Genomic DNA, 55486 nt, shown 5'->3' with positions numbered 1-55486 from the left:
TCCGCTGCAGCATAACGAAGTGGTTCATCAGAACAGGAATCACCACGATCGGGTACTCCGAGCCCTGGGATTTATGGATCGTTGTGGCATAAGCCAGCATCAGCTCATCCAGTTCCGTCACATCATAGCTGACAGGCCTGTCGTCAAATATAACAGTAAGTTCCCGTTCCTCAAGATCTACCGACTGAATGACGCCGATGTCCCCGTTAAAGACCTCCTTGTCATAATTGTTTCGGATCTGCATGACCTTATCGCGGGCTTTAAAGAGATAGCCGCCGCGCTTCAGGCCCTGCTCCCCGGGATTTAAGACCTGCTGCAGCGCCTGATTTAAACTCGCCGCGCCGACTACGCCGCGCTGCATGGGTGTCAGTACCTGGATCTCCGCCGGCGGCGTATGATAATAGCGGGAGAGTCTGCTTGTGACGAGAGCGGTAATAATCTTGGCCGCTTCCTCCGCCAGGACTGCACTGTCCTCCGGATCGCGCCCCTTCTTCCGGGCCTCCTTCATCATATCCATGAAAAAGAAATCGCTCTCTCTTCCGTTACTGATATCCGGCGTCTTCCCGCTGTTAATCTGGTGGGCGTTCATGATGATCCGGCTCGTCTGCGCCTGCCTAAAGATCCGGCTGAGGCGCACAACGGGAAAGCTCCCGGAATCAATGATATCCCGAAGGACATTGCCGGCTCCGACGCTCGGGAGCTGGTCGATGTCTCCGACCAGGATCAGTGTCATAGTGTCCGGGATCGCCTTCAGAAGATTATACATGAGCATGACATCGATCATCGAGCACTCATCTACGATCAGGACATCGCCCTCCAGCGGGTTTTCCTCATTCTTCTGATACCCCTCCGGCGGTTTTACTTCCAAGAGCCTGTGAATGGTTTTTGCTTCCATCCGAGTGGCCTCCGAAAGGCGTTTCGCCGCGCGTCCGGTCGGCGCTGCCAGCAGGATCTTCGCGCCTGCCATGCGAAAGGCTGTGATAATGCCGAGTGTGGTCGTTGTCTTTCCCGTGCCCGGCCCTCCGGTCAATACCAGGATCTTGCTTTGCACCGCGTTCAGAATCGCCTGCATCTGGATCTCGTCATACTGCATGCCTGTTCTTCTGCTGATACGCTCTGTAAGAGCGGAAGGATCCGCATGGATGCCTTCCGCATTGGCATAAATGGCACAAAGCCGCTTCGCCGTGCCGACCTCGGAAAAATAAAAGGGCGGGAGATAGATCGCTTTCTCCGGGATACTTCCGGGCTCTGCCTCATCCGGAACCGGAATCGGCTCCGTGATCACATCCTCCGCATGAATCATCTCATCCAGCGTCATAGAGAGGACATTCTCCTCCACCAAGAGGAGCTCCGCACCGGTTTTCAGAAGCATCTCCCGGGTGGCATAGCAGTGTCCCTCCTCAGAGAGCTTGTTCAGAGTATAGAGGATGCCGCTCCTAAGACGAACATATTTCTCATGGTCAAAGCCCATCCTCTCGGCAATGGTATCCGCCGTCCTGAAGCCGATGCCCCAGATATCATCCGCCAGACGATAGGGATTTTCCTGTACGACCTTGATGCTGTCGTTACCGTAAGTCTTATAGATCTTCGTGGCATGGGAGGTGGAGACATCGTGGCTTTGCAGGAAGAGCATGATGTTCTTGATCTCTTTTTGCTCCTGCCAGCTCCTTTTGATCCGTTCCACGCGGATCCTTCCGATGCCGCTCACCTCCAGCAGCCGATCGGGGGCCTCTTCGATGATGTTCAGAGTATCGGCGCCGAACTGCTTCACGATCCGTCCGGCAAACTTCGGTCCGACTCCCTTCACCAGCCCGCTGCCCAGATACTTTTCCATGCCACAGACCGTCGCCGGAAGCTTCTCCTCGAAGCTCTCCATGGAAAACTGCCTGCCGTACTTCGCGTCGATCCGCCAGCTGCCGCCGAGATAGAGGACGCTTCCCACATGGACATCCGGCATGGACCCGACCACGGTCACCAGATCCTGATACGCCTTGGCCCGGCATTTGATGACAGAGTAACCGTTTTCCGCATTCTGATACGTAATGCGTTCCACAACGCAGCGCAGATGCTCCATGACTCTGTCCCCCCCTTCCGTATGGTCTTATTTTATTATTGTATCATAAAAGCTGACACATCTCTTATAGGAAAACAAGTGGAGAGGGAAGTTAAAATGGCGCAGTCCATGAGATAATGCTCTTTACTTTATTCGTCTAAATGAATATAACAAGAACAAGTGTTAAAGTGGGAACGGAACGGGAACGGAAATAGAATCGATATCATGCCCGGAAGCGTCTGAAAATGGAAAATATCAAAACGACGAGTACAGCTGCTTTGCAGATAGAATCGCATAAAAGGCGCTTTCAAAATCGGCCGGATGCGGCTGATCCCGAAAGATGCGGAAAAGCCTATTGATGGCAGAACAAAGCAAGGACAGAGGAGAGAGAATGAATCGGATTTTAGTGATTGACGATGATCGGGAGCTTTGCACGCTGATCCGCCGCACCGTTTCACAGGAGGATATCGCGGCCGACTGCTGCTATTCCGGGCGGGCCGGTCTTGAAAAGCTGAAAGAAAATGAGTATCAGCTTGTCATACTGGACGTGATGATGCCCGGTTTTGACGGATTTGAAACGCTGGCTCAGATCCGAAAAGAGAGCGGCGTCCCCGTTTTGATGTTCACGGCGAAAAATGACAGCAGCTCGAAGGTGCGCGGTCTTCGAAATGGAGCGGACGATTACCTGACAAAGCCCTTCGTCATGGAAGAATTGCTGGCACGTATTGTTTCTCTGATCCGGCGCTACACAAGATTTAATCCCAACGGGAGCGACGCAAAAACGCTTTCCTATGACGGCCTTATGATCGATCTCGATGCCCGATCCGTCACGACAGAAAATGGGACCTTTGAGCTCCTCCCCAAGGAATTTGATGTGCTGCTGCATTGTGCGAAAAATCAGGGACGGATTTTGACAAAGCGACAAATCTATGAGGAAGTATGGGGCGAAGCGTATGTTTATGGAGACAGCAATATCATGGCCGTTATCAGCCGCCTTCGGAAAAAGCTGGAGGCCGATCCCAAAAATCCGAAGTACATACAAACGGTAAAGGGTGTCGGCTACCGCTTCAACAAGGAGGTGTGATCTTTGCATGGAAGTTTTAATCATCCTTCTCCTGGGCGTCAGCACGATTGTCACGGTATCCGCCGCTCTCATTCTGCACAGGGAACGGAGGCAGATCAAAGAGCTTTCCGAAGCTCTGTCGGACGTGAGAAGCGGGAACGGAAACCGCCGTGTCCTTGCCGATCCCAGTCAGCTCCTCGCCCCGCTTTTCTATGAGATCAATGATATTATCCGCTCCTATGAGGATCGGATTTCGGCCTTTCAGCAGGCAGAGGAAGCGAATAAACAGCTTATGACGAGCCTTTCCCATGATCTGCGGACACCCCTTACGACGCTGATCGGGTATCTGGACGCAGTGCATAAGGGCATTGTTTCCGGGGCGGAGCGGGAGGAGTACATTGAGACGTCCCGGCGGAAAGCCTATGAGCTGAAAGACTATATTGATGTCCTGTTCGACTGGTTTAAGCTCAATTCCGATGAATTTGCCATGGCAATACAACGAACTGAGGCGGCAGAGCTGACCCGGAATATTATGATTGATTGGATCCCTCTCCTGGAGGATCGGGGGATGAAATACTCCATAGAGATACCGGAACAGGAGCTTATCGTCGATCTTGACCCTGAAAGCTATATGCGGATCATCAACAATCTGCTGCAAAATGTCATCACACACAGTCAGGCAGATACCGTGACGGTCCTTCTGGAAAAGCAGGAGGGCAGCATGCGGCTTTCCGTAGCGGACAACGGTGTCGGAATCGGGAAGGAAGATCTGAAGCAGGTTTTTTCCCGCCTCTATAAGTGCGACAAGAGCCGGAGTGAAAAAGGCAGCGGGCTCGGCCTGTCGATTGCGTATCAATTAGCGGAAAAGATGGGCGGAAAGCTCGCCGCCAAAAGCAGCCTCGGGAAAGGCGCGGCATTCCTCTTGACCCTGCCTCTTGCAGAATAAGAAAGACGTCATGCTCAGCCGGTCATGTGGCCGGCTGATTTTAAAATTGCAAGCTTAATGCAAGCTTGGCGCAAGTTTAATGCAAGCTTGGCCTGCTACAATGAGAAAAACACGAAAACGGAGAGCTTCTTTATGAATGAATTTATTATCGAAACCAGGCATCTGACGAAACAGTACGGCACGCAAAAAAGCGTAGCCGATTTGAATATTCACGTGCGTAAAGGCCGGATTTACGGCCTTTTGGGAAGAAACGGTGCGGGAAAGACGACGACGATGAAGATGCTCCTCAGCCTGGCCGATCCCACGGAGGGGGAGGTTTTTCTGTGGGGAAGGCCGCTGCATGGGAACGAAAAAAAGCTGCTGCCCCGTATTGGCAGTATGATCGAGTCCCCCGGCTTTTATCCTAATCTGACCGGAACGGAGAATCTCCGCATCTTTGCAGCGCTTCGGGGTGTCCCCAATACCCATGCTGTTCAGGACGCACTTGAGCTGGTCGGCCTGCCGTATAAGGACAAAAAGCTCTTTTCTCAGTATTCCCTCGGCATGAAACAGCGCCTTGCGATTGCGCTGGTCGTCATGCACGATCCGGAGCTTTTAATACTGGATGAACCGATCAACGGACTTGACCCCATCGGGATCGCGGAAGTGCGGGCATTTCTCCGGGAGCTCTGTGACAGAAAAGGAAAAACGATTCTCCTGTCCAGCCATATCCTTTCGGAGATCGCCCTGCTTTCGGATGATATAGGGATCATCGACCAGGGCGTACTGCTGGAGGAAGAGAGCTTTTCGGAATTGGAGAAAAAAAGTAAGCGCCATATTCATTTCATTGTATCGAACACGGCGCAGGCGGCAAGGATCCTGGAAAGTAGATTCCATGAGACACACTTTACCGTACAGGACGATCACAGCATCCTACTCTACAATCTTGATCTATCCGTGGGGAAGATCGTTGCCGCTTACGTCGCTGATGGACTGGAGGTATCGGAAGCTCATACCTGCGAAGAAACGCTGGAGGATTACTTCAAGCGGGTGACGGGAGGTGAAGGAATTGCTTAAACTGATATATTGTGAATTTCAAAAACTAAAAAGAAGGAGATTTATTGCCATGAGCATGGGCGCGGCATTTCTTTTTCCAATCCCTATTTTATTTCTTGCCATTAGACAAGCACAGCCATTTTACATGCTTTTTAGAATGGTATTTATATTTGGAGAGATCTTGTTTTTACCCTGCGTGCTTGGCATCCTCTCATCGATGATTTTTTTGCCGGAGACGGAAAATAATGTTTTAAAAAATTTACTCACGATTCCGGTGAGCAAAGCGAAGATATTTCTCTCAAAGTGTATTACCCTTATGATCTTATCCATCATTTATTGCTTGCTGGAGCTCAGCATAAGCATTGCCGCTTCGTGTTTTGTCGGAGGAGGGATGCCGCTCACGTCGTTTCTATGCTTCAGTATATTGAGCGGTATTTTCATGTTTGCCGCTTCTTTACCGATTATAATATTTGTTGCGGCATTTGGCGAAAATTTTACGATATCGAATATTGTGTCTTTTATCTATAGTGTCGCCTGCTTTTCTTTGGTCTATCTTTGCCTGGGACAGGGGGGAGAAGCTCTCCTCAAAAGCAGGGCAGCGGTACTTCCGGTAGTCACTGTGTTTAAATGGTATTTGGGATATTTCCCATTGGAATCGCGATTGGAAAAGTATCTGCCGTATCTAATCTCAAACGCCGGCATCATGACCTACATGCTTTCTTTTTCACTGATTCTGCTTTCACTGGGGGCGGTTATTTATCAAAAGAAGGAGGTATAGGAAGCTATGTTAAGGCTTACAGTATGTGAATTAAGGAAGCTTAAGAAGAGCAATATTTTATGGATTATAATTGCAGGAGCCTTCTTTTCTGCGTTTGTGACCTTTGTGCAGTTCGTAATGGCACAAAATATTGATCCTCAGGCCAGTACCTTTGAAGACTTTTATTTGGCCGCTATATGGAATAACTTCTGTGTGGCCTTTCCCTTTGTAATCACCATTATGGGAGGAATGATTTTTAATCAGGAATACAGCAGTGGGACATTGAAATCGATTCTCACGATTCCGATTTCAATCCAAAGACTGTATTTTGCCAAAATATTTGTCATAGGCATTTTAGTTCTCGCTTTATCGGCAATAAACCATGTGTTTTTAATTATAGGATCCATTCTACTGCAGCTTCAGGGAATCCGTGGCTTTCACCTTTTAAAATCCTTTTTGCAGATTTTTGGTATCGCTGTATTTATTTTTATAGCCGTTCTGCCGCTTATTATCTGGGGATTCAGAAAAGTCAACGGATACTATCCTATGCTCGTTGTCGCTTTTATGTACGGATTTTTTGGAAGCCTTCTTATCCCAAAGGGATTCGGAGATTTCTATCCCATCACTGCCGGTTTGAGAATTGTGAAATATGCTGTTCTTCCGAAAGGGAGCAGCTCCGCGGCATTTATAACTGTGGCAATTATGATATTTATTTCCATATCTATCATATGCTTCGTGCCTTATTCTTATGAGAAAGCATCGCAAAGCAGTAAGAAAGTCAATGTCAAAAAACGGCATAGCTGATCTTGACATCGGCAGAGCAGAGCCTGGATCCTGCATAACCCGAGTCTTACAGGCCCTGATACTAAGCAGCCCGGGCAAGCTGTATCTTTTTTCATGGACGGCCGCTCTTGTCCTTCTCGCCGCGGCGGCGCAGGGCGTATTTCGGCGCACAAGCGCCAGAAAGCTCAAAGCCAAAAGCCCTGCGGATCGCTGCCTTCCACTGACAAAAATGTCGAACTGCTGCGTATCAGAGCAGTTTCTCTGCCCACTCCTTCTCCTTAAAACCGGTCAGGACAAAGTCATCGCCGACCACAAGCGGTCTTTTCACCAGCATTCCATTAGTCGCAAGCAGTGCCAGCTGCTCATCCTCGCTCATGTCCGGGAGCTTTTGGGACAGCTCCATCCCCCGGTAAGGGATCCCGCTGGTATTGAAGAAGCGCTTTAATGGAAGGCCGCTCATGGAATAATACTTCCGAAGCGTCTCCTCATCCGGATGGTCCGTCTTGATATCCATCGCTTCGTATGCGATCCCCTTATCATCCAACCACTTCAGAGCTTTTTTGCAGGTGCTGCATCTATTGTAACAGTAAAGCTTCAGCATGTTGAATTCCTTTCTATTTCCCTCTCACCATTCCTGTGGAATGGTCCAGTGTCCGTCCGCTCCGACTTCCGCCGTGTATACCGCGCAGTTTCCGATATACTTGGACCAATAGCTTCCGCCCGATGTCGGCGTCAGATATTCCAAAGCGCCCTTCATGGCGATAGCATGCGTGGAAAGCAGGATATTCTGCGAAACTGCTTCCTCCCGGATCTCTTCCAGGAAGGTGCCCAGGCGAGCGACAACGGCAGAGAGAGCTTCCATCCCCTCCGGTGTCGAAATATGGACAAAGTCCTGGAAGAATGCCATGACCTCCGGTGCCGGCTGTGCCAGATCCATTCCTTCATACGGTCCATAGTCCATCTCGATCAGCCGCCCTTCGATCATCGAGGAAGCGCCTTCTGCGATGATTTCTGCCGTCTGCACTGCCCGGATCAGCGGACTGGTATAGACCTTATCAAACTGTATCCCCAAGGAACGGAAACGGTCCCGGACATCTTCTGCCTGCCGGATGCCGACTTCATTTAACGGCACATCGCTGCGGCCCTGCAGGACATTGGCCTTATTCTTTTCCGTCTGTCCGTGGCGGACGATATAGATCATAAGCTCTTCCCCGGTTCGCAGGCATCCTTCTCATATTGTGCCGCATTGCACCGATGAGTAAATTGCTGCGAAAAATATAGATGCCGTAAGTATACTCCCCTGCATTGGGAAGATCCTAATTCAATATTTTTTCCATATTAGAGTAAAACAGAGGCAAATCCAGATTTTTTTGTTTTCCAGCTTCATAGACACTCTTACATCCATACATAATGTCATTTACATCATTATGCAGCGTCATTATCCTACTTGTAAGTTCGTTCCTTGTGAACATTCGTTTCATTATCATGCCTGCAATAGCAGCGGGTATCCTGTAAGGAAGAAGTTCATTTTTATATAATCTCAAATTTACTCCTCTGGCCTTTACCACTGTAACGGTCTCTCTGATCGTTTTCACTGCTATAGACAAAGCATGAGAATCGCTCATAAGATCAATCGCAAGCTGTTTCGGATTATCAATTTTTCCTGCTCTCGCGGCAGAGGAAGTGACAGCTGCATTTATTGCCATGTGAATCCATATCCACTCTAACATATCATGGGGAACTTCTGTTTTCAGGTCTGCGGACTCAATCAGTTCTATCAAAGAGCCGTAATTTGGAATAATTGATTTTTTCTCGCTTTCAAGCATAATATGATCAAACAGGACAGAATTCAATCCTTGCTGTGTCATACATCCGCCAGCCGTGGGAAATCCTATAATGTATTTAAAATTTCCGACCATTTCTTCGATTTCTTCGCGATCATTCCAAAGGTTGCAGAATAATATCAAGCTCCCTGTAATATTATTCTGTGAAAGTGCGGCTATCGCATCTTTTATCTTCCCACTTGCAACACTTAAAAGAATAAAGTCATAACATGTACCCGGCTTTGCAAGATTTACTGTGTATCTATCTGCTTTTTCTTTTCCCTTTTTATCATAGCGCCCATCTAATATCGTTATGTTCAGCCTTGATGGAAGATTTTGTCTTTTATTTTCTCTAACTAAATGTTCCGTCTGATGTCCTGCTTTTTGGAATGCATATCCATAAGTTGTCCCTATGACACCTAAGCCTAAAATACATATTTTCATTTATATCCCGGGGGTGCGGACATTTTTAAGCGCCCCACAACTCCTTTCTCTACTGTAGAAGGATGATCCCTCCAGGTAATGACTTGATCCGATCGAAACGACTGCCTGTTCAGGGTCGATACCTTCTTCCATACGCTCTCGTCCGTCTTGGGAAAGCCAGAGTTTGAACGCTTCCGTTTCCACCGGTACTTTACGCTTTTTGCCTGCTGCGCCCGTCATTTCTTCAAAAAGCCGGATGTCGTCCATGCGCTTTACCCTCCATAGGGTATACATTTTAAATGATATTGTCAATCTCACTTGACTCATCTTCTGCACGGAACTTTTATGCAGCCTATCATACAGCAGGATGCCACCTTTCAACGTAAACTACTCTTGATATTTCTGTCCGGCTGCTGTACATATCTTTTCAGCACTTCCATTGCAAGCTCAAATCTTATTTTGTTACGATGATAGATAACATCACAAACCGTTTTCTCTTTATCATAAATGCGAAAGGAATTACTGCCTTCTTTTAAGTCCACAATACTTATGCTATACCGCGGCTCCATCATTCGGTAGAATTTCATTGCCGGCCAAACCTGCGATTCCGGGATCCTGACATTTCTTGGTATCGCCACCTCAATCTGATTCGGGCGCTCGCTTATCGGCGACAAAAACAATCCAAACACTGGGATATCCCAGCAGAAAAATACTTGATCAATGGGAGAAAATCGGTGATGGGAAGGAGCGAAGAGGCCATCCGGACGCATGTGCCAGCAATCTATTGAAGAGAAGAAAAATGCAGTAAAACATTGCTTTGAAAGGGGAGAATCGGTAAAATCAGTATCAAAAGAACTGGGATGCAGCACCACGAGCCTTTATCCGTGGAGGGACAAATATCTCAGAAGAGGTACAGTTTCACTGATGAAAAAAAAGAAGCAGGATACCAGGCATCACTCGGGATTGTCGCTTAGACGGTCCAAGAAAACACCCGCCCCCCATATTATTAACAGAGAGGACTTAGAATGGTTACGCCAGAAAGCTTAGCAGACCTTTTGAAGTATGGAGAACACCTGACACTCGAATGCAAAAAAGCCGAGAGCACACTTCCCAATGCTGTTTGGGAAACGTATTCTGCATTTGCGAATACAGTTGGTGGAACGATACTTTTTGGCATTGAGGAACATCGAAAAGAAAGGGATCCAGCTAAAAGATTCTCAGTTGTAAATATTGAGAATCTACAAGCAAGATTGAAAGAGTTTTGGGATACAGTCAATAACAGTACGAAAGTAAATATCAATATTTTGCGCGATGCAGATGTGGGCACTTGCGTGATCGATGGAAAGACCATTATCTGGATAGAGGTTCCGCAGGCAGATTATACACAAAAGCCTGTCTACATAAACGGAAATCCTATAAGCGGAACCTATAAGCGGAACCATGAGGGGGATTATCACTGTAAAGAAGCGGAAATTAGGGCTATGTTTCGTGATTCCAGTGATGATGGAATTGATGGTGGCCTACTGGATGGCTATACCATGGATGATATTGACCCGGAAACATTACGCGCATATCGTATCAGATTTACCACGTGGAACCCGGATCATATCTGGAATAAAGATGATGATAAAACCTTCTTAAAGAATTTAGGAGGATATGTCGTTGACAGGCGAACGGGAGCCGAAGGTCTTACTCCTGCTGGGCTTTTGATGTTTGGTAAAGGTCTCCCTATACGGGAGCGCTTCGACAATATCCGCATGGATTATTTTGATAGAACCGAAATCATGGGAGGCTCCCGATGGAGTGATCGCCTTACATATGATGGGACCTGGGAAAATAATTTGTGTAATTTTTTATGGATGGTTGCTCCGAAACTCACACGGGATATTAAGAAACCGTTTAGACTGGAAGGAATGACTCGCATTGATGATACGCCAGTGCACAAAGCGATTCGCGAAGGAATGATCAATATGCTGATCCACTCCGACTATATGATAACCGGTGTCCTAAAAGTAGAAAAAGAAGCACGTGGATTCTCATTCTCCAACCCAGGAAGTCTGAAACTGCCGATTCGCAGGATCTATGAAGGCGGTAACTCTAAGGCGCGCAACCCAAGAATACAAACCATGCTTCGTATGATTGGGTACGGTGATAATGCAGGTTCCGGATTCCCAACGATATTGGATGCCTGGCGCGGTGAAAAGTGGAGAGAGCCGGATTTATATGATGACCCAGAGTTGCAGCAGGTCGAGCTGAAACTATATACGATTGCGTTGATGCCTGAAGAATGTACAGAGTATCTTGTTAATTTGTTAGGAGAGCATACATATAAGCGCTTATCCTCGGAAGAACAGATTATCCTGGGAACTGCATACCTGGAGGGCTCCGTTTCAAATATGCGTCTACAGCAGATGTTTGATCTTCATCCCACAGATATTGGCAGGATCTTAGGTGGACTGGTCGATAAAGAAATGCTCGTTTCTGACTGGAAAGGGCGATGGACTACCTATACGATTAACAAAGAGTACAAACACAAATGTGATCAACTTGATATGGCAGACGTTGATGTCGTAGAGATCCCTTTTAAAAATGAGGCAGATAGACTTATATACAATTATATTCGTGAAAATGGGCTGATAACGACAGCGCAGGTTTTAACTATCACTAAAATAGGAACTCAACAAGGCGCCTCGGTTGCACTTAACCGTCTCATAAAAAGAGGACTTGTTAAAAAGACCGGTGTTAGTCATAGAACACACTATGTCCTTGCTGAAAAATAGTGAGGATTTGCCGCTTATACAACTGTTCCCTCAACTGGATTTGATCTTTAGTTGAGGGAATAGTTGAGGGAGTCGTTGATCGACAATAAATAGTTGAGGGAAAACAGCTATGGATAAAAAGTTTATGGTACCGTCAAGATTCAAGATTTATGCGCAAATTAGTTTGCATCCTCTGATTAAATGAAGTCAGCCTGCAACGGAGGCGTTTTCTTCATTCCCCTCCAGGTGCATCATATTCATATATTTCTTAATTCCCCCACTGGGTTCCCGCAACATAACGAAGCCAGGCACAAACCAGCATTAACGCTGAGCTTCCATCCGGAAATGTGCCTACGACACGGGTTCTTCGCCAAATCTCACGATTCAGACGCTCAATCGTATTATTGGTACAAATCTTCATCCAATGCTCGCTGGGAAAATCGTAGTAGGTCAGAGTCTCGTCGATGCTCTCCGAAACCTTCCTGGCGGTTTCTTTCAGCTTCATCCCCTGAAGCTCGGCTACTATGGCTGCGGCCTTTTCTCGCGCAGCCTTTTTACTCTCTTGTGCATGAATTGCTTTCAGCATCTTTGCCACAAGTTTTCCCTTGGATCTCGGGACGACTGAGAAAACGTTACGATAAAAATAGACCGTACAGCGCTGATACCTGGCCTCAGAAAACACTTCTCCTACGGCTTCCAGCATTCCAAGACATTTGTCTCCTACAATGAATTTTACGCCACTGAAACCTCTTTCGCAAAGCCACCGAAAGAAGTTGACCCAACTGGATTTATCTTCCTTCATTCCCTCAGCAGCACCAATGACTTCACGAAAACCATCTTGATTGACTGCAAGCGCAACCAGGATTGTCACATTTTCGTATTCATCTCCCCAGTTGCGACGAAGATAGATCCCATCTACGTAGACGTAAGAGTATTCTTTCCCTGTCAAAGGGCGGCTTCTCCATACTTCAATGCGGGCATAGGCCTTCTGATTCCGTCCGCTGATAGTTCCCGGAGAGACCTTAGTTCCCCAGAGTGCCTCTGTGATATTCTCAACCCGACGGACAGACACACCTGCTATGCCTTATTATGTCGGAGACTCAGCGCTGCTGGGCTCAGCCAAGGACAGGTGCATTGACGAATTCCTGAGATATAACATTTATGAGGGGGATCTGTACGATGCCGTCTAAAAAAAAGATAACAAGAGCAAACGCCATGGGCTTGAGATCCGGACTGTCTCCGGGATCTACCTGATCGCCATGAAAATGATTGCGCACCGCGACTACCGAAATGACATTTCAGATGCAATCGGCATTATGATTGAAGAGGCAGAAAACGGGCATAGCATTACGTATGAGGAAATGGAAGGTGCATATCATAAGCTTTATCATAAGCTGCCAGAATCCCTGGTTCAGGTTCAGTTTCGTGAGCTGTGTTCAAAAAGTACCGATGAACTGAAAGCACTTTTCAATCATCAAAGAGCGTCTGAATCCACCGTAGGAGACCAATTGATTACCCACATCGAAGACGGTGTCCCTGTCAATACAAAAAACGTTACAGATGTTGCGGCCCGAATACGGGAGAAAATGAACCGAAAATAACCCACTCGTTGTTTCGGCCCAGCTGCATGCCGCGGGAAAGGATAGCGAAAATCGTTCGCTTAGAAAAAAGGCCCCCTTGATTAGAAAAGCTGCAAAGCAGAAGACTCAGGCTTAGATGAAAGCTCTCGTTTTCAGAGCCCTTCAGATCTCTTGGAATAAAAAAGCGGAGGCCGTTTTTCTAACTGCCAACGGCTTCCGCGGTACATTCTGGCGTCCACGAGAGGATTTGAACCTCCGACCTACCGCTTAGGAGGCGGTCGCTCTATCCAGCTGAGCTACGCGGACAAATCTGAAATCAGCTTGTATAGCTTAACATATCGGCGCTGGGAAATCAATATATGATTCCGATGCCAAAAAATCCCCATAAATCCCAGTTAATTGCTATTCGAAGTTCCACCTGGAAATCTGAAGGGTGGAAGTTTAATTCTTATTCAGCAGCCAGTCTGCCAGGTTGTATATCTTAATACCCTCATAATCGCAGGTCTCATGACGGGTATTCGCCAGGATCAGCTTCGGGTAAGCATCCTTAATTTTCAAAAGCGGATCGTACTCGCGCTCAAAAATCTCCGGTCTGGAGATATCATCACTGACTTGAATATATATTTTCTCGTCACCACGCACAGCTACAAAGTCGACTTCCTTCTGGTAAAGTTTCCCGATATAGACCTCATATCCGCGCCTCATCAGCTCGATGCAGACGTTATTCTCATACATCCGTCCGTAATCCAGATTCCTTCTGCTCAGCCTCGCAAAGCGGACCCCCGTATCGCTGAGATAATACTTTACGGAAGTCTTCAGATATTTCTTTCCCCGGATATCATATCGACGGACACCATAAAACACATAGGCATCGCAGAGATATTTGATGTAGTTGCCGACGGTCTTATGATTTGTGGTGACCACATTGGCAGACAGCGTATCGCTGATGTTATTGGGAGAGGTCAGGTTGGAGACATTATCCATCATGAACTCCGCCAGATGCTCCAGTGTCGTAGTATCCGGTAAATGATATTTTGTTACCAGATCACGATTTATGATCGTATCGTAGACATCCCGGATATAGTTTGTCCGGTCCCGGTCAGTACGGTATTCATAAGAGCCCGCCAGGCCGCCCTTAATCACATACTCATCAAAAAGCTTTGCGGTATTTTTCTCATCTGCATAGTATCGGCAGAACTCGGAAAAGCTGAACGGGAAGACATGAATCTCGATATATCTTCCCGTAAATAGCGTGGTCAGATCGGAACTGAGCAGAAAAGCATTTGATCCTGTGATATAGAGATCATATTTACGTGAGGTATGCAGGCTGTTGACAGCCAACTCAAACCCCTCACAAAGCTGCACCTCGTCCACGAAAACATAATTCTTTTTGTCGGAAACATAATGGCTTTCGAGCTTCCTTTTTTGTGCCTACCGTTACGAGTTCTATAGCTATGAGCAGCCAGACATACTTTTCGAGGCGTTTTCCGCGTATCGACCAGTCGGTCTCTTCAAAGGTGAAGTCAAAGGTGAAGTGCTCATAAAAGCGCTTAAAACCAAGGATTTCTACGAGTTCTGTTTTTGCAGCGACACTATCGTCTCTATGCATAGAGGAAGGCAGAATACGTCATCCTGCCTTCCTAGAAGCTGGCATGTCCGCCGATCAGCTTATAGGCATTTTTGATCTGATCTTTTCCGGTCATAATAATCTCACAGCGTCAGATCAATCAGTCGATTTCCGAGATGAGCTGAAGCACGTTTTCGCGGTCCAGCTCGGCATCGCCTAGATCAATGGCATAGCTGTAGCCGCCCTTTGTCCAGCTCGCGGCAAAAATCCTCTGCCCATCTCCCCGGAGACGGATCTTTACTCCTCCCTGCTCGACTTCCTCATCCAGCGTATAGGTATTATAGTCGCCGCTGAGGTCTCCTTCTCCCGGGCCCTTCCGGACGCGAAGTCCCTCCTCTCCCGCATCATTTTGATAGAGGACCTGGATCATCTCCCCTTCCATGACGGAAATGCTCTGTCTCCCATAATCTCCAACCTTTTCCGCCGTCTTTAGAGAAAAGCCGGCCAGCTCCTCCGCCTCTTCGAGACTTCCCACCTCGATAAACGGGTTCGGAAGCCGCGTACTTTCATCACCCGCGGCCTCCTTTTTCTCCCCGGCCATATTTCCCTCCGTCGCTTCCTTCCTCTCTCCGGATACTGCTCCTCCGCTCTTTCTCGCATCCAAAGCTCCCGGCTTCACTCTCTGAAAGCTTCGGATTCCAAAAAAGGCGAGAAGACAGGCCGCAGCGACAGCGACTCCTCCGTAAACTCTCCGGCTCCTATGGATCCGGCTCCTGTCTTCTTCCGGCAGCTTCTCCCCGGATATTCCGTCTTTTCTTTCCTCTTCTCCTTTTTCCTCTTCTCCCTTTTCCTGCTTTCCTTTCCCATCGCCCTCCCGCAGGAGGCTTTCTGGCAGGGCCTCCTCGATATAGCGATCCTCGACTTCGCCGATCTCCTTCAGAAATTTCTCTGCCTTCATAGGAAAAAGCCCTCCTCCATCAAATGCTTCTTCAGTCTTCCGCGGGCCCGCAAAAGACTCATCTTTACCCCGCTCTCTGTCAGAGCATACTCTCCGGCGAGCTCCTTTATGGATCTGAGATACCAGTATCTCCCGACAAAAAGCTTTCGGCTCTCCTCCTTTTCCGACTCCAGAAAGCGGTTCAGACAGGCCGTAAGACTGAGTCTTTCCGGGAGCTCGTCCGGGTTTCCGATGGAGGAAGCAAGATCGGAGATCTCTTCCAGCACCACCGTGATTTCACCGCCGCCCCTCTTTTCCGCTCTGGCCTTCTCCCAGCGGTTGAGAGCGAGATTTCTTGTGATTTTTCCGAGAAAGCTCCGGAGCACGGAGGGGCGGTGCGGAGGGATGCTGTTCCAGCATCGAAGCCAGGTGTCATTCACACATTCCTCGGAGTCCTCCCGGCTGAAGAGGATATTTCTCGCGATGGCATGGCAATAGCTCCCGTATTTCCCGGCACTCTCCGAGATCGCGCTCTCCTCCCTCTGCCAGTATAGATCTACAATCTGTTCATCTGTCATTTGAACTCCTTTCACCGGAATACACCGGACGAAGGCGGGATGCGTCACAAAGCCCAAAAATCGGCATCTTACAGGAATGTCGCAAAGATAAGAGGAAATCCGAGGCTGAAGCGAAAGCTTCATTTCCACTCTGAAAAACCGGTGAAGAGGAGGGCGGGAAGGGCGGTGCGGGAAGGCTGGACTTTTCATGGAGGAATCATTAAAATAGATCGAATAATATTCGATGGGTTCCCGATCGATTCGATATCAAAAGATGATTCCTCTTTCGGCCAGACTGTCTTCTCCGGGGGCCTCCCGCTCCGATTTCTCGGCTACGATGCCGAAGGCCCCGGAGTTTCGATATGAAATACCGAAGGAGAGCTTATGACGGAGGATACATGAGTCAGAACTTCCCATTGCTTCTCACCGCTGTTCCGCTGCTTTTTTCGGCTATGCTCTTTTCCTTTCGGATGATCCGGGAGCCCAGGAGCCTCTGGAGCGGCGCTTTCTTTCTCTTCTTCTTGATGAGTCTCGGCCTTTTTCTCTCCCTGCTCATCTTTCGTTTTTCCCCGCAGATTCAGAATCGGCCCCTGATTCTGATTCCGCTCGTACTGATCCTTGGCGTCCTCTCCGTCTTCATCCTCCTCTTCCCCTTCCTCCTGATCCTTGTCTTCTTTGTCCAGGGGATCCGAATCCTGCGAAGGGAGGGCCTCCGTCCGAGGAACCTTCTCTCCCTCCTCTTCTCTCTCCTCCTGATCGTCTACATCTTCCTTTGGCCCCTGAATGGATACCTGCTCCCTTCCTTTCAAAAGCATGCCCTGCTCCGCAGCATCGGGAATGCATGCTTTGGGACTCTCAGCTTTAGCGCGGCCTATCTTCTCTTTCTAATGGCGATGTACTGTCTCTCCGCTCTCCTGAATCTTTTCCATCCGAGGAAACGCCGGGACCTGGACTATATCGTCGTCCTCGGCGCGGGGATCCGCGGGGAAGCCGTGACTCCGCTTCTTGCCTCCCGGATCGAACGCGGCATCCGTCTCCTCTATGAAAACCCGCGCGCGCTCCTCATCCTGTCCGGCGGGCAGGGAGAGGGGGAGGACATTCCGGAGGGGGAGGCAATGAGACGCTATGCGCTCTCCCAGGGCGTCGATCCCGGGCGGATCCTAACGGAGGAGAAGTCCCTGAACACCAGGCAGAATCTCCTTTTCTCCCGGGCACTCATGGGGGGAGAGAAGCCGAAAATCGCGGTCGTAACGACCTCTTATCATGTCTTCCGCGCGCTGCTCCTCGCGAGAAAATGTCATATCCCCTGTAAGGGCTACGGCGCGAGGACCAAGTGGTACTTCACACTGAACGCTCTGATCCGGGAGTTTCTCGCTTATCTAAGCCTGAGCAGGAAGCTGCACCGAAAGCTGATCCTGGCTGCTCTTTTCCTCAATATCCTGGTCAATGCCGCGATATATCTCTTCCGAAGTCCGCTTTTTCTGGAGTTTGTCAGAAGTCTTCGCGCCTGAAGCGCCAAATCATGATAAAGAGCCCGCATTTTCGGAGCTTAGTCCCTATCATCCCCTAAAATCCAACGAAAGAGGGCGAATCTTCCCTATCGCTTTTCTATCGCTTTCTATCGCTTTCTATCGCTTCATTTCCTTCTCTCCGCGGAGCTCCCGCATAATGCTCCTTGTGATAAAGAAGGAAATGACAGCGGAGAGGAGGTCACTCAGAGGCTGTGAGATGAGGATTCCGAGGAGACCAAAAAGCGGAGGCAGGAGAAGAAGGAAGGGGAGAAGACAGATTCCCTGCCGAAGAAGCGCGATAACGGTCGCGCGCGCATTATAGCCGGTCGTCTGCGAGAACATGTTCGCCATCGTGATCTGCGCCGCAAGCGGGGTAGAGAGCGCCATCAGCCTGAGTCCCAGGCTCCCGATCCGTATCACCTCCGCATCCTCTCTCCGGAAAGCCGAGAGAATGGGCCGCGCAAAGAGGAAGGCCGCAGCGCTGAATACGAGGAGAATGCAAAAGCAGACCTTAAGGCTGAAATCATAGGCGTCTTCCACTCTGCGATAATTCTTTGCGCCGTAGTTAAAGCCGCAGACCGGCTGAAAGCCCTGGCCGAAGCCGATAATAGCGGAATTCATAAAGACAACGATCCGCATGACGATCGCGATCGCCGCAATCGCCGCATCTCCGTATGGCTTCGCCGAAAAGTTGAGGACGATCGTGGATACTCCCGCGATCCCCTGCCTCGCGAGGCTGGGTATGCCGAAGCGAAGAATCGTCCGGTAGCGCGAAAGGCTCGGTTTAAAATTCTTAAGGCGGATCGAAATGCAGACCGGCATGAAATTGCACTGCCCGCTCAGAATGAGGAAGGCGATGAACTGGCTGAGCGCCGTCGCGATTGCCGCTCCGGAAATCCCAAGATGAAAGCGGTAGATAAAGAGCGGATCTAAAAGCATGTTCAGGATGCCTCCGCTCGAGATCCCGATCATGGAATAAAAGGCATTTCCCTGAAAACGGAGCATATTGTTCATCCCGAGGGAGCACATGAGAAAGGGGGTCCCGATGAGGATGTAGCGCGCATAGGCCATCGCATAGGGGGCGATCGTCTCCGTGGAACCGAGCAGGAAGACGAGCGGGCGAAGAAAGAGGAGCCCAAGGACGCAGAGCGCTCCCCCGGTCAGAAGCTCCGTGAAGTATCCGATCGCCGTATACCTCTCGGCCTCCTCCTCATCCTTCCTCCCCAGACGGCGGGAGATCTCATTGCCGCAGCCCATGCCGATCATAAAGGCGATGGACTGGACGATGGCCTGCATGGAAAAGATGATTCCCACCGCGGCGGAGGCCGAGGTGTCGATCCGGGAGACGAAAAAGGTATCCGCCATATTATAGAGCGCAGTGATCAGCATGGAAATAATGGAGGGCACAGCGAGGCGCGGAATCAGCGTCGAAAGCGGCTCCTCCATCATCTGCCGATACCTCGCCTCCTGGCTGTCAACCGCTTCCCTCATCGCTTTTCCCCCCTTCCGGCTCCCCTCGGGAAAACGCAGCGGCCTGATTCCTCAGGCCGCTGCCGCTGTCAAGATGTCCGATATCTTCTATGCGTCGGACCTCGAAAATCCGTTCTTCATCAGGCAGCTGACCTCATAGAGAACCTTTCCGAGGACGTCCGTGGTCTTTTCCTTTGTCATCCCCGCGATTTTTTCATTCGCCTCCTCCAAAAGCTTCACGGCCGCCTCTCCGGAGAGCCCCTCTGCGCGGAGCTTTTCATCGTATTCCCGGAGAACACGATAGCCCGCCACAGCCACTGCGGACTGATAGCGCTCGATATGAGAGCTGCAGTGGTTAAACTGCGAGTCTGCGAGCGCTCCGATCAGGCGGTTCGCCCAGTAGAAATTCTCCGTCGTCACCTCTCCCGCCGTATTGGAAAAGTATTCCGGCGCCCGGTCCACATTGGCATAGAGCGGCACGAAAGCATTAAACACATTGGAGCCGAAGGCGATCCATTCGATCGCCTGAATCTCCCGGGGAAGGTCCGGGCGAAGCTGCGTAAGACTCAGGAAGCTGTTTCTGTTGATGCCGATCGGACGGAATTTCCCCCGTTCCGAGGCATCTCCGTATCTTCCGTAGCAGTCATAGGGCGTGCCCTGGAAGTGGGAGGAAAGCAGATATTTGACGTCCTCCACCGTGAGCTTTTTCTCCGGCACCATGGACCAGGGGATGTCATCGGAATCCGGCCGGTAGTCCGCGTCCTCCCCATCCCATACAAAGCTGTTCGGGTTTAAGCAGCGCTCTATGAACCAGGCCCTCGGCGTATTGTAGACGTGATCCGCATCGGAATGGCTTCCGAAGGCATCCCGGGGGTTAAATCCCTCCTCAAAGGAAAGCTTCAGATGATTTTCCCGGATGAATTCCCGAAGATCCGCGGAGCAGAGATGGTTCTTCTTCTCTCCGAATGCATCCTCCAGATCAAAGTTGTCGATGCCGAGCTGATTGGGCATCACCACATAGGCCTCATCCGGCACTCTCTTCGCGATCCAGTGATGCCCCCCTATCGTCTCAAGCCACCAGATCTCATGGACATCGGAAAAGGCGATCCCGTTCATCTCATAGGTTCCGTATTGCTCGAGGAGCTTTCCGAGGCGGAGCACCCCCTCCCGGGCGCTGTGAATGTAGGGGAGGGTAATGTAAACCATGTCCTCTTCCCCGATCCCGCCGATCTTCTCCGGCCGATCCACGCCGGCGGGAACATACTCCACCAGCGGGTCCGCGGAGAGCACGCGCTCATTGCTCGTGATCGTCTCCGTCGCCGTCATGGAGACATTTTCAGAATTCACCCCTGCGGCGGCCCAGATCCCATCCTTCAAAAGGCCGTTTGGCATCGCCGTATAGCGGAGGGGGCGCTCCGGAAGCTCAATTTCCACATGGGATAAAACAGAGCGGTAGTGCCTTTCCTGCTCATGCGGCTCTATCACGGTAAACCTTTTTGCTGTGAAAACCCCGGAGCCGGAATCATCGTTTCTCGCAATCATCGTCGAGCCGTCATAGCTCGCTCTTCTGCCGACAAGGATCGTCGTACAAGCCATCCTTCTGCCTCCTTATCTATCGCTTCCCAAAGGGAAGAATCATCACAATGGCCTTATTATAGCACGTTCCCGCCGGACTTTTCCAAATAATTCCAAAGCCTTGAGGCCCGGTCCCCGGACAGCTATACTAAAATGCCAACTCATACGGGCCGAATAAGAATGAAATTCTAAACGTAGCTTTTCGATTTATTCCCTCCGAAGATAGTCCGCAATGCGCTTGATCTCCGATACGACTCGGTCGGCATCCTCCCGGCTCAGCCTTTCATCCAAGCTGAGGCGGAGACTTCCGTAGGCGTCCTCCCGGCTCGCGCCAAGAGCGAGGATCACATGGCTTGGATCCAGGGAGCCGCTCGCGCAGGCCGATCCCGCGCTCGCCGCAATTCCCCTTTGGTCCAGGAGAAGGAGAAGAGGCTCTGCCTCCACTCCCCGGATGCAGACATTGACATTGTTCGGAAGGCGCTCTTCGGGATCCCCATTCAGACAGCAGTCCGGGATCTCCGTCGTGAGTCTTCGGATGAGGTAGTCCCGCATCCTCCGCTCCTTCTCTCCCCTCTCCTTCATCGTCCGAAAGGCTCTCTCCGCGGCAGCCGCAAATCCCGCAATGGCAGCCACATTCTCCGTTCCCGCCCTCCTTCCGCGTTCCTGCTCTCCGCCGTGGAGGTAAGGAGGGAGCTTCACGCCGCGCCGCATATAGAGGAGCCCGACTCCCTTCGGACCGCGGATCTTGTGGGCGCTCGCGGAGAGAAGATCGATGCGGGATTTTCCGAGCGGGAGGGGAAGCTGCCCGAAGGCCTGAACCGCATCCGTATGAAAGAGAATCCCCCTCTCCCCCGCGATTTCCGAGATCTCAGAGATCGGCTCGATCGTCCCGATCTCATTGTTTGCGCTCATGATGCTGATAAGTCCGGTCTCATCCCGTATAGCCTCCAAGACGGCAGCCGGCTCTACCCTCCCCCGCTCATCGACATCCAGATAAGTGACGGAAAATCCCCGCTTTTCGAGATAGGCGCAGCTTCGGAGAACGGCGTGATGCTCGATCTTCGAGCTGATGATATGCCTCTTCCCCGTGGATTCGATCCCGGAAATCAGCGCCCAGTTGTCGGACTCCGTGCCGCCCCCCGTAAAATAGAGCTCCATCGGACTCACGCCCATAAGCTCCGAGAGCTTCCTCCGGCTCTCCTCCACAGCCCCTTTCGCCCTCTGCGCGAAGAGATAGATCGAGGAGGGATTCCCGTAGTCCTCCTCCAGATAGGGGCGCATCGCCTCCCGGGCCTCCTCACAGAGCTCCGTAGTCGCCGCATTGTCGAGATAGATCATCCTGCCGCCTCCTTCCATAGGCTCCGTGTCCTCCGGCCGCCTGCTCCAGGCAGAGAATGCCCTCCTGTCTGGGAATCGGCCGCACAGGCTTCCTTATTCCCCATCATTCTCCATCGGAATGCGAAGAATCCTCCGAAAAGAAAAAGGTGCCGCTCTTTCCGCCCCTTTTCTCAAGAAGGTGAATATTCTCGATGACCATTCGCTTGTCGAGCGCCTTACACATATCATAAATCGTGAGAAGCGCGATGCTGACGCCGCTCAGCGCCTCCATCTCCACCCCGGTCTTTCCCTCGCATCGCACCGTGCAGAGCGCGAGGATGCTGCAGCTCTCAGGCTTTAACTGAAAGCAAAGCTTCGCCTCCGTGAGATTCAGAAGGTGGCACATCGGAATAAGCTCAGAGCAGCGTTTGCAGCCCATGATCCCCGCGACCTGTGAGACAGTGAGCACATCCCCCTTTTTGAGCTTTTTCCCCTCGATGGCATCGAATACCTCCCGGGAAACCCGGATCGTCCCCTCCGCGACAGCGCTTCGCTCCGTCGGGGACTTCCCGGATACATCGACCATGCGGGCATTGCCCCGACTGTCAAAGTGTGTAAGCTCCCTCTCTTCCCTATCCATCCTCATCCATCCTCCCGCATAGCTGATCACAAAATCCTGCCCCCACTCCGTGGAGGCAGTGCTCTCCTGCTGGAAGCATTATATCTCAAAATCCCGGAAAGCCCCAGGAAAAAAACGGATCAGCGGAGAAACAGGATCTTCTCCTCCGCGAGCTTAAGGAAGCGGGGGATCCCCTTTTCGTCAAACTCCTTCCACCTTTCCCTCTGAAGAAAGCAGCTTATAAGCACATCCGAAGAGGCGCCTTCCCCCAAAGGGCGGAAATAATAGTTTCTCTCAAAGGGAAGCTCCGCAATATTCTTAAGCCCGACGGGGATCGCGTTTTTGATGCCGCAGCCCCCTCCCTCTTGCTCCGGGCCTTCCTCCCAGACGGGGAGAAAGTCGTGCGCCCGGTAGCCGATAAAGCGGATATCCTCCGGGATCTCCCGCTCGGTACGGATCATAATCCCCCAGTCCAAAGCCCGGACTGCGTGCTCTCCGCAGCGCTCCGCCCGGGAGAAATTCTTGCACCCCGTGAGCCGGGCCGTGACCTTTCTCCCCGGAGCTTGAAAAAGCTCTCGGGTCCCGCCGTGCTCCTCGATCCTTCCGTTCTCCACGATCAAAAGCTCCGAGCTGAAGCGGTAGATTTCGTCCCGGGAATGAGATACGAGGATCACCATGCCATCGTAATCGGCGAGCTGCTCCGTGAGCTCCGCCTGCATCTGGTCCTTTAAGTAGACATCGAGGGCGGAGAAGGGCTCATCCAAAAGGATCAGCTCCGGCCGGTAGGCCATGATGCGGGCGAGCGCCACCCTCTGCTGCTGCCCTCCGGAGAGCTCCGCCGGATAACGCCGGGAAAGTCCGCCAAGGCGAAAACGGGAGAGCATTTCGGAGACCCTTTCCTCCCTCTCCGCCCGGCTGCCCCGGACCGCGCAGGCAATGTTTCCCGCGACCGTCATCGTCGGAAAAAGGGCATAGTTTTGAAAAAGATAACCCACATTCCGATCCTGAGGGCGGAGATCGATCCCCGCCGCCCCGTCGTAGAAGGTCCTGTCGTTATAGCATATCCTGCCCTCGTCCGGCCGCAGTATCCCGGCGAGCATCCGAAGGCACATGCTCTTTCCGGAGCCGGAGGCGCCGAGGATGCCGAGCCGCCCGGATCGGGCCGTGAATTCCATATCCAGAGAAAATCCGGGGAATTTCCTCCCTGCCTTTACCGAGAGCTCCACTGTCCCTCCCCCTCCTCATCCTCCCCGCCGCGCTTTTTCCCAAAGGACGGGAACAGGGCCTTCCTCCCCTCCATCAGCCTTCCGCTCCCCCTCCTTCTTCCGCTCCGCTCCGCGATCCGGTTCAGGAGGAAAATCGAGAGAAAGGCGATCAGAAGCACGATCCCCACCCAAAGCCCCGCGCTCTCATAATCCTGATCCTGGATCACCATCGCTATCCTCTGGGAGATCGTGGCCGTCTTCCCGGGGATATTCCCCGCAAGCATACTGGTCGCCCCGTACTCTCCGAGCGCCCTCGCGAAGGTCAGGACCGTGCCGGATGCGATGCCCGGCCCCGCCGCGGGGAGGAGAACCTTCCAAAAGATCAGGCGGTCCGGCATACCGAGAGTCTGCGCCGCATAGAGCAGATTTTCATCGATCAGCTCGAAGGCGGCCCGGGCGTTTCGATACATGAGGGGAAAGGAAATAACGGTCGCCGCGATGATGCAGCCGAGCCAGGACTGCACGACCTTGATGCCGAACTGATCGTAGAGAAAAATCCCCAGAGGCCGGCGGCGGCTGAAGAGAAGGAGCAGGAAAAAGCCCGCCACAGTCGGAGGGAGCACCATGGGGAGGGTCAGAATCCCATCCAGAAAGGACCTCCTCCCCCCCGGCATCCTCATGACCTTCCGCGCCGCATAAATACCGAGAAAGAAGGAGAGGATCGTCGCGGCGACCCCTGTCTTTAGAGAAATCCAGAGCGGGCTCCAGTCCAGTGATTTTAGAAATTCCAGCATCTCTTCTCCTCTTTCCGAAAGGGCGCCCGCCCTGTGAAATCCGCTTATTCTCCCGTATTGGTGTCGAAGTAATAGCTCTCGAAGACGGACTTTGCCGCCTCGCTCGTCACAAAGTCGATGAAGTCCTTCGCCGCCTTCTTGTCGGCGTCCGTGGCCTCCTTGTTCTGAACCTGCGCGATCGGATAGATGACCTTTCCCGTGAGCTCATAGGGCACCTTCTCGAGGATTCTCAGCTTATCCTCATAGCCATAGGTGTCGGAATAGTACGTCGTCCCCACCTCGCAGGAGCCCTCGACGACTGCCGCGAGCACCTTGGAGACATTGGACTGCTCCGAGATCTCCACCCCGCCGAGCGCCTCGGAGACCTGCTCCGTCGTGATCTTCGAGACATCCTCCGTCTCCGCTAGGATCTTTAAGGCCATCAGAGCCTGCCTCGTATACTTTCCCGCGGGGACGGAGCCGTCCGCAAGCGCGATGGACTTCGCATCCTTCAGATTCTCAAGCCCCGTGACCTTCGTCTCACTGTCCTTTTGCGTGATGACGCAGAGCTGATTGTTCACGACATTCTTCCTCGTGCCCTCGACGAGAAGCTTATCGTCCTTTTCGAGCGTGTTCATCTGCTTCTGCGCCGCGGAGAAGAAGACATCGCAGGAATAGCCCTCCTCGATCTGCGTGAGGAGCTTCCCGGAGGAATCCGCATTCAGGCTGATCTTCACCTTCGGATGGATCTCGTTGTACTGCTTCACAAGATCCGTCACGGCCGTATTGAGGGAAGCCGCGATAAAGACCTGAATCTCCGCGTCCTCATCCTGATAGCCGCTGTCTGAGTTGTAGGAGAGCTTCTCCCCACCGGACTCCGCCGGACTTCCGCTCTCTGTCTCCGCCTTTGGCTCCTTCCCGCTTTCCGTATCCGCCGAATCCTTGCTCTCCGCCCTTGTCTCACTGCTCCCCGCATCCCCCGGGGCAGCGGAGCCGCAGCCGAATGTGAGAGCCAGCATCACAGCCGAAAGGCCGAGCAGCGAAAGCTTCTTCCAGAAAATCTTTTTCATAATCAAAATCCTCCTTAAATATTATGATTCATGCCGGGATTAGCGGCACTGCTGCAAAGATAAGTCGCACGCTCTGCCTCCGCATCGCGGAGCAGTATTTTCCCTCTCCCGACATCCGGCTCCAGGACCGCGGCTCTTTTGATCCTCTGCCCCATAAACAGGACATCTTTTGCCCCGCTATACACGGGACACAGCGGCTAAAGCGGAAGCATCCGTGGCAAAGCACTGCCAGATGGAAACGGCGCTGTGGTTTTACTTTTAAAAACCATTCGCTCCGCCCCCGTCCCCCGGACGGAAGCGTCTATGAGGGAGCCGCGGGAAGCAGCACTTGGTCTCCCCGAAAGGCACAGGCTCAGTCGCTCTCTGTGCCCCTCAGGATCCCAAGCCCGTGCGGGAGAAGCGGGAGAAGGAAGCCGAGCTCCTCCCGGCAGGCCTTGGGGCTTCCCGGGAGATTGATGATGAGGCTTTTCTTCCGGATTCCCGCTGTCTGACGGCTCAGCATCGCCTTCGCTGTGATCTTCATGCTGAAGGCGCGAAGCGCCTCTCCGATTCCGGGCACCTCCCGCTCGGAGACCGCCTTTGTGGCCTCCGGACTCAGATCCCGCTCGGAAAAGCCGGTTCCGCCTGTTGTCAGAATCAGCTCGATCTGGCGCTGATCCGAAAGTCTCTTAAGTTCTGTCTCCAGCGGCTGCCTCCCATCGGGAAGAAGCAGTCGCTCCCGGACGAGAAAGCCCGCCTCCTCCAGCATTTCCTGAATCAGCGGTCCGGAGAGGTCCTCATACTCCTCCCGGGATGCCCTGTCAGAGAGCGTGATGACGGCCGCGCTGAAGGGTCTGTCCGGGTCCGCGGGGATGAGCTCTACCGAGTCCCCGGGACGGATCTCTCCTCCCCGGAGAACCTCGGTAAAGACCCCCTCCCGCGGCATGATGCAGTCCCCCATCTGCCGATAGATTTCGCAGTGGCTGTGACAGGCCTTTCCGATCTGGCTCAGCTCCAGCAGGCAGTCCCCGATCCGGAAGCGGCTTCCGACCGGAACGCTCTTTAAGTCGTAGCCCTCCACGACGAGATTCTCCCCGAAGGCGCCGAAATCGATCTTCGCTCCGCGCTTTCGAAAATCCTCGATTTTCTCAAAGGAGAGGAGGCTCACCTGCCTGTGCCATTTCCCGGCGTGCGCATCCCCCACAATGCCGTGCTCCTCTCGGAGAACGGCCGACGGCACCTCCCTCTTCTGTGTCCCCTTTTTCTCACTGATGCATATTGCCAAAAGCTTCCCCATGCTGTCTCGCCTCCTGCCGCTCTCGTTTTGGCTCTCTCCTCCCGGCCTTTCCGAAAGCCTCCTCAGCCTCCGATCGCCGCCATAATCCTCTCCTCGCTGATCTCGGAGAGCCTCTCAAAGCAGTGGCTCTCCGGCTTCTCCGAGATCGCCTGCCGGATTCTCTTTCGAAGCGCCGCGATCCGCTCTCCCTCCCTCTCTCTCCCAAGGTAACGCTCTCCCCGGAGGACCGGCATCAGGTCCACTGCATTCCCGTAGCAAAGACAGGGCTTCAGCTTCCCGGTCGAGGTCAGACGAATCCGGTTGCAGCTTCCGCAGAATTTCCCGTGCATCGCGCTGATGAAGCCGACAGATCCGCGGTATCCCGGTATCCTCCAGTATTCCGCGGGGCCGTTTCCATGCACTCTCTCATCCCTCTCCAGGCCGGGGAAGCGCTCCTTAAGCTCCGAGCGGAGTATCTCATTATAGACCGGACGGGAATCCTTCCCATGGCCGATCGGCATCAGCTCGATGAAGCGGATATCGAGGGGGCGGTCCTTGGCCAAGGAGAGGAGCTCCCAGCGCTCCTCCTCATTGACCCCAGGCTGGAGCACTGCGTTCAGCTTCAGCTTAAGGCCGGCCCGAAGTGCCTCATCGATTCCGGACAGCACCGCCGGAAGCTCATCCATCCCCGTGATCTCCGAAAAGCGCTCTCTCTTTAAGGTATCGAGGCTGACATTGACCGCGTCCAGTCCGTTTTCGAGGAGTCTCGGGAGAAGCCGGGTGAGAAGCACACCGTTGCTGGTCATCGTCACCTGCTCGACTCCCGGTATCCTCTTGAGCTCCCCGATGAATTCCGGGCAGTCCCGCCTGACAAGCGGCTCCCCGCCTGTCACCTTAAAGCGCGTGATCCCGAGCGCCGCCGCGGCCCTCGCGACATCCAAAAGCTCCTCATAGCTCAGGATATCCCGCATGGGCACCCAGTCCGAAAGGCCGTTCGGCATACAGTAGCGGCAGCGAAGATTGCAGCGGTCCGTGATGGAAAGCCGAATATAGTTTATCTTTCTGTCATAGCGGTCTCTCATCTCTCCTGCCTCACACTCTCTCCAAGAATACATCCAGCACGCCGCCGCAGACCATTCCCTCCTGCGCCGCGGCCTCCTCCGTCAGGTCCACGTGGCAGAGAAAAGGCCTCGCCGCGGAATCCGCGAAGAGCTGCCGGGACTGCCGGATCACCTCCGCCTCCGCGCAGCCTCCCCCGATCGTCCCGATCCCCCTCCCGTCCGGGAGGATCAGCATCTTTGTCCCCGCAGCCCTCGGCGCAGAGCCCTTCCGCCGTATGATGGTCGCGAGCACTCTCCGCCTTTCCGGCTCCTCTCCCGCCTCGGAAATGCCCTCCAGAATCTCCTCCGGATAGCCAAAGGAGCCCTTCTCCCTGTTTTTCACGGAAATAATTTCCGCGAGGATGGAGATCGCGATTTCCTCCGGTGTCTCCGAGTGAATATCCAGTCCGATCGGACTGTGAAGGCCGTCCAGAATCTCCTTCGGCGTCCCCTCCGAAAGAAGCTGCTCCTTCACGATGCGCACTCTCCTCCGCGATCCCATCATGCCGATATAGGCATAGCTTTTCTTCGTGATCCTTCTCAGGCAGTCCTGATCATAGCGATGTCCCCTCGTCACAATGACAAAGTAGCTGTCCCTGTCCCCGGGGATTTCCTCCAGTGCCTTCGAAAAATCCTCACAGATCACGCGGTCCGCCCCGGCGCTCTCGGCTCTTTTGGCAAAGCTCGGCCGATCATCGATGCAGGTGACGGACATGCCGATCATTTTCCCGAGCCGAAGGATCGGCAGGGAGACATGTCCCGCGCCGAGTACGATGAGCTTTTTCCCTCTGGAAAGGAGCTCCGCATAGACCGATTCCCCAAAAAGGCAAAATTCCATGCTCCGCGAAAGAGGCGGAAGCTCCGCCCCGTATTTTTCGAAAAAACCGCCTGCCTCGAGGAAAGTATAGCGCCCGGCGGACAGAAGAGCCTTCTCCCCGGCGTATTCTCCGGAGAGGATGGTAAGGATATAGTTCTCCGCATTCGGACTCAGATTCTCGATTTTCTCATAGATTTGACGATCCATCTCTCTGCCCCTCCCAAAGGCCGCCCCGAGCCTTGCGAGGCCCCTTCTCCGCTCTCCTTCCTCATTTGCCAAAGCCACAGTTTGGGAAGGTACAGACCGGGCAGTTCAGGCAGAGCCCTCCCTCCCCATAGCGATCGATCTCCGCCTTCTCCAAAATCTCTCCCGCCATAAGCCGCGGGAGCACCAGGTCAAAGATCGTTCTCTTTGCGTACATCACACAGCCCGGAAGCCCGAGGATCGGGATCTCATCCTTCGTATAAGCCAGCATAAACATCGCCCCCGGGAGCACAGGCGCCCCGTAGCTCACCACCCGCTCCGCCGCGCAGCGGATCGAATACGGCGTCCTGTCGTCCGGATCGACCGACATCCCCCCGGTGCAGATCACCATCTCCGCCCCCATGGAGAGGAGCTTCCGAATCGCAGAGATCTCCATCTCCAGATCATCGGAGCAGAGCTCCTGTCCGATGATCTCCGTCTCATACTCGGACAGCTTCTCTATGATCACGGGGGTGAAGCTGTCCTCAATCCTGTGATAGAAAACCTCGTTTCCCGTCGTCACAATCCCGACCCGCTTTTTCTGAAAGGGCAGAAGCTGAAGGATCGGCGCCCCCGCGGCCGCCTCCTTCGCCCTCTCCATCTTCTCCCGCTCGATGAGAAGAGGGATAATGCGGGTCCCTGCGAGCTTATCCCCCTTTTTCACGGCGGTGTTCCCCTGTCTCGTCGCAATCATCATTTCCCCGAGAGAATTCACCCGGAGAAGCCGCTCCCTGTCCACCTTGAAGAGTCCATCGCAGTCTGCGGTCAATTCGATCTTTCCCTCCTTGACCTCAGAGGGACTCATGTATCGATTCCTGCAAAGCTCAAAAAGAATCTGCGCCGCGTCGTTCTCGTGGAGCATATTCTCATTGAACTCCCAGATATAGATATGGTCCTTTCCCACAGAAAGAAGCACCGGCACATCCTCCTCCCGGATGACATGCCCCTTTCTGAAAACCGGTCCCTTCTTCACACCCCGGATAATCTGCGTGATGTCGTGGCAGAGCACCTGCCCGACCGCATCCTCTGTCCTGATACGTTTCATTGCCTCTGTTCCTGACCTCTCTGTCTCCTGATTCCCGCCCGCACAGACCCTCCGCTCCGGCTTCCAAAGCCCCGGAGCCTCCGACTCTCCCGGCTTTTCCCCTGTCCCGAGTCCGCGTCTCTCGAATTCTTTTCCAAAATGATTCCGAGAATAAAGCTCAGCCCGTTATCATGCTGCTGCCGGACACTTACGCGGCGACAGTCCGCTCAGCTTTTAAGATTCCGAAGCGCAGGGGAATGCGGAAAATGGGGCGCAGCGCTTATATTTTATGTCAATACCCAGTGAGCCCTCTCCCCGCCGGCAGCTACCGTCAGGCGGGAAAGAAATCTCCGAAGAATTCCTGAAATTTTTCCTCGGAGATCCTGTCCATCTCTCTGGAAAATGCCTCATAGCGGAGAAGAAAGTCCTTCCCTCTCTTACTCAGGGAAGCGGCTCCTCCATATTTTCCCCCGGGGTGACGCTCCACTACCAGAAAGGGAAGCTCTCTCTCGCAGTTATGAATCATGGTCCAGGCTTTGCTGTAGGAAATCCCGGTCCGCTCACAGGCCTCCCGCACACTGCCGAGCGCCTCGATCTGCCGAAGCAAAGTCACCATGCCGGGGCCGAAGATGGGCTTCTCCCTCGAGATTCGAAGGCGAAGCTCCGGGCGGATGAGGCGTGCCTCGCTCTTTCTCTCCAGCTCCTCGAAATCGCCCCCATGGCTGACATGGACCAGGATTCCCTCATCCTCGACCGCTATCCTCTCAATGAGCGAATCCGGGAGCGCCCCGCATGCGTCCCGAAGCCCGCCCCCTCCATGATAGGAAAAAATCTCCTTCATCGCCTCCGAAGAGAAAAGGATAGGATGTCCCGTCCTCCCCCGAAAGCTCGGGAGAATCAGGCTTCCCTTCCTCTCCATCATGCGCTCCAGTGTCTCCGTCTTAAAGAAAGGAACCGTCAAAGGGCAGAAAAAAACTCCCGCGCAGCGCTCCCTGAGGTAGCAGAGCCCCTCCCGCACATCCTCGAGAAGACCGGCCCCCGTCCCCGGAAGGAGGACGAGGCCGCGGAATTTAAAGCGATCCGGGAATTCCTCCCCCTCTTTTCTTCCCAGGAGAACAAGATCCCGGATCCCTGCGCGGCGAAGACTCACGATGATCCGCTCCAGATAGCGAAAGCCCTCATCCTCTCCCCGCTGCTTCAGCTCTTCCCTGTAAGAGGGAGGCACAGCGATCACAGCGCCATAGCTCATCTCTTCCTCCCCAGCTCTCTCCTCTATATCCCTCCCGCCTCCCCGGCCCCGGGAAAATCCAAGCTCTGTTTTCAGTATAAGGAATCTTTAAAGCTTTTGCAATATAAACTCGGAAAAAGCCCGTCCAGCGCCCGGATAGATGGCATGCTTGCATGCAGTACGATCCGGGCATTGGACGCTTTCGCTCCGGCGTCGCACACCGTCAAATCGCGTAGCGACCGGGAATAAACTGCGTGCAGACTTAGCAAATAGTATCGGAATGCGAATATCTCTCAGCGTCAGGATTCCGCGCTCTCCTCTTCCTCCGCCGTGACGCTGAATTCGAAGCTCCGGTAGCCCTCCGCTTCTACTACGACGCTGTTTTCTCCCTTGCGGAAGGCATTTGCGCTAAGAGCAATCCCATTTTTCCGGTATTTTTGATCGAAGATCGTAGTGAAGCTGCTGTCCTCATGGTGGAGGTAGCTTCGGCTCTGGGACTTTCGGTACTCCATTCCGTTCACCGAAACCTTGAGATCGCGGCTTCTCAGATATTGATCCAGTTCCTCGCTCTCAAGACCCGTAAAGCGGACTTCATAGACCGGCTTCGTCCCGGAATCATAGCCCTGCCTCGGGCGAAGCAGCTCTGCCTCCGCTCCCGTCGGAACCTCCTTTTCCGCCGCCTGATCCTGCTCTTTATTCTTGTCTTTCTCCTTCTCCTTATCTCTATCCTCATCCCCTTCCGCCTTCTTCTTTTCGAAGTGGACGAGGAAATCCTTCGTTTGGTAGCCCTCCGCCTGAATACGGATGCTGTTTTCGCCGTCCTGAAGCGCACCGCTTCCCAGACGGATCGTCTGCTTATAGCCATAGCCGTCCGATTCCGGATAGAACTCATTTTCCTCCATCTGGAGAGCGGAAAAGGCCTTCCGATACTCTGTGCCATTCAGCTCCAGCTTCTGTATCTTCCCGAGATACTCGTTCAGGTTTTCTCTCTCCGCCCCCGGGAAACTGAGCTGCTGATAGGCTCCGCCGAAGATACTCTTCTTCTCGGAAAGCTCCGCCTTCTCCGGCGCCGCCTTCCCCTCTGTCTCCGGCTCCCCCGTCTTTCCTCCCTCTCCGGGATCTTCCTTTCCTTCCTTCACGCTAAACGGGAAGTGCAGAGGCTTCGGATAGCCCTCGGCATGGAGATAGAGCTCATAATCCCCCGCCTTTCGGAACAGTCCCGCCTTCAGCGTAATGCTCTGCTTCTCCGAATCCGTCTCATAGTAATCATTTCCGCTCTCCCCGCCGACCGATTTCGTGTAGAGCGTCCTCGTCCCGCTCCGATCCGGGCTCACAAGCTCCACCCGGCTCAGATTCTTAAGGAAGTCCCCGTAGCTGCGGTCTCCCGGGCTGGATTGGCTCTTCAGAGAGACCGTGACATCCTTCCCGCTCTCCGCTTCCCCCGAAAGCTCCGGGGAGAGCTCCTCCAGCACCGCCGTATAGAGAAGCTTCAGCTCCACAGCACGGTACTTCTCTCCCGCGTCGATCCGAAGCGTATGCTCTCCGACCTCCGGCCTCAGATTGAAGTTAAAGGCCGTGCGGAAAAGCTTCAATGTCCCCTTTTCCGGATCGATCTCAAAGCGCTTCTGATATTCATTCAGGAGGTTCTGGCTCTGACCATCGACATAGAGCCCCCGGATCGAGGAAAGATACTCCCTGTTCTCCGTCGAGAGGAGAAAATCCTCCCCCTTCTCCGCCGTCGTACCGGTGAATTCCGCAGCCTTATCGCCCTTATAGAACTTAAACTCCGTGAGGCTGCCAAGGCTTCCGTCCTCCAGGACATTCTGTACCTCAGCGGGACCCGCGTAATCGGCGGCCTCCGCCTGCTCTGTATAGCCCGTAAAGCGCAGAGACCTTCCTCCGGCGATCCTCGCCTTCTTAAAGGCGTCGAGATAGTCCGTGAAGCGGTAGAGCTTTTCCGCCCCGTCCTTATAGATATAATCGGCCTCTGTCGTGTCAAACCAGCGCTGTACGACATCATGGGAATCCTGATTCGCGATCTCAAGCTCATTCAGGATGAGGGCATTCGTGAGAAGATCATAGTTAAAGACCATTCTCCCGTCCACATACTGTCCGCTCCCGCCAAGACTCCCGGAGCCGGACTTTCTGCCCCCGGAGATCTTGCCGGAGGTCGCGGCAGAAACCGCATCAGCCTGCACCGTCCTCTCCCTCGCGGCGCGCTTTGCACTTTCCTCCGCCTTCTCCGGCTTCGCGAACGACTCCCCGGGATAGACCTCAAACTGCGTCTTCAGCTTCTGATAGCCGGAATACTTAAGCTCCAGAGTATAGACCCCGATCTCATCGGTATTGACCGTCTTTTCCTCATTGCTGCTCGTCCCATAGAGATTGAAAAGACCTCCGAAGTTAAAGAAATCATCGATATAATGGAGCTCAAGCTTCTTCCCGCTCGGCTTTTTCAGGATGACCCGCATGGAGTCGATCCGGAGCTCATTGCCGAAGCTCTCTCCGTTTTCTCCCACGATCTCAAACTGAATACGCTCGCCCCGCTTCGGATTCGCCGTCTCCACCCTCTGCTTCATCGAGAAATTCGCCTTCTTCACAAGCTCAAAGGGAACTGTCACCGTCTCATCCGTATAGGAGGAGTGGATGTTCATCTTATAGACACCATTGCTCCGCATATTACTCTGCCCGGTCGGGAGCTTGATGATCCCATTCTTCCCATGCTTGGTATCCTTGATCTCCGTCGAAAAGCTCGGGTTCCGATTGATCGGCCAGTTCTGGCTGTTCAGGATCCGAATGCTGTCAATCCCCCTAAACCACTTTTCCTGCTCCTCGTTATCCACCCGGAACTTCGCAGTGACGCCGTCCTTCTCGACGCCCGCGCCGTTCTCATCAATGAGAACCGGCTTCACATAATATTCCGTTGTGACGGAATCGCTATTCTCCGCTCTCGTGCCGGAGAGATCAAAGGTCGTCCGGGACGGAAGCACCCTGTCCCTGCCTTCCTTATCGTGAGGCGCGGTGTAGCGGTCATATTTTAATACCCTTCCTCTTGCGAGGATATAATCCGGCGCATCCTCCGGGCTGCCGGCCTCCACGCTCTCCCTCTGCTCCCCTCCGGAAAGGAGGATCTCCTCCCTCTTCGAATCATCCTCTCTGCTCGTTACCGTAAGACGCTTCGGGGAGACAACTGTGCTCTCCCATTTTACGATTTTTCCATCGTCATCCACCTTCCGGACGGAATCCGTAATATCTGTCCCATCGACAGACAGGCTGTAGTCGGAAATCGTCCCGCTCCGAAAGGCCGCGGTCACATAATCCGAAAAGCCCAGATGAACGAGACGGCTCTGCTTTTCGAAAAGGAGGCTCTGCTTCTCCGGCTCCGAGGGCTGCTCCTCTTCTTTCTCCTTATTCTCGGGAGTCTTAGGCTCTGTCTCCGGCTCTGTGCTGCCCGGCTTCTTCGCTTCCGGCTTTGTGCCCTCCTCTTTCTTTCCTTCGGGAAGCGGGTTCTCTGACCCCGCGCTGCTCTGTCCCTTCGACTCCGGCTCTGCGCGCCCCGGCTTCTCCGCCTCAGCTCCCGCCCTGCCCGATTTCTTCATTTCCGGCTCTGTGCCGCCTGAATGACTCATTTCCGGCTCTGCGCTTCCCGACTTCTTCGCCTCAGGCTTTGCGCTCTCCTCTTTCTTCCCTTCGGGCAGCGGGCGCCCCGGCTCCGCACTGCTCTGTCCCTTCGACTCGGGCTCTTTGCTTCCCTTCCCGCTCTCTCCGATCTGTTCCTTCTCTGTCTTCTCTTCCCTTTTGGAAGAGCGGCCGGAGGAGCCGCTTCCTCCACCGCTTCCTCCGCGAGTACCTCTTACCGCGCTCTTTCTTCCCTCAAAAGAGGCCGGAGAGGCGGAGTTCTCCGCAGGATCCGGCGTCTCCGTCCTTCGGAGTCCGCGCCCTTCCTGATACTTTGCTATGCCGCCCTCGGCCCAGCGACCCTGTCCATCCAGCTCATAGCCATCCTCCGTCTTTCCGGAGAGCTGAAGTGCACCACTCTTCTCCCCTGCGGGATGGAAATAATAGCAATAGCCTTCGATCCACTGCCAGCCGGAGAGCATCTGCCCGAAGCGGCCGTCGTGAGCGGTATTAAAGAAGTACCAGCTCCCATCCGGAGTTTTCTGCCAGCCGGAGCAAAGCTTCCCGCTCTCCGGATCCAGATAATGCCAGGCATTATCCGTGAAGACCCAGCCGCGAAACTTCTCCCCCTTCTCATTCCGATAGCTCCAGCTCTTTCCCTCTTTTTCCCAGCGGCCCTTCGTATTTCCTCTCTCCGCCGAAAGGGCGGCTGTGGGCTGCAAAACCAGGCTCGCCGCTAAAATCACAGCGGCGGCCCTCCATGTTTCTCGTCTCATCCTTCCTCCTCGATGAATCCTCTCTGAAAACGCTTCCCCGCCTGTATGGCGTGTCTAAAAGATCCCTGCCGCGTTTTGGGCAGCGCGGCTATGCGCCTCACATGCAGAGAAATGTCTTACCTAACTCAAATCCTTATTCCTGCAAAAAATATTCTATTTACAGTAGCTTTCCTCAGGCAGAAATTAGCACGGACTAACTTATCACCCCGGAGAGAGTCCGTCAATCGAAAAAAATGTATTTTTTAAAAAATGGAATCCGGCCTTTAAGGATGTTCCAATATTTCGTTGGCTTTTAAAATGCTCCAATATTTCGTTTGCCCTCCATAGGAAAAGATGCTATACTCGGGCTGGAACATTCCACATAAGAAGCAGCCATGTCCCATGCCGAAATGACCGGCGTCACGACTCACGTGCTGTCCCGCTTCCTCGAAGCTTCGATATGCTGGCAGCTATTCGCATTCTGCGCTTGCCGCCCGGCGGAGACATCTGCTCTGCTCTGCAAAGGAGGTTATGTAATGGAAGAGAAAATGAACATCTATCTGGCAAACCTCGTTTACTTTTATCACAAGCTGCAAAGCTACCACTGGTACGTCCAGGGCTGCAACTTTTTCCAGGCCCACGCGAAGCTGGAGGAGTTCTATAATGCGGTCAATGCTCAGATCGATGAGTTCGCAGAGCTCATGCTCATGGATGGGAGAAAGCCGGTTTCCACTATGAAGGGCTTCGCCGCTCTGGCGACGATTTCGGATGCCCCCGGTGACTTCTCAAAGGACATGAGTGCGGTATTCGGGGATGTGCTCAAGGATTTCGAGGCCATGCGAAGGAGTGCCGAGGATCTCAGGGCCGAGGCGGACAAGGCGGGAGACAATCTGGTCTCTGTCAAGATGGATGACTTTATCGAGGGCTACGCGAAGACGATCTGGATGCTGAAAAGCATGCTGGCGTAAAGCTTTAATGCAGTATTTCTACAGCTGAAAAGGGGCCGGAGCAAAACATTTTGCTCCGGCCCCTTTCTATTTATTTGATGCCGGTCTTCGAAGGCGGGATTTCTCAGCGCCAGAAAAGCCAGAGAAAAAGATAGCCGGACATTACAGCCGTAAGTGTGAACGGAATACCGATCTTCATAAAATCGGAGAAGCTCGTCTCGTAGCCCTCCCTCTTCAGGATTCCGGTGGCGGCGATATTCGCGCTCGCCCCGATCGGCGTGATATTCCCCCCGAGGGTCGCTCCGGTCAGGAGGCCGAAATAGAGGAGATAGGGGGAGATCCCCAGACTCTGCGTCACGCCCTGTAGGATCGGAAGCAGCGTCGCCACATAGGGGATATTGTCGATAAAGGCCGAGAAAAAGACCGATCCCCAGACGACGATGGTATAGAGCAAAAAGAGATTGCTGCCTCCTAGCTTGACGATGAGAGCCGAGATATCCGAAATGATGCCGACCTCCGTGATGCCGCGGATGACGAGAAAGAGTCCGAAAAGAAGGAGAAGCGTCTCGAAGTCCACGGAGAGAAGCGCCTTCTGAACGCGCTTCGCATTTCCCTGGTGGCGAAGATCATGGATGCAGCAGATCAGGCCGAGAGTGCAGCAGATCAGACCGTTTGTGATATCCGGCTTGTTCGGGATAAAGGAGGCGAGGATCAAAAGGATGACGACAGAAATGAGGGCAGCACTCGGAAAGATATCCTCGACACTGCTGTGCTCCTCCGCCTGCACCGGCTGATTCAGCTTCCGGAAGAGAAAGAGCATGATGGGCACCGTGAGAAGAGCGCCCAGCTCCACGGCAAAGAAGATTCCGGGACGGCCCTTCATGAAAAAAAAGTCCAGAAAATCCATCTTTGCGAAATCTCCCAGCATAATACTGGTAGTATCCCCCACCAATGTCGCCGCCCCCTGCAAATTCGAGGACACCGCGATGGAAAGCACCATCGGAAGCGGAGAGATCTTTAGCTTTTTGCAGATCACAAGCGCCACCGGGGCTACCATCAGTACCGTCGCCACATTGTCGATGAAGGCCGATATCGCGCCGGCAAAAAGCGACATGAAGATGATGACATGGCAGACATTCCTGCATCGGTCCAGAATCAGATCCGCGAGAAGGTTTGGCATTCTGGACTCGATAAAAAAATAGACGATGACCATGGTTCCGGAGATCATCAAAAGCACATTCCAGTTGATCGAGGGAATGACTGCGGAGAGCGGAAGAATTCCGCTGAGGAGATAGAGAAGCGCCGCCGCGAGAACCGCATGAACCCGGTACTTCTGTTTCAGGATAATAATCGCATACATCAGTATAAAAAGAATTAAAGCAACGCTTTTCAAGACCTCTCCTCCCATTCGCCTCTGTTTTCCTCTTGATTTTTTTGAAAGACTATTATTTAATAGTCGGGGCGAAATGTCAATGCCGCCGAGCGTTCGGTAAGAATATTTTTCGCATTCTCAAAAGAAAGGAGACAAACGGAATGAAAAAAGTTCTTTTTTTCTATGTAAAGGGCTGCCCTTACTGCGCGCAGGCGAGAAAGGCCAGGCAGGAGCTGATCGAGGAGAAACCGGAATACGCGCGCGTCGAATTCAACGAGGTCGATGAGGGCGCGGAGCCGGATCTCGCCGGTCAATATGATTACTGGGCGACGCCCGCGATGTTTATCGACGGCGAAAAGATCTACGAATCCCACCTCGGCGAAAAATACGAAGAGGCCAGGGAAAACGTAAAGAGGGTTCTTGACAGAGCCATGGAGGATTGATTATGAAAAAAACAAAGATGATGCTTCTGGGAATGACGGCTGCGGCAGCCATGATGCTTGCCGCCTGCGGCGGCGGACAAAAGGATGCTGCCTCCTCCGCTGCCTCTTCTGTGAGCGAGGAGGCGGGAAAGACCGCGGAATCCGCTAAAGATGCGGCGAAGGACGCGGTGGAATCCGCAAGCGCGGATATCTCAAAGGCCGCGGAGACCGCACAGGGAGACGCTAAGGCTGCCATGGAGTCCGCCAATGCGATGGCAAGCTCCGCGATGGAGTCCGTCAATGCGGAGGTCGCTAAGGCCGGAGAGGCTGCAAAGGGAGATGCGAAGGCCGCCATGGAGTCCGCCAATGCGATGGCAAGCTCCGCCGCAGAGTCCGTCAATGCGGAGATCGCGAAGGCCGGAATGGAATCCGCTCAGGACCAGGCCGGAAAGTAATTTTCCGCCTCTCTGCCACACTTTTTCGATGAGATCGCCCTAAGCTGCGGAAAAATCCGCAGCTTTTTCGTTCCCGCTCCGATCCGCGCTCACTCGATCACTCTCCCTCGGAGGATTCCGCCTCTATGAGATCGGAAAATTCCGCGTGAATATAGACGGCGAGGCTCTTCGGAGAGAGGAAGATCTGCTCCCCTCTCTGCCCTGCGCTCACGCCGATCCGAGGCAGAGCCTCCGCCGATCTGTGAATATAGCTCGGAAACAGCTTTTTCATCCCGATCGGACTGCAGCCTCCCCGGAGATAGCCTGTCAAAGGCAAAAGCTCCTTCACAGGGACCATCTCAACCTTTTTATTCCCGGAGATCTTCGCGGTCTTTTTCAGGTCAAGCTCCTCATCCACAGGGATGACGCAGACAAGATATCCGCTCCGATCCCCCAGGAGGAGCAGCGTCTTAAAAAGCGTCCTGTGATCCACGCCGAGTAAAGATGCCGCGTGGCTGCCCGAGAGATCCTTCTCATCCACCTCATAACTCATGTGCTCATAAGGGATGCCTGCCCTGTCCAAAAGGCGCATCACATTGGTCTTTCCCTCTTTCTGCTTTCCCATCTTCCCTCCTGCTTCCTCATCTTCCTCTTAATATTGAAGAGGCTCCCCTTCCGCGGCCGGGAGCCATGCCGCATTTTCGATACCGCCGCATATGACAAGTCCTGTGCACCACTTCACTGCTCCATGGTGCACAGGACTTCTTTGCTTTTTCTGTCTCAGAAATCTTTACTTGCTTTCCGCTGCGGAGCTGCTCTCTCCGGCCATCTTGCTCTCGACCTTATCCTTTGCTCCCTCTGCGGCGTCCTTCATATCCTTTCCGGCGTCCTTTGCCGCGTCAGCTGCGTCCTTCCCGGCTTCCTTTACCGCACCGGCCGCATCCTTACCGGCATCCTTCGCCATATCAGCTGCGTCCTTTCCGGCATCCTTTGCCGCATCAGCCGCGTCCTTTCCGGCTTCCTTTACCGCGCCTGCTGCATCCTTACCGGCATCCTTTGCCGCACCGGCTGCATCCTTTCCGGCATCCTTTGCCGCATCAGCCGCGTCTTTTCCGGCGTCCTTTGCCGCGCCGGCTGCATCCTTCTTCTCCTCAGCCGCTGTCGTAGCCGCCTTCGTCTCATCCGTCTTCTCCGAGGAGCAGGCCGCCATGCTCAGCACTGCCGCTGCCGCCGCTGCTACCAGGATACCCTTGAACATCTTTTTCATAATTGCTTTCCTCCTTTGCCGGATCATGCACAGTCTTCCCAAATACGAAGGAACAAGATTCGCAGAAAAGCGAATCCGCATAAACTCGTAAAGGCCGAAGCCTTTACCGTGCAGCGGGACGGCCCCCGCTACAAAGAGCACAATAGAACTATCGCCTCCAAAATGCAAGCTGAGACCGGCTATTTTAAGGAGATTTTAACGACAGTTTAAATATCGTAAGATTCCCATGTCAAAAAATGCGGTTGCCAAAAATGCGGCATGGATGTTTAATAGATGAAAAGGACCGGAAAAAGAAGCGGGAAATTCATCCGGAAGGCGCCAAAATGATGAAGCTGTTTCGTGCCCCTCTCTCGGGGCTTTTTGCTATATTGCTGCTGTTCATCCTCCTGATCACTTCCTTTGAGCTGGTCTGCTACTCGGATCCCGGCTATTACCGGGCGGAATTTGAAAAATACGATGTAGCGGGAGAGATGGAATATTACCGCGGAGAAAGCATCAGCCTGGACAGTCTGTCCCAGGTGATCCGCCAGACCATGCTCTACCTCCGCGGAAGGCGGGGAAACCTGATCGTAGAGACTGAAATCAACGGAAAAATGCAGGAATTCTATCAGCCTGAGGAAAAGAGCCATATGGCGGATGTCCGGCGCCTCTTCCTGCGCGCTCTCGTCCTCCGCGGGATGGCCATTCTGAGCTGCCTCGCGATCCTCGGAAGCTTAATCCTTTTCGAGCCGGAGCGGGCGGTCTGGGACCTAAGCCGCTCCTTCACCCTGCTCTGCCTCCTGCTTCTCCTTCTCTCCCTCGCCATCGGAGCTCTCATGCTCTGTGATTTTACAAAGTATTTCACCCTCTTTCACGAGCTTTTCTTTCCGCAGGGGAACTGGAGCTTCGACCCAAGAGAAAGCCGCATGATCGTCATGCTGCCGGAAAATTTCTTTTTGGATACCGCGCTCCGGGTGCTCCTTTGCTTTTTCGCCTTCCTCCTCCTTCTGCTCCTTCCCTCTGTCCGCTACCTTCTCTGGAAGCGAGGGAACCATAAGGCCCCGCCATCCTGAGAAGGCCCTCTCTCAGGGGGAAAGCTTCCAGAGAGAGCCTCCTTTTGGCGGCGGCTCCCTATTCCTCAGAGCTCCTTTCAGAAAGCTCCATCTCTCCCTGCATCCACACCCGGCCCTTGAATCTCCTCCCGACCGCGGGGACGCCCACCAGGTCGGATTCATTGATGCCGACGTGAAAAATGGTGTCGTTGCATTTTAAGCGGAGGTCGACGACATTTTCATGCGTATAGACATTGGATTTCACGCGGATTCCCGCGATTTCTCCCAGAATCGAATACTGATCGCACTCCACTCCGGTCGGCATGAAGGCGGACTCCACGACGGTATAGAGATCCTCCGTCTCCATCCGCTTCGTGACCTCGCTCATCAGGTTCATATCCGTCTCGGTGAGCGTATCGATCGCGTCCATATCCCCGTTCCGCGCCGCTTCAAAAAGCCTTTTCTGTTCCCGTCTTCTCCGGCGCGCATTCTCATCCTCCTCCTGCTTTTCGAGAGGGAGAAGGATCTTCCCCTCTACCGCAAGTCCCGTGAGGAAGGCCTGCCGCGCTCTGACATCGATTCCGGAGCGCCGGATCCGACGAATCTCCAGAGAATTGCATAGATAAAAAATGAGAGAGATGCCCGCATTGAAGTCGTCCAGTACACCGGCATAGGTCTCCCTCTCCGCGTGGCGCTCCACGGACCCCTCCTCTGTCAGCGTTCCGTCGTAGCTCTTCATAAAGGGAAAGTAATAATCCCGGACAAAAGGTCCCCCTCCGTCCCGGTGCCCCAGCACGGCAATCCCCATGGAAGGCGCGACCTGCAGCTGATACTGCTCCACGACCCTGCCTCTTCCCAGAGAAAGCTGGTCCGTCCTGTATTTTTCATTGACCGCCCTCTCCAGATAGAATTCCGCATCGATATCATCTCTCAATTCCGAAAATCCGATGGCCCGTAAAAAATTATGCATTCCCTTCCTGACTCCTGCGGACTCGCTCCCGCCTCTCCCCTGTACCTGAAAACAGCATTTTTATCTTACACTAAAGCGGCATGCCCTGCAAGCGGGGAAGGGCGTAAATATAAGGCCTCGGGGGATGCCCGGGGCCTTGTATCGATGGGAACTGAATCGGGGTACACCGCTTGTACTATCTCGCCTTATGTCGATTGGGAGGCCGAAAAATCCGGCACGGGCACGGCAGTGCCCCTTTCTTCTCTCAGCTCCCTCGCTGCCTTCACCATATTCCGAAGGCTTGGGATGGCCTCCTCCGCCCTTCTCGTCTTCAGGCCGCAGTCGGGATTGACCCAGAGCTTCTCCGCGTCCAGCCTGGAGAGCATTTTCTCAAGTGCCGCCCGGATCTCTGCGCTCTCCGGAATTCTCGGCGAATGGATATCATAGACGCCCGGTCCCACCTCCGTCCGAAAGTGATTTTCTCTCAGAGAATCCAGAATCTGCAGATCCGAGCGGGAGGCCTCGAAGGAGATAACATCCGCGTCCATGCTGTCGATGGCAGGGATGATATCGCCGAATTCGCTATAGCACATATGTGTGTGAATCTGGGTCTCCGCCCTCACCCCGCTGTGCACCAGCCGGAAGGCGGGAATCGCCCAGTCCAGATAAGCGGAGTACCAGTCGCTTTTCCGAAGCGGCAGCTTCTCGCGGAGCGCTGCCTCATCCACCTGGATCACGCGGATCCCGTTCTTCTCCAGCTCTAAAACCTCATCCCGGATCGCCAGCGCGATCTGCTTCGCACTTTCCGCGAGGGAGATGTCCTCTCTCGGAAAGGACCAGTTCAATATCGTGACCGGTCCCGTCAGCATGCCTTTCACCGGTTTCCTGCTGAGACTCTGCGCATAGACCGACCATTTCACGCTGAGCGGGGAGACGCGGCTCACATCCCCCCAGATGATCGGCGGCTTCACGCAGCGGGTCCCATAGGACTGCACCCAGGCCTTTTCCGTAAAGAGGAAGCCCCGGAGCCGCTCCGCGAAATATTCCACCATATCATTTCTCTCAAATTCACCGTGTACCAGAACATCGAGACCGAGCTCCTCCTGGATCTGTATCCATTCCGCGATCCTTTGCCTGAGAAAGCTCTCATACTCCTCCGGGCTGAGCTCCCCGCTCCTTCGGCGTCTCCGCATCTCTCTGAGCTCCTCCGTCTGCGGAAAAGAGCCGATCGTCGTCGTCGGAAAAAGCGGAAGACCGAACTCTGCCTTCTGAAGCCTCTCTCTCTCCGAAAAATCGGGCTTTCTCACATAGTCCTCGGGACGGATGCCGGCGCATCTCCTCCGGATCTCTCTGTCGGCTTTTCCTTCTCCCCCGGAAAAAAGTGCCCGGTTTTGTCTCAGCGCTTCCTGACTTCCCTCCTCTCCCTCCGCGAGCTGCGAAAGCTCCCGGAGCTCCGAGAGCTTCTCCTCCGCAAAGGCAAAATGCTTTTTATAGTCCTCTGAGAGCCGCTCCTCTCCCCGCAGCGTATAGGGAAGATGAAGAAAGGAGCAGGAGCCGGAGAGCACGGTCTCGATCCCCCTCTCCCTAAGGCGGAGGAGCAGAGAGAGGCTCTTCTCATACTGATTTCTCCAGATATTCTTCCCATTGATGAGACCGGCAAAAAGAAGCCTGTCCCCCGGGAAAGCATGCTCGAAGACGAGCGCCTCCGTCCTCTCTCCCTCTACAAAGTCGAGCCCGATCCCATCAAAGGGGAGCTCCGGCAGTCTCTCATAGATATCCCTCAGATCCCCGAAATAGGTCTGAAGCAAAATCCGAGGACCTCCCTTTTCGGATAGGAGCTCCTCATAGACAGAGAAAAAGAGAGCGATATCCTCCTCCGTGAGATCCCGCACGAGGCAGGGCTCATCAAACTGAAGCCACTTCGCCCCGAGCTCCCGGAAGCGCCGGATATAATCCCGGTACGCTTTCACGAGGCTTCCCCGGATCTCGGCGATCCCCTTTTTCCCGGTAAAGCGAAGTAGCTTCAAAAAGCTGAAGGCCCCGATCAGGACCGGCTTTGTCTCGATGCCAAGAGAAAGTGCCTCCGAAAACTCCAGAAAGGGTTTTTCCCCGGCAAGGCGGATCTCCGCATCATCCTCCAGCTCCGGGACGATATAGTGGTAATTTGTGTTAAACCACTTCTTCATGGCGAGCGGCTTCACATTCCCTGCCGCTCCCCCCCGTCCCCTGGCCATGGCAAAGCTGCAGTCCAGCGGGGAGAGATTAAGCTCCCGATATCGGGACGGGATCAGATTAAAAAGGAGCGCCGTATCCAGAACCCGATCATAAAAGGAGAAGTCGTTTGACGGGATGAAATCGATCCCCTCTCTCTTCATTTTCCTCCACTGCCTGGCGCGGATCCCAGCTGCGCTCTCTCTCAGCGCCTCCTCGGAGAGCTCCGCATTGAAATACTTCTCCGCCGCAAACTTGAGCTCTCTCTCCGCTCCCACCCTGGGGAAGGCAATCACCGATGTCTTCATGGCTTCTCCCTCTCGCTCTACCGCTGTATCGCTCCCTTCGCTTCTCTCTTTTAGACCAGACCCTGAGCGAGCATGGCTGCAGCGACCTTCTCAAAGCCCGCCACATTGGCCCCGATCACGAAATTTCCCTTATGAGCATACTTCTCCGAAGCCGCGGACACATTCCTATAGATATTGACCATGATATCCTTAAGCCTGCTGTCGACCTCCTCAAAGCTCCAGGAGAGCCTCTCGGAATTTTGGCTCATCTCGAGAGCGGAGACCGCCACTCCTCCCGCATTCGCCGCCTTTGCGGGCATATAGAGGATCTTTGCGGCAAGGTAGGCGTCAATCGCCTCCTCATCGCTTGGCATATTTGCGCCCTCCGCGACGACAGTGCATCCGTTTTTGAGGAGCTTCTTCGCATCCTCTCCGTTGATCTCGTTCTGCGTGGCGCAGGGAAGCGCGATATCGCATTTTACCGACCAGGGCTTCTCCCCCGCATGATACTCCGACCTCGGAGCCTTCTCCGCATACTCCCGGATCCTGCCGCGGCGCTTCTGCTTGATCTCAAAGAGAAGGTCCAGCTTGATCCCGTCCGGATCATAGATAAAGCCGTCGGAATCAGAGCAGCTCAGCACGAGCGCTCCCCTCTCCTGTGCCTTCTGGATCGCATACTGCGCGACATTTCCGGAGCCGGAGACGACGACGCTCTTCCCCTTCAGCTCCTCTCCGGCCGCTCTCAGCATCTCCTCCGTGATGTAGATCAGGCCATAGCCCGTGGCCTCCGGTCTCGCCAGGGATCCCCCGAAGCTCAGTCCCTTTCCGGTCAGAACCCCCTCATAGAGATTCGTGATCCTCTTATACTGCCCGTAGAGATAGGCGACCTCTCTTCCGCCGACTCCGATATCTCCGGCGGGGACATCGACATCCTTTCCGATGTATTTATAGAGCTCTGTCATGAAGCTCTGGCAGAAGCGCATCACCTCCGCGTCGGATCGGCCGTGGGGGTCGAAATCGGCCCCTCCCTTTCCGCCTCCGATCGGAAGCCCTGTCAGAGAGTTCTTCAAAATCTGCTCCATGCCGAGAAACTTCAGGATCGACTGATTCACCGTCGGGTGAAAGCGAAGGCCTCCCTTATAGGGGCCGATTGCGGAATTGAACTGTACGCGGTAGCCGAGGTTGACATGATTTTTCCCCTGATCATCGGTCCAGGGCACCCGAAAGCTCACAATTCGCTCCGGCTCCACAAATCGCTCAAGGAGGGCATTCCTCCGGTAAAGATCCTCATTGGCGTCCACAATCGGAGTGAGGGAATCCAGGATCCTCTTTGCGGCCTCCAGAAATTCCGCCTCATAGGGATGTTTTTTCTGGAGCATCTCATAGACTTCATTGACATAGGACATGGCTCTTCCTCCTTTTCTCCCCGGTATCTCCGTCTTTTGCCTGCGCCTGTGATCCCGCACTCAAAGCACTCCTCCCGCGCTTTACTTCCGGAAGCGGATACCGGGCCTTATGACACATTTCTCCGTGAGCGGAAAAGAGGGCAGTACTTCGCAGAATCACTCTTGGCATCAGACCCATACTATAGCACCGCGTTATAGCTGCGGCAACATGAAATAACTGACATTCCAAAAAAACATGCTTTTCCCCGCCTGTCCCTGCATCCGCCTGGATAAAGAAAAGAGCTGCCATCGGCAGCTCTCTCCGTCCGCATCCGGCTCAGTCAACCTGATACGGAAGCAGTGCGATATGACGCGCGCGCTTGATCGCGGTCGTAATCGCTCTCTGATGCGTCGCACAGGTACCCGTGATCCTTCTGGGAAGAATCTTTCCTCTTTCGGAGATATACTTCCTCAGCGTGGCGATATCCTTGAAATCCACGGGCTTCGCCTTATCACTGCAAAACACACAGACCTTTCTTCTGCTCCGGAATCCGCCGGCTCTTCTCGGCCTCGCGGAGCCGCTTCTATCTGACTTCTGAAATGCCATATCTTCCTCCTTCATTCCGGGCGGCCAAGCCGCTCCCTTCCCGGTGAAGGCCCCCTCTCCCTTATCAGTTAAAGGGAAGTCCCTCATCCTCTACCCCGTCGGGTATATTCATAAATCCATCGCCGACTCCGCTTCCTCCCTCTCCGGAGGAATCGCTGCGGTAGGAATTTGTGCCGCGGTTCTGATACGTCCCGCCGCCCTGTCCCTTGCTGTCGGCGAACTCCTGATCATCCACAATTACGTCCGTTGTATAGACCGTCTGCCCCTCTTTATTCTGGTAGCTTCCCGTCTGGATACTCCCGGAGATCAGCATCCTCATGCCCTGATGCATGTATTTCTCCGCGAATTCCGCTCTCTGCGCGAAAGCTACACAGCGGATGAAATCCGCCGTGGGCTGATTGCCGTCCTGGTTCCTCCGGCCCCGGCGGTCCACCGCGAGCGTATACCTCGCGATCGCCAGACTGTTCTCGCCCTGCGAATAGCGGATCTCGGGATCCCTCACCAATCTGCCCATTAGGATGACTCTGTTCATATCTGCTCGCTTTCCGCCCGCGTTTTACTCTGCCTCTGTCTCTGCAGCTGCCTTTTCCTCTTCTGCCTTTGCGGCCACGAGCTTCTCCTCCGGCTTCACAACAAGATAGCGGATGACCGCCTCCATGATGCGGACCTGATTCTCGAGCTCGTTCGGGGTGTTCCGATCCCCGGTGAAGGGGATGAAGTAGTAGTAGCCCTCTTTCATATGCTGGATCTCATAGGCCAGCCTCTTCTTGCCCCACTCCTCGATCTTCTCTCCCACGACACCATTGTAGCGGCTGATATATTCCTTGATCTTCTCAATGGCGGCCGCTCGCTCCTCATCGCTGAGCTTCGCGCTCAGGACGACACATAATTCGTATTGGCTCATCTGCCTTTCCTCCTTGTGGTCTCCGGCCTTCACACTCTCTGTGAAAGCAAGGATTTTCGATACAGTCTGATATCTTATCAGTTTTCAGAGCTTTCCGCAAGCTAATTCTCATCTTTCCCCTGTTCGGGGATGCGTCCTTTCTCCTTCCGCGGCTCTTCCCTCAGCCCCGATCTCTCCCTCCCCTCCGACTCATTCTCTCTCTGAAGAAGCTTCCCAAGACGGCACCTGGGCAGTATGAGAAGATGTCCGCAGCCCCGGCAGCGAAGCTTCAGATCCGCGCCGACCCGGATCAGCTCCCAGCTATTCTCCCCGCAGGGATGCTTCTTCTTCAGGAGAAGGATCTCCCCCGGGAAAAATTCTCTCATCAGATGTCCTCCGAGATATAGATCTTCTGCTTTTTCAGCCGGTCGAGGCAGTCCGCCTCATTTCTCTTTTCCGAAAGACCGCTGAGCTCGCAGAAACGATCCGGATCCGTGATTTTCATCATGATTTTGGGATCCTCGGGGAGTCCCTCCCCGGCCCCGTTTTCCAAACGCTCCTCCCCGGCGATGAGCCTTTGGTAAGCACTGTCCCGGATGCAGTAAAGGCTATATTCCCGAAGCCTCTCCTCGCTGATATGCCGCTCCCTTTGAAGTCTCCCGACCGTCTCGTAGCCAAAGGGGGTATAGATCGCCTCCTCCACGGGAATCAGGTAGGAAAGCGGCACCCTCTCCCTTTTCAGAATCCGGAAAGCCTCCCGGAGAAGCATCCGCATCATGCCCTGCCTCCGGAAGCGCTCCTCTGTCGCAACAGCATAGACATAGCTGATCTCTGTCTCCCGGGAAAAAAGCGAGATTCGGTAGGGATTTAAGTGAAGCATGGAGAGGACTTCTCCCTCCTCCTCTATACTCAGGATCCGATTGCCGCGGCAGCGCTCCCGGTAGTAAAAGTCCACGAAGGCCTCGGAGTCCTCCGGAAAGCATCTCCGGTAAAGCGCTGTCGTCCTCCGCTTTTCCTCCTCTGTATTAAGTATCCTGAGCGTCCGAGCCATATTGCCTGACCTCCGCCTCATACTGATCCGTCAGCTCCTTCTCATAGCCCGCAAAGTCCTTCTGCAGCACCATATATTTCCTCTCAAAGCCGATCGGATTATAGCTCTCCTTTGCCTTCCGAAGACCGGGCAGTCCCACGTCATCCTCCCGGTTTACGATCTTCGCCTCCGGAAATTCATGGAGCAGAAACTGCTGATTTATAATCTGGTAAATACCCGGAATCCTCGGGTTTCCCTTTTCGATGTCGATGCAGGCCATCCTCTCCCTCGGATTATAGGCCCCGATGGAAAAGGCCTCGAGTCTCCCGTCGATGAAGATCCCGCCGATCCTGTGCTCAATCAGGAAGCAATTCTGCAAAACCTCATGAATCCCCTTTACCTCGTACTCCAGGCTCACCTCTCCCTCTGTCTCCGTCTCTGCCCTCTCTTCATACCAGCGGTCCAGAAAATCCCAGACCAAAAGCTTGTCCTCGCAGCGGATCGTGCGGTATTCCCATCTCCCCTCGTACTCTCTCATGAATTTATTGACGAGGTTCTTTTTCTTATGGAACTTCTTACCGGGCAGGCTGCGAAGCTCCTCCGCATCATAGAGATAGTCCTTGAAATCAAATTCCTCCTTTACGATGAAATTCTCATCCTCCATGAGAGAAAGCGCCGTGACAGCCTCCTCATCCGCGAGGTAGATCTTCAAAGGCTTTTTCAAAACCTCGTTGAAATAGCGCTTCGTGAGCTCAAAATACTCCCTCAGATCCTCCTCCCGGCAATAGGGCATCGCCGCAAAATATTCCTCCCCGTTCTGCATTATGGTAAGAAGGGCCCTGTCCTTTATGATGCATATCTTTGTATTGTAATACTCCGCCCAGAGATAGGTGTCCAGCGCGCCGCTGTCACAGCTCTTATTGGGGCGAAGGGAAAAATAAGGTGCAATCTCAGACGACTGTTCGGCCAAGGGCCTCGTAAACGTAAGATCCATAAATCCTCCTGAAGGAATGAAGATAGCCGCCGCTTCTTTCTCCGCAGCCGCTTTTGAAAAGCCGGAGGCAGGACCGAAAATTTCGGGGGAGCCGACGCACTGTGCTTCTGTAGGCTCCGTCCATCCTCTGGCTCCCCCGGCAGACCGCCGATTCCGCGCCGCAAAAAGAGTCGAGTCCCCGCGGCTTCCCAAAAGATCCGGATAAAATTCCGGTCCTCCCGAAATCGGCTTTACTCCTTGAGAGTAGCACAATGCTCCCCTCCTGCACAGCCCCCATAAAAAGATAATATCCTTTTAAAGATATGCCTCCCCGCGGTAGAGGGAGAGAAGCTCCTCCGTATAGACTCCCCCCTCTTCGTAGACGATGAGCGGGGGCTCGACATGAAGCTGCGGCCGCCCGCCCTTTACCGCCTCTAAGAGAAGGAGCTTCGCCTCTCTTCCCGCCCTGGAATGCACCATGCGAAGGCGCTTCGGTTCCAGCCCGCTCTCCCGAAGATCGGAGACGATATCCGTAAGCCTCTCCGCCCTGTGTACCAGGAAGAACCTGCCGGAGGCCTTCAGCAGATAGGAAGCGGCCACGGCGACATCGCGAAAGCTGCATAAAATCTCATGCCTTGCGATCTGCCGCCCCTCCCCTTTACTTCGGATCCCGCTCTTTAGATAGGGCGGATTGGAGAGGACGAGATCCATGCGGGAGGAGAGGGGAAAGTCGCGGATTCTCCGGATATCTCCTCGGAGGATCTGAATTCGCCCCTCCTGCCCGTTTAGAGCCGCCGAGCGCTCAGCGAGATCCGCGGCGCTCTTCTGAATCTCCAGGCCGTAGAGCCTCCGCGCCTTTGTCTTCGCGGACAGAAGAAGGGGGATGACCCCGGTTCCGGTCCCGAGGTCCAGAAGCTGAGAACCCTCTCTCACCGCGGGAAGCGCATAATTTGCGAGCAGCACCGCATCCATTCCAAAGCAAAAGCCCTCGCTGTCCTGAATGATCCGAAAGCCCCGGCACAAAAGATCATCAATCCTCTCCGCCACTCTCCCTCGCTTCCTCCTTCTTCCCGCCCTTTCGAAGGGGAGACTTCTTCTTTCCGGGTCTGAACTTCAGCTCTGAGAGCGCGTATTCCCGAAGCTCCTTCTCATCCTCCCTCTCCAGATCGACGATCACCTTGACCCTTTGATTCAGGACGGAGAGCGAGCTCACCTCCCCGCGCAGTCCCTCCGGCGTCGTCACATAATCCCCGAGGGAGGGGAGCTTCGAATTCAGGAACTCATAGACCTCCTCCTCATTCTTCAGGCAGCACATGAGTCTCCCGCAGACCCCGGAAATGCTGCTGGGATTTAAGGAGAGCCCCTGCTCCTTCGCCATGCGGATCGAGACCGGGGCGAACTCCGGCAGATAGCTGTGGCAGCAGAGCGGGCGCCCGCAGATGCCGTAGCCCCCGAGGATTTTCGTCTCATCCCGGACTCCGACCTGACGGAGCTCAATCCTCGTCCGGAAGATCGCCGCAAGATCCTTTACGAGAGCCCGGAAGTCGATCCGTCCGTCCGCCGTGAAATAAAAGAGCAGCTTTCCCCGGTCAAAGGTATACTCGACATCGATGAGCTTCATCTCCAGTCCGTGGCGGCGGATCTTCTCCTGGCAGACCTGGAAGGCCGCTCTTTCCTTACGGCTGTTCTCCTCCTTCCTCTCCCGATCCTCTGCGCCGGCCTTTCGTATGACCGCCTTCAGAGGCGGAACGATCTTATCCTCCGGGAGCTCCCGGTTTCCAAGGACGACAAAGGCGTATTCCACCCCCCGGGCCGTCTCAACGATCGCATACTCTCCCCGGCTGAACTCATTCTCTCCCGGCGAAAAATAGTAGACCTTCCCCGCCGTTTGAAATCTCACTCCGATTACCGTCACCATATCGTTCTCCCGGGACCCCCAGGCTGTCCCTCTTCCCGCCTTCCCATCGAAAATAGAAGCTGCTCCAGCTGGAGCTCTCTGTTGACATTCAGGGAGAGCTCCCGGACATCTCTCGCAAGCTCATCCGTAATTTTTCCAAGCTCCGAATAATCAAAGTCCGAGGCCATGCGGATGAGGGTCCCGGAGATCTCTCTCGCATAGAGGAGCTCCTGCCGCTTTGTACTTTTATAGCATAGCACATCCCGCAAAATAATTTCAAGAAAGGAGAAAAGCTCCCGGATCGGCAGCTTTTCCTCCGGATGCTCCTTTAGAAAACGGAGAATTTCCGAGGGAGCTTTCTCTTTGATCCCCGGGAGAAAATCGGAGAACTCCTTCGCCCATTCCTCTTCATAAAAGGACAGAAAGCGCTCTCTCGCATCCCTCTCCCCCCCGGAGAATTCGATGAGCCGGGAGAGCACCGTCGGAAGGAAGGCCTCCCTCCCGCCGGAAAGAAGCAAAATCACGGCATACTCGGGCGGCTCCTCCAGGGTCTTTAGGAGAGCATTCTGTGCCTGCGCATTCATCTTATCCGCATCCATGATGATATAGATTTTATACTCCGCCTCGTAGGGGCGGATCTCCACGCTATCCACCAGATTTCTGCGGATGTTATCGACACTGATCATCTTCGGATGCTCCTCCGGCTTATCCGGCAGAAGGCGAAAGAGATCCGGATGCTCTCCGGCGCGAATCCGCTTTCGAACGCTTTCCCTCCACTCCTCCTTTGAGGGATAGGAGAGTCTCTTCCACAGCGGCTCTTCTTCTCCTCCCTCCCTCTGAAGGAGCTCCTCCGCAAAGCGAAGAGCAGCCTCATAGAGCTGCTCCCTCTCCTCTCCGATCAAAAGATAGGCGTTTCTGACCTTATGAAGCGGTATCCGCAAGGATTTCATTGACACAAGCCTCCCATTCCAGATTCCGGTAGCGCCTGACAATCCCGGCCTCCCGGAGCTTCTCCTCCGAGAAATCCTGCTCGTCGAGGGAAAAGCGCCGCCAAAACTCAGCCCAGCTCGGCTTCTCCTGCTCCTCCTCCCTCCTCCGGGCCCTCTCCAGGCGAAGCTCCTCCGGAAGCTCAAGATAAAGAGGAAAGAGCTGTCCCTCTCCGAATCTCCCGCGGAGTTTTCGATAGCTTTCCAAGGTCCCGATAAGGAGATAATCTCCTCCGCCCGCTCGCCCAATCCTCCCGTCATCCACACTGGCATAGCGCCAGATGCCGAATTCGGTCTCGTAGGAACGCTCCTCCAGGATCTTCCCCGCATCCCGCAGTCTCTGAAGCTCCCTCTCCGATACGAAATGGTACTCCGCTCCCTCTCTCTCTCCGCTTCTCATCGGCCTGGTCGTATAGGGGATAAGTAGCTTCCAGTCCGGCCGCGCTTTCCGGAGGGCGCGGCAGATCGTGTCCTTTCCGCTGGCGGACTTTCCCATAAGATAATAGATCATAGCTCCTTCCCTAAGTTCCCTTCGGTCCTTCGCGGACCGCGATCTCAGAGCCGGACTCCTTCGCCGCAGTCGGAGATTCCCCGATCACAGCGCTCTCCTTTGTCTTTCCACTGCTCTCCTTCGGACTGCTCTGTGATGACTTTTCCGCATCCGAGGACTTCGTCTTCTGCGGCTCTGAAGACTTTCCGCTCTCTGCCGCCTTACTCGGGTCGCTCGCCTCGATGGCGTCCTTCTTCTCTTCCCCGCTTCCGCTCTTCCGGCTCTCCGAGGCCTTCGGTTTTTCCTCCGCGAGCGTCCCTTTCTCCGCATCTTCCTCCGAGTCCGTCTCCCTCGCGGGTTCCTCCGCTTTGGTCCGGCTCTCCGCTTCCGAGCTCTTCCCTGTACTCTCTTTGCTGCTTTCCGCCTCCCTTTTCTCCGAGGACTCCGTCTCTCCCACGCTGCTCTTTGCCTGAATGGTCTCCGGAGTCTTCTCCTCACTGCTCTCCGCCTTACTGAGCTTCAGATCCGGAAAAGCAAAGCCGCTCACATTTTTTACGACAAAAATAACCGCGAAGACGGCGAGCAGCAAAAATACGATTGCTATACAGACCCGTACTATGTCCCCGAAGGCCATCGTCTCCCGATCCTCCTGCCGTCCCGTCCTTCTCCGTCTCCTACGAGTCATTTCCTCTATCCCCCTCTTCCAGCTTCACAGACAGCTCACCGTAGACAAGCGTACTGCGGCTCCCGTTCTCCTCGAGGATCTCCAGTCTCCCATCCGGAAGAATCGAGAGCGCCCTCGCCTTTCTCCTGCTTTTTCCCTCTGAAAGGATGATCTCCCTCCCCAAAACGATATTTCTCGTCCGATAGTCCTCGGGCAGCTCTCTCTCCTTTCCGAGCTCGATGAGCCTTTCGACAATGCGGGCCGCGAGCAGATTTCTGTCTATCCCCCGCCCCTCGGAGCGCCTTCCCAGAAGGGAGGCCGCCTTTCCGCGGATCTCCCGGGGATAGCCCTCCTCCGGCTCATAGAGATTGAGGCCGATCCCCACGATCGCAAAGTCGAGCTCCCCCGTCTCGAAATTCGCCTGTCCCTCGGAGAGGATGCCGCAGACCTTCCTCCCCCCCAGGTAGAGATCATTGACCCACTTGATGAAAAGGGAGATTCCCGAGACCTCGCGGACGGCTTGATAGACGGCGACAGCTGCCTGCGCCGTCAGAATCAGATTGTCCGAAACAAGGCCTCCCGGTTTCAGATAAAGACTCAGATAAAGGCCGTCTCCCTTCGGAGAAAAAAAGCTTCGCCCAAGCCTTCCCTTCCCCGCGCTCTGATAATCGGTGAGAAGCACGGCAGGCGGCTTCAGAGTCCCCGAGAGAATCTGTTTCTTCAAGACATCATTGCTGGAGCTAAGCTCCGGCTCCACCTCTACGGAGACCCCTCCCCCGAGCATCGCGGCGATCAGCTCCTCCGAAAGAGGCTGCCCCTCTCCCGCTTCCAGACGATAGCCCCTGTTTTTCATCCCCTCTATGCGATAGCCCTCCCCGCGGAGCTTCTCGATGCATTTCCAGACCGCGGCCCGGCTGCAGGAAAGCCTCAGGGCGAGCTCCTCTCCGGAAAGATAATCCGGATCCGCCCGGTAAAGAAGCGGCAAAAGCGACTGACGAAGAGACATATAACCTCCGATCGCAGGATATCGGCAAAAAAGCCCCAAGGTGTCATGGAAAATCTCACTTTCATGAGCGCCTATGACAGAGCAAAGACAGAGCAAAGCGCGGGATCTGCCCGCAGCGCAAATTTCCGGGCTGAAAGGCCGCGGAAAACGAAACAGCGGAGCGATAGAGCCTTCATGCGAATTCCGCGGATACAGCATATAATACAACAAAAGCCCCAAAATGACTATATAGTCATTCTGAGACCTTTCTGACGCCAACGAGGTTCGAACTCGTGATACCACCGTGAAAGGGTGGTGTCTTAACCACTTGACCATGGCGCCTTGCTCTCCTGCCGCATCTCCTGCTCAAGCATATCACAGCGGCTCTGAAGGAGGCAGAGCTCATGGAGACTCAAACAAGGACATATACAGGAAAAAGAGGCGAAGACCGGATTCGGACCGGTGATCAGGGTGTTGCAGACCCACGCCTTACCACTTGGCTACTTCGCCATAACATAGCGCCTCCAGATGGACTCGAACCAACGACACCGCGGTTAACAGCCGCGTGCTCTACCGACTGAGCTATAGAGGCATACACTGAATATCTGAATCATATCATCCGGTAAAATATTTTGTCAAGATCCGATTCATTCCGACTATGGATAAGCCCTCGACCGATTAGTAGCTGTCAGCTGCATGCTTTGCAGCACTTCCACCTCAGCCCTATTTACCTCTTTCTCTCAAAGGGGTCTTACTCTTTCGATGGGATATCTCATCTTGAGGTTGGCTTCACGCTTAGATGC

The 55486-nt window shown here is 53.9% G+C and carries 54 protein-coding genes, 4 tRNA genes, 3 pseudogenes and 1 other annotated feature (2 of these 62 cut by a window edge); of the genes and pseudogenes, 15 read left to right on the top strand and 46 right to left on the bottom strand.

Translation table 11 applies throughout. The features are described from left to right. Positions 1–2074, bottom strand: the 5' portion of a protein-coding gene (gene recD2 / locus GCWU000341_RS03635; RefSeq protein ID WP_009214376.1) for an SF1B family DNA helicase RecD2. It extends 749 nt beyond the left edge of the window; the window shows 2074 of its 2823 coding nt (coding positions 1–2074); the start codon lies at positions 2072–2074; its stop codon lies off the left edge, out of view. Between the two features lie 231 nt (positions 2075–2305). Here recD2 and GCWU000341_RS14440 point away from each other — a divergent pair. From GCWU000341_RS14440 to GCWU000341_RS03610, 6 genes and pseudogenes are all read left to right on the top strand, one after another. Further along, positions 2306–2467: pseudogene (locus GCWU000341_RS14440) on the top strand (DNA-binding protein). Further along, positions 2445–3137: a response regulator transcription factor gene (locus GCWU000341_RS03630; protein WP_040653380.1), complete on the top strand. Its 693-nt coding sequence runs from the start codon at positions 2445–2447 to the stop codon at positions 3135–3137. The pseudogene GCWU000341_RS14440 and the gene GCWU000341_RS03630 overlap by 23 nt, the downstream one beginning before the upstream one ends. A gap of 7 nt (positions 3138–3144) precedes the next feature. After that, positions 3145–4062 (top strand): sensor histidine kinase, encoded by a 918-nt coding sequence (locus GCWU000341_RS03625; protein WP_009214373.1) that lies wholly within the window; start codon positions 3145–3147, stop codon positions 4060–4062. Between the two features lie 132 nt (positions 4063–4194). Beyond that, positions 4195–5118, top strand: coding sequence for an ABC transporter ATP-binding protein (locus GCWU000341_RS03620; protein WP_040653378.1), 924 nt, complete (start codon positions 4195–4197; stop codon positions 5116–5118). Next, on the top strand, positions 5102–5875 hold the full coding sequence (locus GCWU000341_RS03615; protein ID WP_009214371.1) for an ABC transporter permease: 774 nt from the start codon (positions 5102–5104) through the stop codon (positions 5873–5875). Before GCWU000341_RS03620 ends, GCWU000341_RS03615 begins: the two co-directional genes overlap by 17 nt. Positions 5876–5881: 6 nt before the next feature. Next, positions 5882–6658, top strand: a complete 777-nt coding sequence (locus tag GCWU000341_RS03610) for an ABC transporter permease (protein ID WP_009214370.1) — start codon at positions 5882–5884, stop codon at positions 6656–6658. A gap of 226 nt (positions 6659–6884) precedes the next feature. On the opposite strand, the gene GCWU000341_RS03605 is transcribed toward GCWU000341_RS03610, so the two are convergent. The 5 genes from GCWU000341_RS03605 to GCWU000341_RS13725 form a co-directional block, all read right to left on the bottom strand. Continuing rightward, positions 6885–7238, bottom strand: a complete 354-nt coding sequence (locus GCWU000341_RS03605; protein ID WP_009214369.1) for an arsenate reductase family protein — start codon at positions 7236–7238, stop codon at positions 6885–6887. A gap of 24 nt (positions 7239–7262) precedes the next feature. Further along, complete coding sequence (locus tag GCWU000341_RS03600) at positions 7263–7838, bottom strand: histidine phosphatase family protein (RefSeq protein ID WP_009214368.1); 576 nt, start codon at positions 7836–7838, stop codon at positions 7263–7265. A 115-nt stretch (positions 7839–7953) separates the two neighbouring features. Beyond that, positions 7954–8904 (bottom strand): ketopantoate reductase family protein, encoded by a 951-nt coding sequence (locus GCWU000341_RS03595; RefSeq protein WP_009214367.1) that lies wholly within the window; start codon positions 8902–8904, stop codon positions 7954–7956. Continuing rightward, entirely contained in the window at positions 8905–9150 is a 246-nt protein-coding gene (locus tag GCWU000341_RS03590) for a hypothetical protein (protein ID WP_155812591.1), read from the bottom strand. It lies immediately after the preceding gene. 110 nt (positions 9151–9260) lie between these two features. Next, a complete protein-coding gene (locus tag GCWU000341_RS13725) occupies positions 9261–9755 on the bottom strand; it encodes a type IV toxin-antitoxin system AbiEi family antitoxin domain-containing protein (protein ID WP_207635064.1) in 495 nt (164 codons plus the stop codon). Here GCWU000341_RS13725 and GCWU000341_RS14435 point away from each other — a divergent pair. Together GCWU000341_RS14435 and GCWU000341_RS03580 are read left to right on the top strand one after the other, a co-directional pair. Continuing rightward, positions 9652–9930: a transposase gene (locus GCWU000341_RS14435; RefSeq protein WP_155812589.1), complete on the top strand. Its 279-nt coding sequence runs from the start codon at positions 9652–9654 to the stop codon at positions 9928–9930. The two genes, GCWU000341_RS13725 and GCWU000341_RS14435, sit on opposite strands and share 104 nt — an antisense overlap. Continuing rightward, positions 9909–11663, top strand: a complete 1755-nt coding sequence (locus GCWU000341_RS03580; protein WP_009214364.1) for an RNA-binding domain-containing protein — start codon at positions 9909–9911, stop codon at positions 11661–11663. Before GCWU000341_RS14435 ends, GCWU000341_RS03580 begins: the two co-directional genes overlap by 22 nt. Positions 11664–11849: 186 nt before the next feature. Here GCWU000341_RS03580 and GCWU000341_RS03575 read toward each other — a convergent pair. Further along, positions 11850–12723: pseudogene (locus tag GCWU000341_RS03575) on the bottom strand (IS256 family transposase); the annotation flags it as partial. A gap of 178 nt (positions 12724–12901) precedes the next feature. On the opposite strand from GCWU000341_RS03575, the gene GCWU000341_RS03570 reads away from it, so the two are divergent. Next, entirely contained in the window at positions 12902–13243 is a 342-nt protein-coding gene (locus tag GCWU000341_RS03570) for a hypothetical protein (RefSeq protein WP_009214362.1), read from the top strand. 208 nt (positions 13244–13451) lie between these two features. Here the strand turns inward: GCWU000341_RS03570 and GCWU000341_RS03565 are convergent. The 4 genes and pseudogenes from GCWU000341_RS03565 to GCWU000341_RS03545 all read right to left on the bottom strand — a co-directional run bounded on the left by GCWU000341_RS03565 (position 13452) and on the right by GCWU000341_RS03545 (position 16304). Further along, positions 13452–13528 (bottom strand) — tRNA-Arg (locus GCWU000341_RS03565). Between the two features lie 135 nt (positions 13529–13663). Further along, positions 13664–14638: pseudogene (locus GCWU000341_RS14310) on the bottom strand (ATP-binding protein); the annotation flags it as partial. 311 nt (positions 14639–14949) lie between these two features. Beyond that, on the bottom strand, positions 14950–15747 hold the full coding sequence (locus GCWU000341_RS12550; RefSeq protein WP_009214359.1) for a hypothetical protein: 798 nt from the start codon (positions 15745–15747) through the stop codon (positions 14950–14952). Next, entirely contained in the window at positions 15744–16304 is a 561-nt protein-coding gene (locus tag GCWU000341_RS03545; protein WP_009214358.1) for an RNA polymerase sigma factor, read from the bottom strand. Before GCWU000341_RS03545 ends, GCWU000341_RS12550 begins: the two co-directional genes overlap by 4 nt. 39 nt (positions 16305–16343) lie before the next feature. On the opposite strand from GCWU000341_RS03545, the gene GCWU000341_RS03540 reads away from it, so the two are divergent. Then, entirely contained in the window at positions 16344–16649 is a 306-nt protein-coding gene (locus GCWU000341_RS03540) for a hypothetical protein (protein ID WP_009214357.1), read from the top strand. A gap of 32 nt (positions 16650–16681) precedes the next feature. After that, a complete protein-coding gene (locus GCWU000341_RS03535; protein ID WP_242651601.1) occupies positions 16682–17794 on the top strand; it encodes a YdcF family protein in 1113 nt (370 codons plus the stop codon). A 117-nt stretch (positions 17795–17911) separates the two neighbouring features. On the opposite strand, the gene GCWU000341_RS03530 is transcribed toward GCWU000341_RS03535, so the two are convergent. The 14 genes from GCWU000341_RS03530 to GCWU000341_RS03470 form a co-directional block, all read right to left on the bottom strand. After that, positions 17912–19285, bottom strand: a complete 1374-nt coding sequence (locus tag GCWU000341_RS03530; protein WP_009214355.1) for an MATE family efflux transporter — start codon at positions 19283–19285, stop codon at positions 17912–17914. An 87-nt stretch (positions 19286–19372) separates the two neighbouring features. After that, complete coding sequence (locus GCWU000341_RS03525; RefSeq protein WP_009214354.1) at positions 19373–20860, bottom strand: C69 family dipeptidase; 1488 nt, start codon at positions 20858–20860, stop codon at positions 19373–19375. A 186-nt stretch (positions 20861–21046) separates the two neighbouring features. Next, on the bottom strand, positions 21047–22177 hold the full coding sequence (locus GCWU000341_RS03520) for a cysteine desulfurase family protein (RefSeq protein WP_242651600.1): 1131 nt from the start codon (positions 22175–22177) through the stop codon (positions 21047–21049). A gap of 103 nt (positions 22178–22280) precedes the next feature. Beyond that, on the bottom strand, positions 22281–22802 hold the full coding sequence (moaC, locus tag GCWU000341_RS03515) for a cyclic pyranopterin monophosphate synthase MoaC (protein WP_009214352.1): 522 nt from the start codon (positions 22800–22802) through the stop codon (positions 22281–22283). A gap of 113 nt (positions 22803–22915) precedes the next feature. After that, entirely contained in the window at positions 22916–24001 is a 1086-nt protein-coding gene (locus GCWU000341_RS03510; RefSeq protein WP_009214351.1) for a sulfate/molybdate ABC transporter ATP-binding protein, read from the bottom strand. Then, the gene (modB, locus tag GCWU000341_RS03505) at positions 23986–24774 is read right to left on the bottom strand and encodes a molybdate ABC transporter permease subunit (RefSeq protein ID WP_009214350.1); all 789 of its coding nucleotides are present in this window, start codon (positions 24772–24774) and stop codon (positions 23986–23988) included. Before modB ends, GCWU000341_RS03510 begins: the two co-directional genes overlap by 16 nt. Positions 24775–24818: 44 nt before the next feature. After that, on the bottom strand, positions 24819–25823 hold the full coding sequence (gene modA / locus GCWU000341_RS03500; protein ID WP_009214349.1) for a molybdate ABC transporter substrate-binding protein: 1005 nt from the start codon (positions 25821–25823) through the stop codon (positions 24819–24821). 14 nt (positions 25824–25837) lie between these two features. Continuing rightward, entirely contained in the window at positions 25838–25978 is a 141-nt protein-coding gene (locus GCWU000341_RS13420; protein WP_155812588.1) for a hypothetical protein, read from the bottom strand. A gap of 197 nt (positions 25979–26175) precedes the next feature. After that, a complete protein-coding gene (locus GCWU000341_RS03495; protein ID WP_009214347.1) occupies positions 26176–27099 on the bottom strand; it encodes an MOSC domain-containing protein in 924 nt (307 codons plus the stop codon). A gap of 62 nt (positions 27100–27161) precedes the next feature. Next, positions 27162–28160 (bottom strand): GTP 3',8-cyclase MoaA, encoded by a 999-nt coding sequence (gene moaA / locus GCWU000341_RS03490; RefSeq protein ID WP_040653356.1) that lies wholly within the window; start codon positions 28158–28160, stop codon positions 27162–27164. Positions 28161–28170: 10 nt separating this feature from the next. Further along, positions 28171–29202, bottom strand: coding sequence for an XdhC family protein (locus GCWU000341_RS03485; RefSeq protein WP_040653035.1), 1032 nt, complete (start codon positions 29200–29202; stop codon positions 28171–28173). Positions 29203–29263: 61 nt separating this feature from the next. After that, positions 29264–30283: a molybdopterin-binding protein gene (locus tag GCWU000341_RS03480; protein WP_009214344.1), complete on the bottom strand. Its 1020-nt coding sequence runs from the start codon at positions 30281–30283 to the stop codon at positions 29264–29266. Between the two features lie 310 nt (positions 30284–30593). After that, complete coding sequence (locus GCWU000341_RS03475; protein WP_009214342.1) at positions 30594–31511, bottom strand: NTP transferase domain-containing protein; 918 nt, start codon at positions 31509–31511, stop codon at positions 30594–30596. Between the two features lie 278 nt (positions 31512–31789). Continuing rightward, positions 31790–35884: a hemoblobin-interacting domain-containing protein gene (locus GCWU000341_RS03470; RefSeq protein WP_009214340.1), complete on the bottom strand. Its 4095-nt coding sequence runs from the start codon at positions 35882–35884 to the stop codon at positions 31790–31792. 515 nt (positions 35885–36399) lie between these two features. On the opposite strand from GCWU000341_RS03470, the gene GCWU000341_RS03465 reads away from it, so the two are divergent. After that, complete coding sequence (locus GCWU000341_RS03465; RefSeq protein ID WP_040653032.1) at positions 36400–36831, top strand: Dps family protein; 432 nt, start codon at positions 36400–36402, stop codon at positions 36829–36831. A gap of 103 nt (positions 36832–36934) precedes the next feature. Here the strand turns inward: GCWU000341_RS03465 and GCWU000341_RS03460 are convergent, their stop codons facing one another. Beyond that, positions 36935–38203 carry an SLC13 family permease gene (locus GCWU000341_RS03460; protein WP_330360371.1) on the bottom strand — a complete coding sequence of 423 codons (1269 nt, stop codon included), beginning with the start codon at positions 38201–38203 and terminating at the stop codon, positions 36935–36937. A gap of 140 nt (positions 38204–38343) precedes the next feature. Here GCWU000341_RS03460 and GCWU000341_RS03455 point away from each other — a divergent pair, with 140 nt between their 5' ends. After that, a complete protein-coding gene (locus GCWU000341_RS03455) occupies positions 38344–38625 on the top strand; it encodes a thioredoxin family protein (RefSeq protein WP_040653030.1) in 282 nt (93 codons plus the stop codon). 2 nt (positions 38626–38627) lie between these two features. Then, on the top strand, positions 38628–39059 hold the full coding sequence (locus GCWU000341_RS03450; protein ID WP_009214336.1) for a hypothetical protein: 432 nt from the start codon (positions 38628–38630) through the stop codon (positions 39057–39059). A gap of 97 nt (positions 39060–39156) precedes the next feature. Here GCWU000341_RS03450 and ybaK read toward each other — a convergent pair whose 3' ends face one another. Both ybaK and GCWU000341_RS03440 read right to left on the bottom strand, forming a co-directional pair. Then, positions 39157–39663: a Cys-tRNA(Pro) deacylase gene (gene ybaK, locus GCWU000341_RS03445; RefSeq protein WP_009214335.1), complete on the bottom strand. Its 507-nt coding sequence runs from the start codon at positions 39661–39663 to the stop codon at positions 39157–39159. A 165-nt stretch (positions 39664–39828) separates the two neighbouring features. Continuing rightward, entirely contained in the window at positions 39829–40305 is a 477-nt protein-coding gene (locus tag GCWU000341_RS03440; protein ID WP_050761883.1) for a hypothetical protein, read from the bottom strand. A gap of 323 nt (positions 40306–40628) precedes the next feature. Here GCWU000341_RS03440 and GCWU000341_RS03435 point away from each other — a divergent pair, with 323 nt between their 5' ends. After that, entirely contained in the window at positions 40629–41357 is a 729-nt protein-coding gene (locus GCWU000341_RS03435; protein ID WP_040653028.1) for a TIGR01906 family membrane protein, read from the top strand. Between the two features lie 58 nt (positions 41358–41415). Here GCWU000341_RS03435 and GCWU000341_RS03430 read toward each other — a convergent pair whose 3' ends face one another. From GCWU000341_RS03430 to GCWU000341_RS03335, 18 genes are all read right to left on the bottom strand, one after another. Next, positions 41416–42306 (bottom strand): DUF3881 family protein, encoded by an 891-nt coding sequence (locus GCWU000341_RS03430; protein WP_009214332.1) that lies wholly within the window; start codon positions 42304–42306, stop codon positions 41416–41418. A 185-nt stretch (positions 42307–42491) separates the two neighbouring features. Then, positions 42492–44804: a 5-methyltetrahydropteroyltriglutamate--homocysteine S-methyltransferase gene (gene metE, locus GCWU000341_RS03425; protein ID WP_009214331.1), complete on the bottom strand. Its 2313-nt coding sequence runs from the start codon at positions 44802–44804 to the stop codon at positions 42492–42494. A 50-nt stretch (positions 44805–44854) separates the two neighbouring features. Further along, complete coding sequence (gdhA, locus tag GCWU000341_RS03420) at positions 44855–46189, bottom strand: NADP-specific glutamate dehydrogenase (RefSeq protein ID WP_009214330.1); 1335 nt, start codon at positions 46187–46189, stop codon at positions 44855–44857. A 316-nt stretch (positions 46190–46505) separates the two neighbouring features. After that, positions 46506–46775, bottom strand: a complete 270-nt coding sequence (rpsR, locus tag GCWU000341_RS03410) for a 30S ribosomal protein S18 (protein ID WP_036599733.1) — start codon at positions 46773–46775, stop codon at positions 46506–46508. A 64-nt stretch (positions 46776–46839) separates the two neighbouring features. After that, positions 46840–47307 carry a single-stranded DNA-binding protein gene (locus GCWU000341_RS03405; protein WP_009214327.1) on the bottom strand — a complete coding sequence of 156 codons (468 nt, stop codon included), beginning with the start codon at positions 47305–47307 and terminating at the stop codon, positions 46840–46842. 24 nt (positions 47308–47331) lie between these two features. Next, positions 47332–47679, bottom strand: a complete 348-nt coding sequence (gene rpsF / locus GCWU000341_RS03400) for a 30S ribosomal protein S6 (RefSeq protein WP_036599702.1) — start codon at positions 47677–47679, stop codon at positions 47332–47334. A gap of 101 nt (positions 47680–47780) precedes the next feature. After that, a complete protein-coding gene (locus GCWU000341_RS03395; RefSeq protein WP_009214325.1) occupies positions 47781–48044 on the bottom strand; it encodes a DUF951 domain-containing protein in 264 nt (87 codons plus the stop codon). Next, the gene (locus GCWU000341_RS03390) at positions 48044–48709 is read right to left on the bottom strand and encodes a GNAT family N-acetyltransferase (RefSeq protein ID WP_009214324.1); all 666 of its coding nucleotides are present in this window, start codon (positions 48707–48709) and stop codon (positions 48044–48046) included. Before GCWU000341_RS03390 ends, GCWU000341_RS03395 begins: the two co-directional genes overlap by 1 nt. Then, a complete protein-coding gene (locus GCWU000341_RS03385) occupies positions 48684–49682 on the bottom strand; it encodes a DUF2156 domain-containing protein (RefSeq protein ID WP_040653024.1) in 999 nt (332 codons plus the stop codon). The genes GCWU000341_RS03390 and GCWU000341_RS03385 overlap by 26 nt, the downstream gene beginning before the upstream one ends. A 294-nt stretch (positions 49683–49976) precedes the next feature. Then, complete coding sequence (locus GCWU000341_RS03375) at positions 49977–50708, bottom strand: tRNA1(Val) (adenine(37)-N6)-methyltransferase (protein WP_009214322.1); 732 nt, start codon at positions 50706–50708, stop codon at positions 49977–49979. Then, entirely contained in the window at positions 50692–51579 is an 888-nt protein-coding gene (locus GCWU000341_RS03370; protein WP_009214321.1) for a PSP1 domain-containing protein, read from the bottom strand. The genes GCWU000341_RS03375 and GCWU000341_RS03370 overlap by 17 nt, the downstream gene beginning before the upstream one ends. After that, a complete protein-coding gene (locus tag GCWU000341_RS03365; protein WP_009214320.1) occupies positions 51573–52508 on the bottom strand; it encodes a DNA polymerase III subunit delta' C-terminal domain-containing protein in 936 nt (311 codons plus the stop codon). The genes GCWU000341_RS03370 and GCWU000341_RS03365 overlap by 7 nt, the downstream gene beginning before the upstream one ends. Further along, positions 52480–53055, bottom strand: a complete 576-nt coding sequence (locus GCWU000341_RS03360; RefSeq protein ID WP_009214319.1) for a guanylate kinase — start codon at positions 53053–53055, stop codon at positions 52480–52482. Before GCWU000341_RS03360 ends, GCWU000341_RS03365 begins: the two co-directional genes overlap by 29 nt. 10 nt (positions 53056–53065) lie before the next feature. After that, positions 53066–53719: a hypothetical protein gene (locus GCWU000341_RS03355; protein ID WP_009214318.1), complete on the bottom strand. Its 654-nt coding sequence runs from the start codon at positions 53717–53719 to the stop codon at positions 53066–53068. Further along, positions 53709–54704, bottom strand: a complete 996-nt coding sequence (locus GCWU000341_RS03350) for a biotin--[acetyl-CoA-carboxylase] ligase (RefSeq protein ID WP_009214317.1) — start codon at positions 54702–54704, stop codon at positions 53709–53711. The genes GCWU000341_RS03355 and GCWU000341_RS03350 overlap by 11 nt, the downstream gene beginning before the upstream one ends. Positions 54705–54953: 249 nt before the next feature. Continuing rightward, positions 54954–55025, bottom strand: a tRNA-Glu gene (locus tag GCWU000341_RS03345). 97 nt (positions 55026–55122) lie between these two features. Next, positions 55123–55193 (bottom strand) — tRNA-Cys (locus GCWU000341_RS03340). A gap of 9 nt (positions 55194–55202) precedes the next feature. Beyond that, positions 55203–55275 (bottom strand) — tRNA-Asn (locus tag GCWU000341_RS03335). Between the two features lie 65 nt (positions 55276–55340). After that, positions 55341–55486: a sequence feature (23S ribosomal RNA rRNA prediction is too short), on the bottom strand; it runs 1641 nt beyond the window's last position.

Origin of the sequence: Oribacterium sp. oral taxon 078 str. F0262 (assembly GCF_000160135.1) — a bacterium.
Taxonomy (GTDB): Bacteria; Bacillota; Clostridia; order Lachnospirales; family Lachnospiraceae; genus Oribacterium.
Note: the sequence above shows the minus strand (reverse complement) of the source record. Positions and strands in the feature narration are given on the sequence as shown.

Bases quoted from the DNA above. Each gene is read 5' to 3' on its own strand.
- GCWU000341_RS03360 (WP_009214319.1), bottom strand. From the start codon at position 53,055: ATGATCTATTATCTTATGGGAAAGTCCGCCAGCGGAAAGGACACGATC.
- GCWU000341_RS03495 (WP_009214347.1), bottom strand. From the start codon at position 27,099: ATGGGGAAGCTTTTGGCAATATGCATCAGTGAGAAAAAGGGGACACAG.
- GCWU000341_RS03625 (WP_009214373.1), top strand. From the start codon at position 3,145: ATGGAAGTTTTAATCATCCTTCTCCTGGGCGTCAGCACGATTGTCACG.
- GCWU000341_RS03475 (WP_009214342.1), bottom strand. From the start codon at position 31,511: ATGAGCTATGGCGCTGTGATCGCTGTGCCTCCCTCTTACAGGGAAGAG.
- GCWU000341_RS03620 (WP_040653378.1), top strand. From the start codon at position 4,195: ATGAATGAATTTATTATCGAAACCAGGCATCTGACGAAACAGTACGGC.
- moaA (WP_040653356.1), bottom strand. From the start codon at position 28,160: ATGAGAGACCGCTATGACAGAAAGATAAACTATATTCGGCTTTCCATC.
- GCWU000341_RS03430 (WP_009214332.1), bottom strand. From the start codon at position 42,306: ATGCATAATTTTTTACGGGCCATCGGATTTTCGGAATTGAGAGATGAT.
- rpsR (WP_036599733.1), bottom strand. From the start codon at position 46,775: ATGGCATTTCAGAAGTCAGATAGAAGCGGCTCCGCGAGGCCGAGAAGA.
- GCWU000341_RS03435 (WP_040653028.1), top strand. From the start codon at position 40,629: ATGATGAAGCTGTTTCGTGCCCCTCTCTCGGGGCTTTTTGCTATATTG.
- GCWU000341_RS03350 (WP_009214317.1), bottom strand. From the start codon at position 54,704: ATGTCTCTTCGTCAGTCGCTTTTGCCGCTTCTTTACCGGGCGGATCCG.
- GCWU000341_RS03570 (WP_009214362.1), top strand. From the start codon at position 12,902: ATGAAAATGATTGCGCACCGCGACTACCGAAATGACATTTCAGATGCA.
- GCWU000341_RS03605 (WP_009214369.1), bottom strand. From the start codon at position 7,238: ATGCTGAAGCTTTACTGTTACAATAGATGCAGCACCTGCAAAAAAGCT.
- GCWU000341_RS03390 (WP_009214324.1), bottom strand. From the start codon at position 48,709: ATGGCTCGGACGCTCAGGATACTTAATACAGAGGAGGAAAAGCGGAGG.
- rpsF (WP_036599702.1), bottom strand. From the start codon at position 47,679: ATGAGCCAATACGAATTATGTGTCGTCCTGAGCGCGAAGCTCAGCGAT.
- GCWU000341_RS03600 (WP_009214368.1), bottom strand. From the start codon at position 7,838: ATGATCTATATCGTCCGCCACGGACAGACGGAAAAGAATAAGGCCAAT.
- GCWU000341_RS03545 (WP_009214358.1), bottom strand. From the start codon at position 16,304: ATGACAGATGAACAGATTGTAGATCTATACTGGCAGAGGGAGGAGAGC.
- gdhA (WP_009214330.1), bottom strand. From the start codon at position 46,189: ATGTCCTATGTCAATGAAGTCTATGAGATGCTCCAGAAAAAACATCCC.
- GCWU000341_RS03580 (WP_009214364.1), top strand. From the start codon at position 9,909: ATGGTTACGCCAGAAAGCTTAGCAGACCTTTTGAAGTATGGAGAACAC.
- GCWU000341_RS03520 (WP_242651600.1), bottom strand. From the start codon at position 22,177: ATGATCTATCTCGACAATGCGGCGACTACGGAGCTCTGTGAGGAGGCC.
- GCWU000341_RS03480 (WP_009214344.1), bottom strand. From the start codon at position 30,283: ATGAAACGTATCAGGACAGAGGATGCGGTCGGGCAGGTGCTCTGCCAC.
- GCWU000341_RS03485 (WP_040653035.1), bottom strand. From the start codon at position 29,202: ATGGATCGTCAAATCTATGAGAAAATCGAGAATCTGAGTCCGAATGCG.
- GCWU000341_RS03610 (WP_009214370.1), top strand. From the start codon at position 5,882: ATGTTAAGGCTTACAGTATGTGAATTAAGGAAGCTTAAGAAGAGCAAT.
- GCWU000341_RS12550 (WP_009214359.1), bottom strand. From the start codon at position 15,747: ATGAAGGCAGAGAAATTTCTGAAGGAGATCGGCGAAGTCGAGGATCGC.
- GCWU000341_RS03630 (WP_040653380.1), top strand. From the start codon at position 2,445: ATGAATCGGATTTTAGTGATTGACGATGATCGGGAGCTTTGCACGCTG.
- GCWU000341_RS14435 (WP_155812589.1), top strand. From the start codon at position 9,652: ATGTGCCAGCAATCTATTGAAGAGAAGAAAAATGCAGTAAAACATTGC.
- modB (WP_009214350.1), bottom strand. From the start codon at position 24,774: ATGCTGGAATTTCTAAAATCACTGGACTGGAGCCCGCTCTGGATTTCT.
- GCWU000341_RS13420 (WP_155812588.1), bottom strand. From the start codon at position 25,978: ATGGGGCAGAGGATCAAAAGAGCCGCGGTCCTGGAGCCGGATGTCGGG.
- ybaK (WP_009214335.1), bottom strand. From the start codon at position 39,663: ATGGGAAAGCAGAAAGAGGGAAAGACCAATGTGATGCGCCTTTTGGAC.
- GCWU000341_RS03525 (WP_009214354.1), bottom strand. From the start codon at position 20,860: ATGGCTTGTACGACGATCCTTGTCGGCAGAAGAGCGAGCTATGACGGC.
- GCWU000341_RS03385 (WP_040653024.1), bottom strand. From the start codon at position 49,682: ATGGATCTTACGTTTACGAGGCCCTTGGCCGAACAGTCGTCTGAGATT.
- GCWU000341_RS03355 (WP_009214318.1), bottom strand. From the start codon at position 53,719: ATGACTCGTAGGAGACGGAGAAGGACGGGACGGCAGGAGGATCGGGAG.
- GCWU000341_RS03595 (WP_009214367.1), bottom strand. From the start codon at position 8,904: ATGAAAATATGTATTTTAGGCTTAGGTGTCATAGGGACAACTTATGGA.
- GCWU000341_RS03540 (WP_009214357.1), top strand. From the start codon at position 16,344: ATGCGTCACAAAGCCCAAAAATCGGCATCTTACAGGAATGTCGCAAAG.
- GCWU000341_RS03465 (WP_040653032.1), top strand. From the start codon at position 36,400: ATGGAAGAGAAAATGAACATCTATCTGGCAAACCTCGTTTACTTTTAT.
- GCWU000341_RS03365 (WP_009214320.1), bottom strand. From the start codon at position 52,508: ATGAAATCCTTGCGGATACCGCTTCATAAGGTCAGAAACGCCTATCTT.
- GCWU000341_RS03455 (WP_040653030.1), top strand. From the start codon at position 38,344: ATGAAAAAAGTTCTTTTTTTCTATGTAAAGGGCTGCCCTTACTGCGCG.
- GCWU000341_RS03405 (WP_009214327.1), bottom strand. From the start codon at position 47,307: ATGAACAGAGTCATCCTAATGGGCAGATTGGTGAGGGATCCCGAGATC.
- moaC (WP_009214352.1), bottom strand. From the start codon at position 22,802: ATGAGGATGGATAGGGAAGAGAGGGAGCTTACACACTTTGACAGTCGG.
- GCWU000341_RS03370 (WP_009214321.1), bottom strand. From the start codon at position 51,579: ATGGTGACGGTAATCGGAGTGAGATTTCAAACGGCGGGGAAGGTCTAC.
- GCWU000341_RS03440 (WP_050761883.1), bottom strand. From the start codon at position 40,305: ATGAAAAAGATGTTCAAGGGTATCCTGGTAGCAGCGGCGGCAGCGGCA.
- GCWU000341_RS03450 (WP_009214336.1), top strand. From the start codon at position 38,628: ATGAAAAAAACAAAGATGATGCTTCTGGGAATGACGGCTGCGGCAGCC.
- modA (WP_009214349.1), bottom strand. From the start codon at position 25,823: ATGAAAAAGATTTTCTGGAAGAAGCTTTCGCTGCTCGGCCTTTCGGCT.
- GCWU000341_RS03395 (WP_009214325.1), bottom strand. From the start codon at position 48,044: ATGAGAGAATTTTTCCCGGGGGAGATCCTTCTCCTGAAGAAGAAGCAT.
- GCWU000341_RS03530 (WP_009214355.1), bottom strand. From the start codon at position 19,285: ATGAGGGAAGCGGTTGACAGCCAGGAGGCGAGGTATCGGCAGATGATG.
- GCWU000341_RS03590 (WP_155812591.1), bottom strand. From the start codon at position 9,150: ATGGACGACATCCGGCTTTTTGAAGAAATGACGGGCGCAGCAGGCAAA.
- metE (WP_009214331.1), bottom strand. From the start codon at position 44,804: ATGAAGACATCGGTGATTGCCTTCCCCAGGGTGGGAGCGGAGAGAGAG.
- GCWU000341_RS03470 (WP_009214340.1), bottom strand. From the start codon at position 35,884: ATGAGACGAGAAACATGGAGGGCCGCCGCTGTGATTTTAGCGGCGAGC.
- GCWU000341_RS03535 (WP_242651601.1), top strand. From the start codon at position 16,682: ATGAGTCAGAACTTCCCATTGCTTCTCACCGCTGTTCCGCTGCTTTTT.